51 protein-coding genes (1 of these 51 running past the window's edge) are annotated in these 53,181 nt (G+C 64.3%); 20 read left to right on the forward strand and 31 right to left on the reverse strand.

From position 1 onward, the window contains the following. From KBY67_RS03015 to KBY67_RS03030, 4 genes are all read right to left on the reverse strand, one after another. Positions 1–12: the 5' portion of an ABC transporter ATP-binding protein gene (locus KBY67_RS03015; RefSeq protein WP_315855544.1), read on the reverse strand. Its footprint begins 1,794 nt before the window's first position; only the first 12 of its 1,806 coding nucleotides appear in the window; its start codon is at positions 10–12; the stop codon falls past the left edge of the window. A 96-nt stretch (positions 13–108) separates the two neighbouring features. Then, positions 109–1,140 (reverse strand): glycosyltransferase, encoded by a 1,032-nt coding sequence (locus tag KBY67_RS03020; RefSeq protein WP_255108582.1) that lies wholly within the window; start codon positions 1,138–1,140, stop codon positions 109–111. A 54-nt stretch (positions 1,141–1,194) separates the two neighbouring features. Continuing rightward, on the reverse strand, positions 1,195–1,908 hold the full coding sequence (locus KBY67_RS03025) for a heme oxygenase (biliverdin-producing) (RefSeq protein WP_255108584.1): 714 nt from the start codon (positions 1,906–1,908) through the stop codon (positions 1,195–1,197). A 79-nt stretch (positions 1,909–1,987) separates the two neighbouring features. After that, positions 1,988–2,440 (reverse strand): hypothetical protein, encoded by a 453-nt coding sequence (locus tag KBY67_RS03030; RefSeq protein ID WP_255108586.1) that lies wholly within the window; start codon positions 2,438–2,440, stop codon positions 1,988–1,990. 156 nt (positions 2,441–2,596) lie between these two features. Here KBY67_RS03030 and KBY67_RS03035 point away from each other — a divergent pair, with 156 nt between their 5' ends. Both KBY67_RS03035 and KBY67_RS03040 read left to right on the forward strand, forming a co-directional pair. Further along, entirely contained in the window at positions 2,597–4,042 is a 1,446-nt protein-coding gene (locus tag KBY67_RS03035; protein WP_255108588.1) for an NADP-dependent isocitrate dehydrogenase, read from the forward strand. 30 nt (positions 4,043–4,072) lie between these two features. Next, positions 4,073–5,449: a (Fe-S)-binding protein gene (locus KBY67_RS03040; RefSeq protein WP_255108590.1), complete on the forward strand. Its 1,377-nt coding sequence runs from the start codon at positions 4,073–4,075 to the stop codon at positions 5,447–5,449. A gap of 4 nt (positions 5,450–5,453) precedes the next feature. On the opposite strand, the gene KBY67_RS03045 is transcribed toward KBY67_RS03040, so the two are convergent. Beyond that, positions 5,454–6,860 carry a four-carbon acid sugar kinase family protein gene (locus KBY67_RS03045; protein ID WP_255108592.1) on the reverse strand — a complete coding sequence of 469 codons (1,407 nt, stop codon included), beginning with the start codon at positions 6,858–6,860 and terminating at the stop codon, positions 5,454–5,456. 14 nt (positions 6,861–6,874) lie between these two features. Between KBY67_RS03045 and KBY67_RS03050 the strand changes: the two genes are divergently transcribed. Then, a complete protein-coding gene (locus KBY67_RS03050) occupies positions 6,875–8,062 on the forward strand; it encodes an FAD-binding oxidoreductase (RefSeq protein WP_255108594.1) in 1,188 nt (395 codons plus the stop codon). Here the strand turns inward: KBY67_RS03050 and modB are convergent. The 12 genes from modB to KBY67_RS03115 all read right to left on the reverse strand — a co-directional run bounded on the left by modB (position 8,052) and on the right by KBY67_RS03115 (position 19,591). Beyond that, positions 8,052–9,890: a molybdate ABC transporter permease subunit gene (gene modB / locus KBY67_RS03055; protein ID WP_255108603.1), complete on the reverse strand. Its 1,839-nt coding sequence runs from the start codon at positions 9,888–9,890 to the stop codon at positions 8,052–8,054. The genes KBY67_RS03050 and modB overlap by 11 nt on opposite strands. Beyond that, the gene (modA, locus tag KBY67_RS03060) at positions 9,887–10,627 is read right to left on the reverse strand and encodes a molybdate ABC transporter substrate-binding protein (RefSeq protein WP_255108605.1); all 741 of its coding nucleotides are present in this window, start codon (positions 10,625–10,627) and stop codon (positions 9,887–9,889) included. The genes modB and modA overlap by 4 nt, the downstream gene beginning before the upstream one ends. 59 nt (positions 10,628–10,686) lie before the next feature. Beyond that, a complete protein-coding gene (locus KBY67_RS03065; RefSeq protein ID WP_255108607.1) occupies positions 10,687–11,010 on the reverse strand; it encodes a DUF1993 family protein in 324 nt (107 codons plus the stop codon). A 285-nt stretch (positions 11,011–11,295) separates the two neighbouring features. Next, complete coding sequence (locus KBY67_RS03070) at positions 11,296–11,493, reverse strand: type II toxin-antitoxin system PemK/MazF family toxin (protein ID WP_255108616.1); 198 nt, start codon at positions 11,491–11,493, stop codon at positions 11,296–11,298. Next, the gene (locus tag KBY67_RS03075; RefSeq protein ID WP_261350534.1) at positions 11,493–11,756 is read right to left on the reverse strand and encodes an AbrB/MazE/SpoVT family DNA-binding domain-containing protein; all 264 of its coding nucleotides are present in this window, start codon (positions 11,754–11,756) and stop codon (positions 11,493–11,495) included. Before KBY67_RS03075 ends, KBY67_RS03070 begins: the two co-directional genes overlap by 1 nt. 349 nt (positions 11,757–12,105) lie before the next feature. Continuing rightward, positions 12,106–12,618, reverse strand: a complete 513-nt coding sequence (locus KBY67_RS03080) for a rhodanese-like domain-containing protein (RefSeq protein WP_255108618.1) — start codon at positions 12,616–12,618, stop codon at positions 12,106–12,108. 182 nt (positions 12,619–12,800) lie between these two features. Beyond that, on the reverse strand, positions 12,801–13,973 hold the full coding sequence (locus KBY67_RS03085) for an ABC transporter substrate-binding protein (protein WP_255108620.1): 1,173 nt from the start codon (positions 13,971–13,973) through the stop codon (positions 12,801–12,803). A 500-nt stretch (positions 13,974–14,473) separates the two neighbouring features. Further along, on the reverse strand, positions 14,474–15,532 hold the full coding sequence (locus KBY67_RS03095) for an LPO_1073/Vpar_1526 family protein (RefSeq protein ID WP_255108621.1): 1,059 nt from the start codon (positions 15,530–15,532) through the stop codon (positions 14,474–14,476). Positions 15,533–15,892: 360 nt separating this feature from the next. After that, entirely contained in the window at positions 15,893–16,453 is a 561-nt protein-coding gene (locus KBY67_RS03100; protein ID WP_255108622.1) for a hypothetical protein, read from the reverse strand. 425 nt (positions 16,454–16,878) lie between these two features. Further along, positions 16,879–17,508 (reverse strand): class I SAM-dependent methyltransferase, encoded by a 630-nt coding sequence (locus tag KBY67_RS03105; protein ID WP_255108623.1) that lies wholly within the window; start codon positions 17,506–17,508, stop codon positions 16,879–16,881. Between the two features lie 743 nt (positions 17,509–18,251). Beyond that, positions 18,252–19,022, reverse strand: a complete 771-nt coding sequence (locus KBY67_RS03110) for a hypothetical protein (RefSeq protein WP_255108624.1) — start codon at positions 19,020–19,022, stop codon at positions 18,252–18,254. Between the two features lie 395 nt (positions 19,023–19,417). Then, on the reverse strand, positions 19,418–19,591 hold the full coding sequence (locus KBY67_RS03115; RefSeq protein WP_255108625.1) for a rhodanese-like domain-containing protein: 174 nt from the start codon (positions 19,589–19,591) through the stop codon (positions 19,418–19,420). Positions 19,592–19,707: 116 nt separating this feature from the next. On the opposite strand from KBY67_RS03115, the gene KBY67_RS03120 reads away from it, so the two are divergent. Then, the gene (locus tag KBY67_RS03120) at positions 19,708–20,232 is read left to right on the forward strand and encodes a J domain-containing protein (RefSeq protein WP_255108682.1); all 525 of its coding nucleotides are present in this window, start codon (positions 19,708–19,710) and stop codon (positions 20,230–20,232) included. Between the two features lie 4 nt (positions 20,233–20,236). After that, positions 20,237–21,280: a hypothetical protein gene (locus KBY67_RS03125; protein ID WP_255108626.1), complete on the forward strand. Its 1,044-nt coding sequence runs from the start codon at positions 20,237–20,239 to the stop codon at positions 21,278–21,280. A gap of 1,384 nt (positions 21,281–22,664) precedes the next feature. Here KBY67_RS03125 and KBY67_RS03130 read toward each other — a convergent pair. The 3 genes from KBY67_RS03130 to KBY67_RS03140 form a co-directional block, all read right to left on the reverse strand. Then, on the reverse strand, positions 22,665–22,970 hold the full coding sequence (locus tag KBY67_RS03130) for a hypothetical protein (protein ID WP_255108627.1): 306 nt from the start codon (positions 22,968–22,970) through the stop codon (positions 22,665–22,667). A gap of 480 nt (positions 22,971–23,450) precedes the next feature. Further along, entirely contained in the window at positions 23,451–24,422 is a 972-nt protein-coding gene (locus tag KBY67_RS03135; RefSeq protein WP_255108628.1) for an integron integrase, read from the reverse strand. 21 nt (positions 24,423–24,443) lie between these two features. Beyond that, positions 24,444–25,346: an MBL fold metallo-hydrolase gene (locus KBY67_RS03140; protein WP_255108630.1), complete on the reverse strand. Its 903-nt coding sequence runs from the start codon at positions 25,344–25,346 to the stop codon at positions 24,444–24,446. 81 nt (positions 25,347–25,427) lie between these two features. On the opposite strand from KBY67_RS03140, the gene KBY67_RS03145 reads away from it, so the two are divergent. The 3 genes from KBY67_RS03145 (at position 25,428) to KBY67_RS03155 (ending at position 27,417) form a co-directional block, all read left to right on the forward strand. Further along, positions 25,428–26,327, forward strand: a complete 900-nt coding sequence (locus KBY67_RS03145) for an SWIM zinc finger family protein (protein WP_255108632.1) — start codon at positions 25,428–25,430, stop codon at positions 26,325–26,327. Further along, a complete protein-coding gene (locus KBY67_RS03150; protein ID WP_255108634.1) occupies positions 26,314–26,883 on the forward strand; it encodes an MEKHLA domain-containing protein in 570 nt (189 codons plus the stop codon). Before KBY67_RS03145 ends, KBY67_RS03150 begins: the two co-directional genes overlap by 14 nt. A gap of 111 nt (positions 26,884–26,994) precedes the next feature. Further along, on the forward strand, positions 26,995–27,417 hold the full coding sequence (locus tag KBY67_RS03155) for an Hsp20/alpha crystallin family protein (RefSeq protein WP_255108636.1): 423 nt from the start codon (positions 26,995–26,997) through the stop codon (positions 27,415–27,417). A gap of 84 nt (positions 27,418–27,501) precedes the next feature. On the opposite strand, the gene KBY67_RS03160 is transcribed toward KBY67_RS03155, so the two are convergent. From KBY67_RS03160 to KBY67_RS03175, 4 genes are all read right to left on the reverse strand, one after another. Continuing rightward, positions 27,502–28,341 carry a nitrate ABC transporter ATP-binding protein gene (locus KBY67_RS03160; RefSeq protein ID WP_255108638.1) on the reverse strand — a complete coding sequence of 280 codons (840 nt, stop codon included), beginning with the start codon at positions 28,339–28,341 and terminating at the stop codon, positions 27,502–27,504. 62 nt (positions 28,342–28,403) lie between these two features. Continuing rightward, complete coding sequence (locus KBY67_RS03165) at positions 28,404–30,419, reverse strand: nitrate ABC transporter ATP-binding protein (RefSeq protein WP_255108639.1); 2,016 nt, start codon at positions 30,417–30,419, stop codon at positions 28,404–28,406. A 64-nt stretch (positions 30,420–30,483) separates the two neighbouring features. After that, entirely contained in the window at positions 30,484–31,317 is an 834-nt protein-coding gene (ntrB, locus tag KBY67_RS03170) for a nitrate ABC transporter permease (protein ID WP_255108641.1), read from the reverse strand. A gap of 156 nt (positions 31,318–31,473) precedes the next feature. Beyond that, positions 31,474–32,811 (reverse strand): CmpA/NrtA family ABC transporter substrate-binding protein, encoded by a 1,338-nt coding sequence (locus tag KBY67_RS03175; protein WP_255108643.1) that lies wholly within the window; start codon positions 32,809–32,811, stop codon positions 31,474–31,476. Between the two features lie 354 nt (positions 32,812–33,165). Between KBY67_RS03175 and KBY67_RS03180 the strand changes: the two genes are divergently transcribed. After that, a complete protein-coding gene (locus tag KBY67_RS03180; RefSeq protein ID WP_255108645.1) occupies positions 33,166–34,023 on the forward strand; it encodes a DUF6671 family protein in 858 nt (285 codons plus the stop codon). Positions 34,024–34,137: 114 nt separating this feature from the next. On the opposite strand, the gene KBY67_RS03185 is transcribed toward KBY67_RS03180, so the two are convergent. Both KBY67_RS03185 and KBY67_RS03190 read right to left on the reverse strand, forming a co-directional pair. Further along, complete coding sequence (locus KBY67_RS03185; protein ID WP_255108647.1) at positions 34,138–34,452, reverse strand: P-II family nitrogen regulator; 315 nt, start codon at positions 34,450–34,452, stop codon at positions 34,138–34,140. Positions 34,453–34,504: 52 nt separating this feature from the next. Next, complete coding sequence (locus KBY67_RS03190) at positions 34,505–35,503, reverse strand: sodium-dependent bicarbonate transport family permease (protein ID WP_255108649.1); 999 nt, start codon at positions 35,501–35,503, stop codon at positions 34,505–34,507. A 305-nt stretch (positions 35,504–35,808) separates the two neighbouring features. On the opposite strand from KBY67_RS03190, the gene KBY67_RS03195 reads away from it, so the two are divergent. The 7 genes from KBY67_RS03195 (at position 35,809) to KBY67_RS03230 (ending at position 42,752) form a co-directional block, all read left to right on the forward strand. After that, on the forward strand, positions 35,809–37,548 hold the full coding sequence (locus tag KBY67_RS03195; protein WP_255108651.1) for a diflavin flavoprotein: 1,740 nt from the start codon (positions 35,809–35,811) through the stop codon (positions 37,546–37,548). Next, positions 37,548–39,395, forward strand: a complete 1,848-nt coding sequence (locus KBY67_RS03200; RefSeq protein ID WP_255108653.1) for a diflavin flavoprotein — start codon at positions 37,548–37,550, stop codon at positions 39,393–39,395. Before KBY67_RS03195 ends, KBY67_RS03200 begins: the two co-directional genes overlap by 1 nt. Positions 39,396–39,468: 73 nt before the next feature. Further along, the gene (locus KBY67_RS14735) at positions 39,469–40,182 is read left to right on the forward strand and encodes a rubrerythrin family protein (protein ID WP_315855545.1); all 714 of its coding nucleotides are present in this window, start codon (positions 39,469–39,471) and stop codon (positions 40,180–40,182) included. A 71-nt stretch (positions 40,183–40,253) separates the two neighbouring features. Beyond that, entirely contained in the window at positions 40,254–41,315 is a 1,062-nt protein-coding gene (locus KBY67_RS03215; protein ID WP_255108654.1) for an alkene reductase, read from the forward strand. After that, on the forward strand, positions 41,312–42,037 hold the full coding sequence (locus tag KBY67_RS03220) for a pirin family protein (protein WP_255108655.1): 726 nt from the start codon (positions 41,312–41,314) through the stop codon (positions 42,035–42,037). Before KBY67_RS03215 ends, KBY67_RS03220 begins: the two co-directional genes overlap by 4 nt. Next, on the forward strand, positions 42,034–42,399 hold the full coding sequence (locus KBY67_RS03225; protein WP_255108657.1) for a DUF924 family protein: 366 nt from the start codon (positions 42,034–42,036) through the stop codon (positions 42,397–42,399). The genes KBY67_RS03220 and KBY67_RS03225 overlap by 4 nt, the downstream gene beginning before the upstream one ends. Before the next feature lie 119 nt (positions 42,400–42,518). After that, positions 42,519–42,752, forward strand: coding sequence for a hypothetical protein (locus KBY67_RS03230; RefSeq protein ID WP_255108659.1), 234 nt, complete (start codon positions 42,519–42,521; stop codon positions 42,750–42,752). Between the two features lie 24 nt (positions 42,753–42,776). On the opposite strand, the gene KBY67_RS03235 is transcribed toward KBY67_RS03230, so the two are convergent. The 4 genes from KBY67_RS03235 to KBY67_RS03250 form a co-directional block, all read right to left on the reverse strand. Then, the gene (locus KBY67_RS03235; protein ID WP_255108686.1) at positions 42,777–43,034 is read right to left on the reverse strand and encodes a hypothetical protein; all 258 of its coding nucleotides are present in this window, start codon (positions 43,032–43,034) and stop codon (positions 42,777–42,779) included. Positions 43,035–43,228: 194 nt separating this feature from the next. Next, positions 43,229–46,270, reverse strand: a complete 3,042-nt coding sequence (gene gcvP / locus KBY67_RS03240; RefSeq protein WP_255108661.1) for an aminomethyl-transferring glycine dehydrogenase — start codon at positions 46,268–46,270, stop codon at positions 43,229–43,231. 57 nt (positions 46,271–46,327) lie between these two features. Further along, positions 46,328–46,717: a glycine cleavage system protein GcvH gene (gcvH, locus tag KBY67_RS03245; RefSeq protein ID WP_255108663.1), complete on the reverse strand. Its 390-nt coding sequence runs from the start codon at positions 46,715–46,717 to the stop codon at positions 46,328–46,330. A gap of 53 nt (positions 46,718–46,770) precedes the next feature. Further along, complete coding sequence (locus KBY67_RS03250) at positions 46,771–48,045, reverse strand: aminotransferase class I/II-fold pyridoxal phosphate-dependent enzyme (protein ID WP_399213816.1); 1,275 nt, start codon at positions 48,043–48,045, stop codon at positions 46,771–46,773. A 259-nt stretch (positions 48,046–48,304) separates the two neighbouring features. On the opposite strand from KBY67_RS03250, the gene KBY67_RS03255 reads away from it, so the two are divergent. Then, positions 48,305–49,228: an acyl-CoA desaturase gene (locus KBY67_RS03255; RefSeq protein WP_399213821.1), complete on the forward strand. Its 924-nt coding sequence runs from the start codon at positions 48,305–48,307 to the stop codon at positions 49,226–49,228. Here the strand turns inward: KBY67_RS03255 and KBY67_RS03260 are convergent. Further along, a complete protein-coding gene (locus tag KBY67_RS03260; protein ID WP_255108668.1) occupies positions 49,198–49,971 on the reverse strand; it encodes a hypothetical protein in 774 nt (257 codons plus the stop codon). The two genes, KBY67_RS03255 and KBY67_RS03260, sit on opposite strands and share 31 nt — an antisense overlap. Before the next feature lie 55 nt (positions 49,972–50,026). Between KBY67_RS03260 and KBY67_RS03265 the strand changes: the two genes are divergently transcribed. The 3 genes from KBY67_RS03265 to dnaB all read left to right on the forward strand — a co-directional run bounded on the left by KBY67_RS03265 (position 50,027) and on the right by dnaB (position 53,096). Further along, positions 50,027–51,031, forward strand: a complete 1,005-nt coding sequence (locus KBY67_RS03265; protein WP_255108670.1) for a fatty acid desaturase — start codon at positions 50,027–50,029, stop codon at positions 51,029–51,031. Positions 51,032–51,109: 78 nt separating this feature from the next. After that, on the forward strand, positions 51,110–51,568 hold the full coding sequence (rplI, locus tag KBY67_RS03270) for a 50S ribosomal protein L9 (protein ID WP_094556144.1): 459 nt from the start codon (positions 51,110–51,112) through the stop codon (positions 51,566–51,568). Positions 51,569–51,629: 61 nt separating this feature from the next. Then, a complete protein-coding gene (gene dnaB / locus KBY67_RS03275; RefSeq protein ID WP_255108672.1) occupies positions 51,630–53,096 on the forward strand; it encodes a replicative DNA helicase in 1,467 nt (488 codons plus the stop codon). Positions 53,097–53,181: the final 85 nt, after the last annotated feature.

Consider the following 53,181-nt stretch of genomic DNA (forward strand, 5'->3'; position numbering starts at 1 on the left):
CAGCTGGGTCACCGTTCTGCTGCGCATGCGCGGCATCGATCGAGGCTTGGATCCCAGCGACGCAGTACCTATTCAGCTTTGACGGTATGTGACCAAATCCGACCGGGGTCAGCTCGGCAGCCAGCCCTGCAAGCGCCCCACCCGCTGCCGCCAGCGCAGACGCCAGGGCGGCAGGGAGCGCAGGGGCGGTTCACCGGTGCCTGGCGAGCCGCCCGGACCCTGGCCCAGCAGACGGTCCCAGTGCTGATCGATCAGCTCCAGCGCCTCGCCCCAGCGCCTTATCAGCTCGGGCTCGCCGCAGCTCTCCAGCAGGGCCGTGAGTCGCTGGGGTTCGGCCCGCCAGGACTGGGGATCCGCCGCCGCCGCACTGATCCGCTCCAGGTCGGCCTCCAGGGTGCCGAAACCGATCTGATGGCCCAGCCGTCCGGGGTCGAGAAAATCGGCCAGGGCATGGTTGAGGCTGCTGAACACCACGCAGCGACAGGCCATCGCCTCCAGCGGCGGCAGGCCGAAACCCTCGCTCACCCCGCGGCCGCGCCAGTAGTCGGCGGAGTCATAGAGGACGACACGGCTGCGGTTGAACAGCTCCACCAGATCATCGACCCAGCCCCGCTGCACCTCCACCCGCAGGCCCCGTCGCCGCAGCGACGGCACCAGGGTCTTGAGCACGTAGGTGCTGGTCTTGCGGGCCTGCACCAGCACGTCGATGTCTCGCTCCAGATCGCGATCGAGCCAGTGGGGCTCGAGGGCATTGGGCACCAGCATCAGCGGGTTGCGGGGGGCCCGATCCCCCCAGTAGCCGAGGGTGTTGCGGCTCACCGCCAGCACGGGCACGCCCGGCGGCAGATTGAAGCCGTAGCCACTGCTGTGGGCGTGATAGGCCACCGCCCGGCCCTTGAGCTGGCCCAGCAGTTTCGGCACATCAAAGCCCCAGCTCACGACCCAGAGGGCAGAGCCCGGCAGCGGCTCCTGGCGCAGCAGATCGCGAAGGAAGGGGTAGTCGGGCTCCCGCTGGCGGTAGGTGACCACCTCGGTGGGCCGCAGCTGCGCCGTCAGGCGGGCCGTCTGCAGTTCCACCTGCAGGCCGCCGCAGCGGAAGCGGCCGGTGGTGCCAGGCACCAGAAAGCGGAGGGGTCGCACGGGTGCCGGCTCGATCGCCAACGACTCTGGCTCAGGCCATGACCGCGGCGGAGCTCAGGCGGCGACGGCTTCGGTGCTTCCGGTGCGCTGGCGGCGGGTGAGGAAGCCGAAGAGCACCTTGCCGATGGCCGCCACCAGGTTTCCTTCCAGCTCCTGAAACATCACCATGTTGAGGTGGAAGGCATGGTTGGCCTCGGCCACGATGCGATCGGCCATGGCCTGATCGATCGGCAGCTGATCGAGGCTGATGCGGTAGTTCGCCTTGAATCCCTTCTCATCGGGGATGGAGTCGAATTCGTAGAAGCGCAGTCCATCGTGATCGCCCAGATTCATCGCCTTCTGGGCGATGTTCTTGAGGATCTGCCCGCCGGAGAGATCACCGATGTAGCGGGTGTAGTGGTGACCCACCAGCAGCTCGGGGGATTCGGCGGCCACCTGATGCAGGCGGGCCACATAGGCCTCAGCGCCCGGGGTAGGGCTCACCTGCTGACGCCAGTCGGAGCCGAAGTAGAAGGCCAGGTCGGCCTCAAGGGCAGCGCGGCGGTTGAGGGCGTCGCTGGCGATCGGGCCGACGACGGGATGACCCTTCAGCTTGCCGATCTCCTCCTCCATCGCGCTGTAGACGAAGTAGAGGTCGGCCACCAGCTTGCGGTAGCTGATCTTGTCGACCACCCCCTTGAGGAAGCAGGTCACGAAGCCGGTGTTCTCGGCCATCGTGTGTGCTTTCTTGGTGCCTTCGCGCAGTTGGGACGCCAGGTCGACAGCCATCTCAGCCGGGGTGCTGTTTGTACGGAACAATCAACGTAGGGCTGATGGGCGGCAAGGGCCGCAGGTTGGTTGCGAAGGTTTAAGCGGCCCGCTCCTGCTGGTCCGGGTCGCGGGCCAGCAGGGTGAACAATTCGCGGCACACCTGCTGCAACTTCTCCACCACCTCGGCCTGGGGCAGGTTGGGGCCGCTGGGGCACCAGTCGCCCACCGTGGCCAGCCGCCACTGCTCCCCCTGGAAGGTCATGCCGCTGAGCACCACCCCCAGCAGCCGCGGCGGGCCCTGTGCGGGTAAGGGGGCGGCGGCGAGGCGCAACTGCATCAGCAGGCTGCGGCACTGCAGCCGCGGGCTCCAGCCCGGGAAATGGAAAGCCAGATCCACCGACTCCTCCTCAGCGAAACGGCGGGTGACGGGGTCGTCGCGCCAGGGGGTGAGATTGGCCCTGGCATCGGGGAAATGACGCCGGAACAGGCCGGCCGCTGAGGCGATGGCCTGGGCCATCTCCGGACTGCGGGCCAGGTCTGCCGCATTCATGGCGTTTCCCCTGAGCAGAACAGCGGATCGGACTGAACCTAGGCTCGCCGCACCGATTCCATGCTGCAGCGTGCCGCAGGCCGCTGCGAGCCATGGTCGGCGGATGAGCATGGGCCCACCGCCTCATCCGCACTCACCTCGCATGATCTGCCGCCGATGGCGTCCACCCCAGCTCCCACCTACGACCAGCTGACCCCGCCCAGCACCGGCAGCCCCATCCGCTTCGAGAACGGCCTGCCGGTGGTGCCGAACGATCCGATCATTCCCTTCATCCGCGGCGACGGCACTGGGGTGGACATCTGGCCCGCCACCCAGCGGGTGCTGGATGCGGCGGTGGCCAGGGCCTACGGCGGCGAGCGCCGGATCGAATGGTTCAAGGTGTTCGCCGGCGACGAGGCCTGCGAGCTCTACGGCACCTACCAGTACCTGCCCCAGGACACCCTGACCGCCATTGAGCAGTACGGCGTGGCGATCAAGGGACCACTCACCACCCCGATCGGTGGCGGTATCCGCTCGCTGAACGTGGCCCTGCGCCAGATCTTCGATCTGTATTGCTGCGTGCGCCCCTGCCGCTACTACGCCGGCACCCCCAGCCCCCACAAGCGGCCCCAGGACCTGGACGTGGTGGTGTACAGGGAGAACACGGAAGACATCTACATGGGGATCGAGTGGGAAGCCACTGATCCGGTCTGCGTGGAGCTGATCGCCCACCTCAACGACGTGGTGATCCCGGCCAACGGCAAGCTCGGCAACCGCCGCATCCCCGAGGGCTCCGGCATCGGCATCAAGCCGGTGAGTAAGGCCGGCACCCAGCGCCATGTGCGCAAGGCGATCCAGCACGCCCTGGGCCTGGAGGGCAGCAAGCGCCACGTGACCCTGGTTCACAAGGGCAACATCATGAAGTTCACCGAAGGGGCCTTCCGCGACTGGGGCTATGAGCTGGCCACCAGTGAGTTCCGCGAGGTCTGCGTGACCGAGCGCGAGAGCTGGATCCTCGACAACCTCGCCCGCAACCATGGCCTCAGCGTCGAGGACAACGCTCGCCTGATCGAGCCCGGCTACGACAGCCTCACCCCCGAGAAAAAAGCGGCGGTGGACACCGAAGTGAAGGAGGTGCTGGCGGCCATTGGCGAGAGCCACGGCTACGGCAAGTGGAAATCGATGGTGCTGGTCGACGACCGCATCGCCGACAGCATCTTCCAGCAGGTCCAGACCAGGCCCCAGGAGTATTCGGTGCTCTGCACCCTCAACCTCAACGGCGACTACATCTCCGATGCCGCCGCCGCGGTGGTGGGCGGCCTGGGCATGGCGCCGGGGGCCAACATCGGTGATCACGCCGCCATCTTCGAGGCCACCCATGGCACCGCCCCCAAGCACGCCGGCCTCGACCGCATCAACCCCGGCTCGGTGATCCTCTCGGGCGTGATGATGCTCGAGTTCATGGGGTGGCAAGAAGCCGCCGATCTGATCACCAACGGCATCAGCGCCGCGATCGTCAACGGCCAAGTCACCTACGACCTCGCCAGACTGATGGACCCTCGGGTTGAACCTGTGAGCTGCTCCGGCTTCGCCGAGGCGGTTATCAGTCGCTTCGATGCCTGAGCACCGGCTCCAGCGCCCCGGCCCCCAGCGATGACCGCCACCCAGCCCGACCATCCTTTCCTGCCCACAGCCAGCGCACTCACCACAGACCCCTGCATCCACTGCGGCTTCTGCCTGCCCAGTTGCGCCAGCTACCGGGTGCTGGGCACGGAGATGGATTCGCCCCGGGGGCGGATCCACATGCTCAAGGCGATCGATCGAGGTGAACTTTCCCTCGATGCCACCGTGGCCGGTCATTTCGACAGTTGCCTGGGCTGCCTGGCCTGCGTGTCGGCCTGTCCCTCGGGGGTGCGCTACGACGAGCTGATCGCCGCCACCCGGCCGAAGCTGAACGCTCCGGAGCTGCGCAGTCCCTGGCAGCGCAGTTTCCGGGCGCTGCTGTTCCAGCTGCTGCCCTACCCCGCGCGCCTGCGGGCCCTGCTGCAACCCCTGCGCCTCTATGCGGGCACCCCCCTGCAGGCCTTTGCCCGCCGCAGCGGTTTCACCCGCCTGCTGGGCCCCCAGCTGGAGGCCATGGAGCGGCTGCTACCGGCGCTGCAACCCGAAGCCTTCGGGGACTCGGCACCGGCACTGATCCCGGCCCAGGGCCGCCGCCGCTACCGCGTAGGGCTGGTGACGGGCTGCGTGCAGCGGCTGTTTGATCCGGCGGTGAACAGGGCGGCGATCGAGCTGCTCTGCGCCAACGGCATCGAGGTGGTGGTCCCTCCCGAGCAGAACTGCTGCGGCGCCATGACCCACCACCAGGGGGAACTGGAGCAGACCCGCTCCCTGGCCAAAGATCTGCTCAGCAGCTTCGAGGCGGTGATCGGCGTGGGGCGGGCGGCGGGCCCCGAACCCCTTGATGCGGTGCTGGTGGCGGCCTCCGGCTGCGGTCACACCCTCAAGCAGCTCGATGAGATCCTGGCGGGGGAACCGGAGTGGGCCGCCCGGGGCAGCGCCTTCGCCACCCAGGTGGCCGACATCCAGGAGTTCCTGCAGCGGGTGGGCTTGAGCGAGGAGTTTGTGGGGCGGCTCCAGCCCCTGCGCCATGGTGATGGCAGCCCCGCCAGCGCCGATCGCCCGCTGCGCCTGGCCTACCACGATGCCTGCCACATGCTCCACGGCCAGGGGCTGAGCCTGCAGCCGCGGCAGCTGCTGCAGCAGATCCCACACGTGCGGATCGTGGAGGCGATCGAAGCGGGCGTGTGCTGCGGCAGCGCCGGCATCTACAACCTGGTGCAGCCCGATGAAGCCGCCGAACTGGGCCGAATCAAGGCCGCCGATCTCAGCGGCACCGGCGCCGATCTAGCCGTGAGCGCCAACATCGGCTGCAGCCTGCAGATCCGACAGCACATGGAGAGCACGGCTCGCCCGATCCCGGTGGCCCATCCGGTGGAGCTGCTGATGCGCAGCGCCACCGGCAGCTGAGGCTTCAGCCGGCAGCCTCCATCAGCTGCCAGGCCTGGCGGAGGGTGCCTGAGTCACCGAGGTTGCCCGGCATGGTCAGCAGGGGCAACTGGGGAAAGCGCGGGTGCTCGGCCGGCAGGCGCAGCAGCGAGAGGCCCGGCAGCAGTTGTCCTTCCAGCCGTACGGCGGCCAGGGCCAGACCATCGCGCAGCAGGGTCTGGCTGGTGGTGCCGCCCTTGCTGATCAGATAGCTCAGCTCCGGCGGCAGGCCGGCGGCCAGGCGGGCCATCAACCCCGCCAGGCTGAGTGATAGATGCTGGCGTTCGCCGGCATTGCGGCAGGGCCGCTCCCCCCGGCTGGTGAACAGCAGCGGTGTGCGGCCCGAGCGCCAGGCCTGCTCCAGCCGCTCCTGCAACTCCTGGCGCAGCAGCTCGAGCGCCTGATCCGCGCCCTCCCGCCGGATCGTGGCCAGCACTTGCTCCACCGGCAGCTCCACAGCGGCGCAGGCGGGTTCAGCCAGCAGCGGCTGCAGCTGCTGATCGCTCAGGGGCACATGGGAGCCCACCAGCACCGCTCCAGGGGCCGCACTGCGGCGCCAGCGGGCCAGCTCAGCGGGCGAGAGCGGCTGGGGCGGCAGGGCGGCAAGGGCCTGGAGCAGGCTCGCCGCCGACTGCACCAGCAACCGCCGCCGCGGCAGCACCGCCCGGATCGCCTCAGCCAGGGCCTGGAGCTGCTCGGGCCGCTGGGCATCCACCACCACCACAGGGTTGCCATCCAGGGCCAGGAGGCGCTCCACCAGGGCCTGGTGGCTGGCCGGCTCCAGCTCCACCAGGGTGATCCGCTGCACTGCCTCGGCCCGGCGCTGACCCCCACTCTTGTGCTCCACCCAGGCGGGCAGGTGGCTGGTGGGGTAGCCGAAGCGGGCATCGGCGGCGAAGGCCGAGTGATGCACTGGCTCGCCATGGAGCAGATGCACCCCCTCCACCGTGGTGCGCCCTCCCTCGAGGAAGGCCGGCACCAGCAGGGTGGCCCCAAATGGGCCGAGTGCCGCCGCGATCCGATCGATCTCCACGGGGAAATGGCCGCGCAGGGTGGAATCACCCCGGCTCACCAGCAGCCAGGGGCCTGGGCCGGATTCAGCAGGGTCGGCACCTTGGGTCGCAGCGCCATCCGCAGCGCCGGCCGTAGAGAAGGCCTCCCGCAGGGCCCCGCAGATGTCATCCACCCGTTCAGCGGCCTGCCGGGGCTCGAGCGAGCGGGTGTCACTGAGCAGAAACAGCAGGGGGGAGGGGTCGAGCAGGGCCCGCTGGAGCGTGGACTGATCCCAGCGCAGCAGCAGCAGGCAGCCATGCACCGACTGGGATCCGGTGGGGTCGTCATCCAGGACGATGATCTTCAATCCGGCGGCGGCGGGGGAGGGCCTGGGGGCCATGGCACCATCGTGCCGTGATCACCCCCGAGCCCCACGATCTGGCTGATCTCGTGCAGGCCTTGCACGCGGAGGGAACGCCCTGGCTGCCCGCCGGCAGCGGCAGCCGCCTGCACTGGGGGCCGCCGGTGCAGGACACCAGCACGGTGCTGAGCTGCCAGCGGCTCAACCGCATCCTGGAGCACGCTGTCGGTGATTTCACGGTGACGGTGGAGGCGGGCACCCCGCTGCGGGACCTGCAGGAGACCCTGCGCCGCCAGAACCAGTGGCTGACGATCGACTGGCCCTGGGGCAGCGATGCCGAAGGCCATGGGGCTGGCACGGTGGGGGGGCTGGTGGCCCGGGGAATGGCCGGGGGGCTCCGCCAGCGCTACCTGGGCGTGCGCGACCAGCTGATCGGCATCGGCCTGCTGCGGGCCGATGGGGTGGCCGCCCGCGCCGGCGGCAAGGTGGTCAAGAACGTGGCCGGCTACGACTTGATGCGGCTGTTCACGGGCAGCTGGGGCTCCCTCGGCCTGATCACGGAGGTGACCCTGCGCACCAGCCCCCAGCCGCCGGAGCGGCGGGGCCTGCTGCTGCAGGGGGAGCTGGGCCCCCTTGATGAGCTGCGCCGCTGGCTGCTGAGCTCTAGCCTCACCCCCGAACTGATCGACTGGTGGAGCCCGGCGGTGGCGACCCAGGCCGGTGCGGATCCGCAGCACGCCCTGCTGCTGGGGCTGGCCAGCGTCAGTGATGCCGCCCTGCGCGCCCAATGCCTGGAGATCCGCACCCGCGCAGAGCAGCTGGGGCTGCGGGGCCAGCCGCTGGATCCGGAACGGCTGGAAGCCCTGAGGGCCGTGGCCCTCGGCCACCCTGAGCCGGGCGGCTGGCTGCTGCGCTTCGGCACCCTTCCCTCCGAGACCAGTGCGCTGCTGGCGGAGCGGGTGCTGCGGGACCTGCCGGTGGTGCTGGGGGCCGGCAGCGGCCTCGGTGATGGCTGGGCCGGCTCCGAGCTGCCCGCCTACCGGGTGGAGGAACTGCGGCGGAGCTGCGTGGCCCGGGGCGGGGTGCTCACCGTGCTGCAGCAGCCGCCGGGGGGCCATGTGCCGGCCTGGGACGATGTGCCCTCCAAGCCGATGATCGAGGCGGTGAAGGCCCAGTTCGACCCGAAGCAGCAGCTGGCCCGCGGGCGTCTGCCCGGAGTGCGCGATCCGCTCAGGCCCTGAGGGGCATCAGGCAGGTTTCGGGGATCGAGAGGGTCAAGGGCGTGCCCGCCTCAGCCAGGCGCCGCCAGGCGCGGGCACTGATCTCCACCTGCAGCGGGCTGATGGGGGGGCCTGGGGCCGCCAGCGCCAGCACGTACACCGACACGCTCAGGGCACTCTCGTTCACCTCCAGCACGCGGCAGGGCCAGGCATTGAGCTCACCGGGCTCGGCCGGATCGGCGGCGGCGCGCAGCTCCAGATGATTGGCGCGCAGACCCACGTGGGTGGTGCCGCTCTCCCAGGGCCGCTGGCGCCGCAGCGCCACACCCCAGGCTGGCGCCCAGAGATCACCGCTGCTGCGCAGCTCCACCCGGGTGATGTTCTTGCAACCGGTGAGGCGCGCCGCCGCCGGTGATCCCGGCTGCTGGAACACCTGCTGGCGGGGCCCATGGGCGATCAGGCGACCCCCATCGAGCAGCAGCAGGTCATCGGCCATGCGGTAGGCCTCATCGATGTCGTGGGTGACCAGCAGGAAGGGCACGCCGCTGCGCTGCAGCTGCTCGATCATCTGCTGCTGCAACTGACGGCGCCGATAGGCGTCCTGGGAGGAGAGGGGCTCATCGAGCAGCAGCAGATCAGGCTCGATCACCAGGGCGCGGGCCAGGGCCACCCGCTGCTGCTGGCCGCCAGAGAGCTGGTGGGGGAAGCGAGCGGCGAGGGCCGTCAGGCCCATGGCCTCCAGCTGGGTTCGCAGCCGCGTCTGGCGTTGGTGGCGCTCCAGCCCAGCGAGCCCGAAGGCCACGTTCTGCTCCACGCTCAGGTGCGGGAAGAGGGCATGATGCTGCACCACCATGGCGATGCGTCGCCGCTGCAGGGGGGCATCGAGGCGGCTCTGGCTCTCGAACAGCAGCCGGCCATTGAGGCGAAGGCGCCCCCGATCCGGACGCTCCAGCCCGGCAAGAGCCCGCAGCAGCAGGCTCTTGCCCGCCCCTGAGGCCCCGAGGATCGCCAGGCGCGGGCAGCTGCTGCTGAAGCGCAACTGCAGCTGGAACCCGGGTCGCTGCTGCTCCAGGTCCACCTCCAGCCGAAACGGCGCCGGACGCCGGATCGGGCCGGCAGCCCCAGCACCTGCAGCCACCGGAGCAGCGGGCTCCGCCAGCTCCAGGGCGCGCGGCGGCCGCCTGAGCCGCCGGCCTTGGAAGCCCTGCACCAGCAGCAGGCAGAGGCCGTTGAGGATCAGCACCTGCACGGTCCAGAACCAGGCCAGGGCAAGGTCGCCGCCATCGACCGCCGCGTAGATCGCCAGGGGCAGGGTCTGGGTGCGGCCGGGGATGTTGCCCGCCAGCATCAGGGTGGTGCCGAATTCACCGAGGGCCCGGGCATAGGCGAGGCTGATCCCCGCCAGCAGGCCCGGCATCAGCAGCGGCAGCGTGATCACCCGCTGCACCCTCCAGGGGGACGCCCCGAGGCTGAGGGCCACCGCCTCCAGCGAGGGATCCATCTGATCGAAAGCCGCCAGCAGGGTGCGGTAGAGCAGCGGAAAGGCCACCACCGCCGAGCTGAGCACCGTGGCCGGCCAGCTGAAGACGATCTCCAGTCCCAGGAGAGCCAGCCCAGAACCCACCGGGCCATAGCGCCCCAGCAGCTGCAGCAGCAGAAAGCCCAGCACCGTGGGCGGCAGCACAAGGGGCGAGAGCAGCAGCAGGTCGGCGCCGGCGCGGCGGGAACCCTGCCAGCGGCTCACCTGGCGGGCCGCGAGAAACCCCAGGGGCACCACCAGCAGCACCGCCAGGGCGGCACTGCGCAGGGAGAGCCAGAGGGGGGAGAGATCGGGAAGGCCCGCGCTCACGGTTGGGGGGAGGGATCAGGGACCCCGAAACCATGGCGGCGGAAGCGTTCACGAGCGGGGGGTTCCGCCAGGGTGAGCAGGTAGGCCTGGGCGGCGGCGGGGTTGCCGCTGGAGGCGAGCACAGCGCCCACGTAGCGAATCGGAGCATGGCTGCCGGCGGGTGCCGCCGCGGTGATGCGCAGGCCGTCGTCCGCCTGGGCATCGCTGCGGTACACCAGGCCTGCCTGCACATGACCCTGGGCCACCGCATGGGCCACGGCCCGGGCGGAGCCAAGCGGCACCAGCCGAGGGGCCACCGCAGCGCTGAGACCCAGGGCGCTGAGCACCTGGCGGGCGTAATCACCTACCGGCACCGATGAATCACCGATGGCGATCGAGCGCAGCTCAGGCTCCTCCAGGCCCTCGAAGCTGAGGGTCCGCCGGCTGGAGCGAGCGGGCACCACCAGCACCAGCTCATTGCTGAACAGCTCGCGGCGACTGCCGGGCAGCAGCCGGCCGGCGCCCTGGAGCGCATCCATCTGACGCTGGCCTGCCGAAAGGAACACATCCACAGGCACCCCCTGCAAGATCTGCTGCTGCAGGGCGCCCGAGGAGGCGAAGTGAAACTGCAGCGGTGGGCCGGCGCGCAAGCTGCGTGCTTCAACCGCCGCGATTTCCTGGAGGGGACCCGCCAGGCTCACCGCAGCCGCCACCAGCAACGGCCTCGGGGCGGGCGCCTCGCTGCAGGCGGAAGCCAACCAACCCAGCCCAGCCAGCAGCGTCGCACTCAACCACCGCCAACGAGGCGCCATCTCGATCAGCCCAGCCGGGAATCGTCGCACTCGATCTCCGCCAGCAACGCACTGGTGCCCTCGATGCAGGAGCGAGCCCCAGCCATGGTTGTGACCTCGGGATCCAGGTTGGTTGAAGGCTGGCCAGCACACCACTGGGCAAATCCCCGGGGCTGATTGCAGGTGAAGGCGATCTGGGTACCGAGGGGAAGCATGTCGGGTGCCAACCGTTCCAGCAGGGCCGCGTCCCTATCGGGGAGGGCCCTTTCACCCAGGATTAGGATCCGCTCCAGCGTGATCAGCCGCGTCTGGAAGATGCGGAGAATGTCGTCGGTGTTATGGGATATCACGGGAGCCCCTTGTTGAGATCAATCAGCTCGACAACCATTAAAACAAGCTGAAGACGGTTGCACCAGGATCGAACCAGGCGCCTGTGCAACATGGGTCAAGACTATATCCAGGGGGCTTGATGCTAGAGAGTGGCATTAACTGTCGGATTCCAACAAGGGGAGAATTCTAGCCGTCACTTGCTGGACAATTGGTGCAGGTGCATGAGCAATCAGCCTCGCTATTCGTATTCGCCAGTCCAGGCTGTTGAGCTGATCGGGAAGAACTACACCACCAACCTCAAGACCCTAGGGCAGGCGAACTTCAAAGGGATAACCATTGACCCGGGATGCTACCGGGCAGACAAGGGCCAACCCAACCTTCTTGTTGTACGTCTTTGGTGACATGATCAGGGCTGGCCGTTTACCCGCTTGCTCGCCTCCAGCCTGAGGTGTGAACTGAAGCCATGCCAAGTCTCCTCTATCGGACACATAAGCGGCTGGCATCAGAAGATCTCCACGCCAACTGCTTCTCCAGTGTCCACTCCTGAATGAAGGTTTTCAGGAGTGATGTCTACGAGGAGATTTTCTAGCTTGAGCCGAGCAGGAAACGCCGGCTTCACGATCAACTCACCCTCAAGGACACTCAGACGGACTTCTGAACCGGAGCCGACTCCGACCTCTTCGGCAAGCGAGCGCGGGATCCGCATCCCAAGGCTGTTCCCCCACTTTTGGATCCGTTTTTGTACGGCCCAATTGCGGCTATACAGAGAGTATACGCCATCTTGCCGTGGAAGACTCTAAGCACTCCGCCGCCATCTGTCTAACGCTGCCCCTGAGTGGCAGGCAGGGAGCTTGGGGTGGCGGAGCCGGAGAGTTGATGGCGGCCTGTCCACTCGAGGGGCCTGTTCGAAGTGACGATTGCAAGAGCAAGATAGTCACACTCCCATGAAAACAGCTTTTGCAAAATTAATCTCACAATGTAACAAGACCAGATCTATCGAGGATCAAAGAAGGGCGCGTTCAGCGCCGGTTGTAAATATGGCTCGCTCCTCGCACGATTGATCGTTGTTCGGTGGTAAGCCGATTACCATGCCAGATGAATCATTATTGGGAGGCCTACTTAGTATCACCCTCTTCAAGGATGATTTTCTCTGGATCAATATCGTAGACCCATGGAGCCGAATTCTTCCAGCCGTTCTTCATTCTCTTCCCGATGAAGACACTTTCTGGATCCGTTACCTTATCGCCTTCCACGCCATCGATGATGTTGTAGACATTTTTAAAGCCAGCATCAGCGAGAAGGTTGATCGCCTTGGCAGCACGTTCACCCGAGCGGCAAGTCAAAAAAATAGTATCAGTCGGCTTGGCAATCCTTTCGACTTCGGCAACAAAGACTGGATTGAGCTTCGGGCCGTACGTTGTCCTTCCATTTTTCCTTTGGTACGTCACAAACGCATAGGGAACATTCAAGGCCATCTCAGGGTGGCCGACAAAGGCGTATTCCTCAGGAGTCCGCACGTCAATCACCTTGACCCGTTCTGGTGCTGCCTTCCACATGTCGTAGGCCTGTGCGGCGGTCACATAGAGGCCGAGGGTGGTCTGTTTCTTTTTGGGTGGCTGGGTGGTCAAGACCGAGGGATCAAATCCCTCAGCCTTGGATTCACCACCAAGTGAGGCAATACCACTAAACATGAGAAGCGTCGTGCAAAAGACAATCGAGATTGTTGTATTCGAACCTGTCAAGACAGGCCCAGTGAATCTCAAGTTTATTTACGTGCTCTATGTTGTGGGAAACCGGTGGGATAGACGAACTATCCGAGACGCGTGCATGAAACATCGAGCCCCCCTCCTCCAGGGAGCTTGCTCCAGCTTCTCTTCTCCCATTCCTCTGTGAGCACGTCCATCGCCGCCCTTTCCAGAAACTCCGGCCGCGCCCACTCGGCCACATCGAAGTCGTTCTGGATGTAGCCATGGCTGAGCATGAAGTCTTTGCCGATCCGGATACATTCCATGTTCTGCGCACACAGGCTTGGCACCATGTCCACGTGCTTGATACCCTCATAGGTATGCTCGGCATCCAGATAGAAGGTTTGCCGGTTGAGGATCACCGCCGCGGCGTGCTTATGCTCGTTGGCCCAGCGTCCGACCTTGATCATGGCTTTCATGTAGGCGATCACCAACTCAGGGTGCTCATTAGCCATCACATCCGTACAGGTGATAACAGCAGGGGTGTTGGCCACCTGGATCGTCCAGTCCGGAAGCTTGGACAGGTCAAAGATGGACTTGATCTGAGCCGTAGCCTCCGAGAGCTGTCCCATTTGCCCCATCTGGTTGTAGATGGCATCGACAGTACCTGCAATGAGTGCTTTTTCTAATGGTCGGAAGGCATAGTCGTGCTTGTGGTCACGTCGGAGCCAAGTTTCAGACGGGTTGTTAATCGGAGCAAGCATCTTTGGGTCGTCATACCAGTCGTCTGCATACGGGAATTCGACGATCTCCACATCGTCCATCGTCATGTCGTGCAGCATTAGCATATTCTCGATGCCCATGTGCTCCTGAATCCTCCACCAGTCGTTCTTGATGGTGTTAAGGCTCTTGGTGAGGCCAATCTTCTTGCCTTTCAGATCCTGAATCTTGAAGATCTTGTCGCGGGCGCGGACCTGCATCACCCCGCCTTCGCAAACCCACGTCGCCCCCAGAAGCACGGTGCGTCGGATGTCGGCGTTGACGGCGATCGGGGGATAAAGGCCGCCAAAGCGGATCAGGTTGTCGAGGTTGTGAACATAGTGCGGGTACCAGTTGTTCAAGGGTGAATGACGGAAGTAGTCGTACTCGACGCCGATCTTCTTGAACTCTTCACGACACCAGCCCAGCTCCTGGTCGACGTTGTTCGCCGACACCATGGGACAGTTGGTATACCAGACCTCTTCCCAGTTCAATGGGACTGTGGTGGCCTTCCGGTCCTTCGCTTCGCTCGTCGTCATGGTGATCGCTCTGCTTATTGGGGATGCCTCTCTCCTCTATAGGAACGGACGACCTGGCATGGCCTTTCGATCGCAACAAGGTTCACACAGCCAAGTGCCCATGCCACGGCCTGCACACCAGCGGCGAACAGAAATCCTGAACTGGTGGTCGCCCAGGGCCGCTGGTAACCAGGGCCATAGTTGATCCGCAGTTCTGAGGCTCCACCCCCGACGGGCCGGACATCCCCTGGACTGCTGCAGATGAGGCGCTCAACCCTGGCTTGAACCAAGGACTTGGCCCTGAGATCCCGAAGACCCCTGAGCCAGCGCACTAATTCCTCTGTACGGCGGACTGCAACCACTCTGTCAGTGAAGCCCCCTGGCTACGGGGAGGCAAGAGCTCGGCTCCGCAGCCTCAAAGCGGAGGCGCAATCCTTCGAACGCTCCAGATCAGAAGCGGGCAGAGACCTCGGCATCGAACCCAGCCTAGGCTCCCGTCTTCTGTATCTGGATGTTATGCCTCAATTGATCCATATCGCCAGGTCCGCGAACTCGCCAGCAATCTTCTTGATGTTGGCATGTCCAATTGCAATTCCAACACTCGTCAGTGTGAAGTTCTTCATGGGGGAATCAGACCATACTTCGAACAAGTGTGCCATATAGGGGCAATACTCAACACACTTGGCCCGAATTTCAGATTCGGACATCTTGGTTTCGTCAAATAGTCCTTTTATCTTTTGGCGGTCCTCTGCAAGGACTGCGACTTGATCGAAGAGTGTTTCAAGAGTCTCATGACTGTTCGTCCGAACCTGGATTTTCGAGGGGTCGTTCAGACAGCTCATGAATAGGCGCGGCTCTAAGCCGACCGTGATCCCTCGCCCGGAAACTTCGGATGGATCAAAACCCTTCAAAAAAAGTCCTTGATAAGTCGCGCCAAGAATGGATTCGAGACTTATTTCTCCGAGGCCGGCAGCTCCACACCCTGTAAACTCAAGATGTTGGTACCATGCATGGTTCTTTTGCACCTTTGCTGCAAAAGGCTGTAGGACGCGATCCAAGTGGGTCGCGAGCATTTGATGGTTGCCGATGCCTTGGTTCTGCGTGTACTTGAAAAGAAAGACAACAGAGAGTACCGCCAACTGGCCTTCGGTAAGCTTGGGGGCGGTGTTAAGCGACTCATCCAGAACGATCTGCATGATGTCGCGCTGTGGATGGCGAGTGCGATCCACTAAAAGATCGACGAGCAAGTCTCCTAGATTGTCATCTCCTGTACGTGCATGATCTCTTTGCACCGTAAAAAGAGCGTGTTGAAATCCAGGATCATTAGCTTGCGCAAATCCCTCTGGATGCTCTCGCAGCAAGCGTTCGAGGAGCTTCTCTGTAACCTCTTCTGCGCGCTGTTCAGCTGTTTGCCTCGCGAGACTGGATAGTCTGTAGAAGTTCGCTTCAAAGACACCTAGCGCCGCATCCTTGACGTCGCTGTACGACATACCGCCATAGACCACTACATCTCTACCAGCTTGAATTGCGGTCCCATTCTGCTGTGCGGTCTGGTTTTGATCAGTCGCTCTTTGGTCCACTCGGTTCTCCGATTGTGACGTCACGTCCAGCTTGGATGCCGATTCCGTTGCCGGAGACTGATTGCGTCTGCGAGGAATCAACTTTTTCCACATGTTTCTTTCCTGCGAGATGTAGACCGCTGAGTGCGAGTATCGCTGCCACTAAAGCTGTGCCGGAGTCGAAGCCAGGCTTGTATATCACCCATGCCACGGCCAACCCTAGGCCTAGCCAAGCAACCAGTTTCAAGTAGCGCATGATGTCCCTTCAAGAAGCATAACGCTGCCCTTGAGTGGCAGGCGAATACTCTTAAGCGGAATCTCTGACGAGTTGCATCCTGCCCACTCGAAGGGCCTGTTAGGCACTCAGGCCTGAAGATTGCGCTACTTGCCGGACTGTCCTTTGATGCTAGTAGCAGGCTTGTTGTCTCGTATCTCGAGATTAAATAGTCTTCCAACTTCGATAAAGACATCCTTTGGGCCTAGCCTGGCAAGCGCGGATAGCAACACAATGAGTCCGATAGACCCCGCAAATAGCCAGGAAGAGACAAGCCCTTGGATTACGGCTGGCCAAAAATTTCGCAGCTGACGCAAGTCTGAGCCAATCTGAGTTAATTGATAATCAGCAAGCAGCCGAGACTCAATTTCTTCAACCTTTTCTTCGAGTGCTATCTCCAAGAATTCTCTGGCAATCTCTTTGGCCTGAACCCCGTAGCCACTGAGCCTAGCTTGAGTATTAGAAGAAACGTGAAATGACTGAAGATCTTGGTCTTCAGGAGCTCTGCCATACTGCTTTGTAAAGTTTCTAATGTATTCTACTTTTTCTTTCTTGTATAGCGAGTAAGCTATCATTCCGACGATATCATCGGGAGCGGAGACAAGCTTTTCATAGATAAAATTGTATGGCTGTCTCTCGCCTGAGTGGTCATCGCTAGCCGGCCCCATGAGTCACCTTAACAAATGCGTCCTGCAAGTCTCTCTTTATATCACCATCGCTTTTCTTGATAACCATCAGCGCTTGGATGGCTGCTGTCCGTTTTCGCGCTTTCCTAAGAGAATCGCGCTTTTGAGAAAGGTTTTTACTAACGTTCTCGACAAAGCTCAAAGTAAAAGTGTGCTGCTGCTTGTCACGTGTGGACATGATGGTTTAAATTTTTGACATATTAGCATATATGCGGTCAGTTCGCAACGTGTGCTTAATGCAAGAGGTTGCGCCGGATCTGGCTACATGATTGCTCTGCATGTATTCCATTGATGGGAGGGCTCTCATGGGCTGCTGCTTTCGATGTGCCTAACTCTCAAGATCAGCGGCGGGGAGTAGCCCTGTGCGCTTACAAAGCACCTTTGGACCCATCCGCTGAATCTTGATGTTAGCCATCAGCGCGTTGAATCCGCAGCATTTCGCATGCGCCTCTCTGGAACTCGTAGTTCACCCGATGAATCGACACTTGATGTCCCGCTGCACGCAGCATCTCGACGCTCCCATCAAGATGAGGCGAAATCGCACCACCCAATGCAAAAAGTGGAAACACCCTGACTTCTTTGGCGACTCGGCATAGCTCCAACAGCGAAAAATGGTGAAACGCCTCGTCCAGCTGGCGGCTATACAAGAAAAGAAGATGTGAGCAGAGGGCCAAGTCGAAATCGCCGTCAGGGAATGGCAGAGATGGCAATTGCAAGTTCAAGTAACGACCCTCAATCATGCCGGCTGGATAGTCATCCAAGAACGCTTCCATAGCGGCCATGCGAATCTGACCGAGCTCCTCGACCGATGTGATGGCTTCCCAAACGAACTCATTCTGGTTCTGCCTAGCCTGTTCAATCACTTGCTCATAGGTCGCGGCAATACGAGCTTTGATATCGGAACTGCTGAATGTATAGATTGGATCGCATGAAACTACCTTGTTGCCTCTTCTGGTGGCTTCGGCATTGAAGCTTGCTGGTCCATCCCCACAACCCAGGATTCGGCCCACCATGTCAGCACCGGTGAGTGAGAACATGGAAGTGTATTCCTCATATGAGCGACCCCAAGGAACGACTTGATCTAGCGTGAACATAGGTTCTTTGATGAATGGCTAACGCCCAAGCTCAGCCGCGTCCTTGGCGCCCGAAGGGCGTCAAGGACGCGGCTGGAGCGCCTTGTTGGGCACTTGATCACCTGGTTTTTCGTGTTAGCTCTGAGTTAGCGTGCGAGGATTGGCATCCCACGGCAATGAGTACTCAAGGCGAACTGTGCGTACGCTACGCGCATCGTTCCCGAGGATATCTGGCTGTCGCCCTACCCCACCCCAAACGAACAACGAAAATCGCCCGAAATGGCCTGGACGGTCGGTGCTTTGCAGGTTAAGCCGTGCTCCAATGTCGTTACCTGCCCCGTCCAAGAAAGCAAAATTGACTACAATAGCGCCCGGATTCCCACTACGAACGAATCTCTGCCCTGTCCAAGTAGAGGGGTCAAATAGATTGAACGCCACCCGCTGACGAACCTCCCGGAAAATAGTAACTCCAGCGTAATCGCGTCGGAATGCTGCGAGATCTACATGCGAGAGTTCAACGCGAACCTCAAACCGTGTTTCTCCATTCGGGCTTATATGTTTTCGTTCGCTCACGGTTTCCTCCGTAGGTTTCAGATGAATAATAGTTCAATTGCTGCCCAACGCTCGCCATCACCAGGCCGCAGAATAATACAGCGATCATTGATGATCTTGCGGGGGGCGGCGCTGGTGGATGGCGTTGTTAGCTCTCACCGCGAAGCGCTTTTGATTTTGTCCGCCAAGGCGATGAGGCGCTCTGCAGCAGCTTTGGCCTTAAATGGAGTGTCGCACTCGCTTGCCAGAATTCGTTCAAAATGTGCGCCTTCGTGGAGCAATATTGTGGTTCGCTTATGGGCCTCGGCCGGGGTCTCTTGATGCACTGTGTCGCCATCTACCTCAACAATCATCAGCAACCCATTATGAACAATAACGAAATCTGGTTCTATCCGACTATAGTTCTGCCCTCCACGAACGAATACAGGCAGTGGGGCAAAAGATACGCCCAGAGACTTGAGAGCACGATAGAAATGAATTTCAGGCTGAGAACGAAACAACAGCCCATCGCAAGACAGGGGTGCCACGTTGTCAGATCTGACGCGTCCTTGATTTGAAACCTTGCTTCCGCTCAGCCAGGCTGCGGCCTTCTCTCTCCACTGTGGATCTTCGACCACAGCTGGAACAACTTTTACTTGCGTTAGGCGATCATTGGTGTATTGTTCCAGCAGAATCTGTGTTTTGTCTAAGATTGCTTGCTCGATGTTGCCAAGACCCTCTTGAAGCTGAGGATAAAGGCTGACTGGGACATGCAAGAATAAGGAGTGGTAAGTAGTTCCGCCATTCCAGCTGTCGTATTCAGTCTCTACGACCTCTGGAGCTGCATAGGTCAGGACCGCCACTTCCCTTGCGGCAGCATCAGCGGCAAAAAGTCTCGCGAGCGTGCCAAGGAACGGCTCGGGATCAGCTAAGAAGCGGGATTGCAAGTAAACCTCCTAGTAGAGCCATTAGACATTTGACGGTTCCGTGAACCAGGCCAACTTGGGCAGCCACTTCCGATAACCACACGACGACGATCTCGGAGATCTCGGGAGCACTGTGGCGCAGTGCTTCACGTGCATGATCGACCCAGTGCAGGAGTGGTTCGCGGGTTCGATAACCACCTGTTCCTAACGATACACAAGGCCTGGCAGCACAGGTAGTCAGCCCAGGGTGATTCGCCAGCCGAAGGGTTGAAGTCCTGGCTCGCCGACCCGTCGATCACTTTGGATTGATCGCGGTATCCGGCCGAGCTGGTGGCCGGGATCTGACCGGATCGAGCGCAACCGCAGCCGCTTCATCGCCGAAGCAGTCCGTCACGAGCTTCAGCGCCGCCGCAGGGTCATGGCCCCTTGGGAGTGGCTGCGGGGTGCTCCACCGGCAGGCCCTGAGCCTTCCAGGACCGGATGCCGCCGCGCAGGTTGGCCGCCCGCGTGAGCCTGTTCACCTGCAGCTGTTGCTTGGCCAGAGCTGAGCGGCTGCCGGAGTGGCAGAGCACCACTGTGGGCCGGGCCAACGAAAAAAGACAGTTTCCTAAGTCCCCAGGCAACGCCGGACGCGGCTAGCCAGCATGAAACTCCTTACCAGCACTGGCCTGTGGCCGCCCGAAGCAAGAAGCTGACGCTGGCTGAGGTGAGGGCGTTGATCCAGGCGCTCTTGGGCAAGCCGGAGTTGGGCGAAGCCGATCTGATGGACTTCGCGCAGACGGTCAACGGGAGCGCATTCAAAGATCCGCCACCACCGAAGCCCAAGCCCCCCACTGCCACCGAGCTCAAGAACAAGGTGCTGGCCCACTTCCACTGCAAGACCGTCGCCCAGCTGCGCAAGGACAAGAACTTTCAGCTCTCGATGACGGGGGAAGAGGTGGCCCTGAAAACCAAAGACGACTGGCTGGTGCTCTATCGGCGCTTCATCGGCATTCCGGCGAACGAGCGGAACCTGGAGGACGGACCCACCGTGATCAACGGCATCGACATGCTGCAGCACTTCCGGCCCTGGGTGGTGTTCGGCCTTGACCCGAAGACTGCCACCGCCGATGAGGTGCGCGAGGCGTTCCGGCGGCTGATCCAGCAGCACCACCCCGACCATGGCGGCGATCCTCGCGTGGCGGAACGCCTGACGACGATGAAGGACTCGATCCTTGCCCTGCTGCCCTGAGACGATGCGCGACCTTCTGACAGCCCAGGAAACGGCCAGGATTCTCGGCAAACGGATCGACAGCCTTTACAACATCGTCGACGCGTTCGATGCCAAATCCGACGACGAATGGGAGCTGGTGGAGGGCGAGCACTTCGAGTACACCGGCCCAGCGGTGGCCGGTGCCAATGGGCGACGACCCCGGCGCTTCAGTGAGGAGGGCGTGGAGGCCTTGGCCCGCTACATCGAAGCCACCGAGAAAACGGGCTTGCTTGGCAAGATCCGCGAGCGGCTGTTCAACGTTAAGCAGAAGCGCAAGCAGCTGCTGGTGTCAAGGCGGATCACCCAGGAGTTCATCGAGGCCGGCGGCACCCTGGAGATCCGGGGCGATCTGGCCTTCGTGAGCCGCAAAACCACGGTGGGCATCCTGCAGACCAACTACCTGGGTCTGAACAACTCCTGGAACCGGCTGCGCACCGCCGGCACCGAAGAAGGAGAAGAAGCCCTGGAGCTCAACAAGGACTTCCTGGAGAGCGAGGAGCGGCAGGTGTTGATCAGCCAGCGGGGCATCGCCAGGGTGGCCCGGGACATGCGGGTGAACAGCCGTATCACCAAGACACGCCAGGCCTGGATCGAAGCCGTGGGCGATGTGGTGGAAGCCTGCTTCAACTCCGAGATCCGCTACCTCACCGAAGGAGTAGACCGGGCGATCAAGCGCGCCAAGTCGGCCGCCGGCCATCGCTGCGAGATCACCGGCAAGAAGGCGGCGGTGCACAAGAAGATCGACCTGGACGGGCACCATCTGTTCGACCGCCGCAGCCGCCCGGACCTGGCGGACCTGCCGGAGAACATCCTGGTGATCGTGCCCGATCTGCACCGGGAGTTCCATGGCTGGAAGAGTGGACCCTGCACCCCCAAGGATGTGCTGGTTTTCGTAGAAACCGCACGCGGGGATTTGTTCGATCCTGTGAACTCACGCGATATGAAGAGGCTACGGGCGTTGACCCATCGGCTGCAGCGGTTCCAGAGTGAGCGGGAGGGGCAGAAGGTGAGGTATCACCGGAGCTAACGCTCAAGATCAGCGGCGGCCACTAGTTGAAGGCAAACAATAGACGTGCATGGCCCCGCCCGCTGGATCTTGATGTTAGACGCTCGGAAGAGTCATGCTAAACGGCTAGCGCGCTGCCACCCTTCAGAAAGCACATTGCAGCGAGTCTTGTAGTTAGACGGAGACCTGCTTATCACCCCATGATCGGAACTTGGATGTTGGGTGACGAAGACGATCCGCTCGCGCCCCAAGCAATTGATAGTGCTGACTTTATTGAGGGAGTCTAGAGTATATGATCTTGAGATTACTGATGAGTAAATACTCTTGTTGACACTTGCGAAGAGAACTATCATCCTAGGATTTTGAACTTGAATCTGGTAAGCCAGATATTTGCGGCAGATCTCTGCGTATAAAGGTATCGACACACATTCGTTCTGGCCAATGGTTGAACCTTTCTTGCGTAGGCCGAGCAATGCATTTGTAAAGAAGCATTCGCTTCCTGGCAGGCCCGAGGCCATGATTCGTTTAACTAGAAATTTCCAAGTCGCGACATTATCTTGCTCCCATGGGCGCGACTGTGGTGGATACTTGTCAACCGTTCCAAAATCTTGGCCTACAAACATAACTCCATTTTCTGGAAATGGGGTAGTAGCTGGGCCTGTTATTCCTGAGTGTGTGGGGTCCCGCCATAATCCATCACCACCAGGGAAAAATCCACGTCCAGTTAAGGGCCATGGAAAGACAGTAAGAGCATCAGGATATTCTTTGCCATCGAACAACCTTGAATGCTCGACTCTTGCAAGTTCTGTTCTTAACGACGAGAGCGGATCAAGCGTACTCATTTAAGGGTGACACAAGAGTAATTAGATTTGGGCCGAAGAGAATTTAGCCTGTTTCGGTTGAGAGAGATGATGCGTCTAACGCTCCAGATCAGAAGCGGGCATGGGCCCGCCGGGGTGGCAAGGAGTTATCGCACCCGTCTTCTGAATCTGGATGTTGGAAGGCTTGGCGCCAATCAAGAATTCACTCATCTGTTGAACCATACTCTCAAGTCTGCTATGGTTGAGCTGTCCTTCATTAAAGCTTGGGTCAAAGTTAAGCTTTACTGTCAAAATAGATCCGTTAGCGTGGGCGATCTTCATTCCCAAGACAGTCCAAAACTTCAAGGAGATGATTATGGCTAATTTCACGCATGCGATCATGATTGTGGTAACAATTACCGCATTAACTGCGGTTTTGCATCTCAATCAGAACAGGGCGGAGGACAGCGCACGTGGAGGTCCCCGTAGGGGGCGCCTACGCTCAGATCTATTTGCAGTTGAGTCTTTGGCCCAGGAGGTGCGCCTGGGGGGAGTCATATCCCCCACCTCCTTCAATTGTTCTATTGCCACCTGATCTTAATTCCTCACAGTTCAGACGCGTAACTTCGTAAAGCTTTCTTGTAGGAATCAATAGCGCCATCTAGGCTTATTAGCTCTGCTGACATTTTCCTTAGATGCTCCTTGCTGGAAGTTTGGCCAGACTTGTAGAGCCTCTTGAACTCCTCGTTAACAGAGCTGACTTTCTCTAGGATCTGCCGGATTTCGTCAAGCCTCGCGTGTCCGCTATCGAAATATAGCTCAGCCAAAGTAAAAAGCCTATCTACGTTGATAGCATTCTTTGTGTCAATTGCCAAATCAAGCGCTTCGTTGTAGGTGAGGTCGCCTTTCATGACAGACAGGAATGGGAAATAGAATGAAGTTGCTTGCTTTGACCACGCCATTACTAGAGAGTAAAGCTCTTCTAGGCGCTCTCTACGTGCTTCTAGTCGATCTTTGTCGCTTTCATGCCTAAGCTTTAGTGAAAGTTGCCTGGTTGAAGCGCGATTCGCAAGGTAAGCGCTGAGAACAGTGAAAAAGCCTGTGACAACTGCTACACCCAATGCCAGAAGAGAAGGCAAATACTTGTCTAGGGGCATGCTTGGTAGCCGCTAATAGTAATTACCATAACGATAATTCGCAGGGCTTGCGGTCCTTCCAACTAGTATTTCGGCGGGTCCGATATCCACCCCCTGCCCAGTCCCTGTGGCCGTATAAGAATCCGTAGACTCCCAAGCCGATGGCTGAAATCGGTTCCAGCATAGGGCCTTTTCTGGCATTGCCCCATCCCTCACGGGAACTTAGGCGGGTCCGAGAACCAAATGTTTGATTCGCTACAAAAGGTCTGCTGGGCTCATCACCCCACAGGGGCCTCGATTCAGCACATGCGTATAGATCATCGTTGTCTTCACGTCACTGTGTCCAAGCAACTCCTGAATGGTTCGAATGTCATGGCCACGCTCCAGCAGGTGGGTGGCAAACGAATGCCGAAATGTGTGACAACTGGCCTGCTTGCTGATTCCTGCGCTCAGCATGGCTCGTTTCACGGCCTTCTGGATCAGGGATGGGTCGATGTGGTGCCTGCCTTCGGTTCGATCCTTCTGGTCACGCCAGCGGTGAGCCTGCGGAAACACCCATTGCCAGGCCCACTCTGAAGCTGCGTTCGGATACTTGCGTCCCAGCGCCATGGGCAACATCACACGGCCCCACCCGGCCGCCAGATCCGCCCGGTGTATCTCCTGGACGTCCAGCAGATGGGCCTGGATGGGCTGCACCAGACAGGCTGGAAGCACGGTGACGCGGTCCTTGTCACCCTTTCCGCTGCGGACGGTCAGCTGCCGGGTTTGGCAGTCCACATCCTTGACGCGTAACCGCAGGGTTTCCATCAGCCGCAGGCCGCTGCCGTACAACAGCTGAGCCACGAGCTGCTCGACACCTTCGAGATGACTCAGCACCGCCTTCACCTCAGTCACCGTGAGCACCACCGGCAATCGCTTGCGCTGCCTGGCGCGAACCACCCCCTCCAGGTTCCCGACATCACCGCCCAGCACCTGCCTGTAGAGAAACAACAAGGCCGACAGCGCCTGGTTCTGCGTGGAAGCACTCACCTGACCCTCCGTAGCCAGATGAGACAGGAAGGCATTGATCTCCTCTTCGCCCATCTCCCTCGGATGCCGCATGCCGTGAAAGCGCAGGAAGCGTTTCACCCACTGGGCATAGCTGGTGATCGTGCGCCGGGCGTAATGCCTCACCTGCATCTCCTCCCGGAAACGATCCATCAGCCGTGGGCCTGAAGCCTGAGCCATGCGTTCAACGCACATCCACCTTCAGAGTTCCCCGCCCTGTCCCTCCCGCGCCAGCGTGGCCTCCAGCTCCCGGCGCCAGTCCCCTGCCGCGAACGCATGCCAGCGGCCATGGCCGGGGAGCAGCCAGCGCACGTCCAGATCCAGCAACTTCTCCACGGATCGAAGCTGCTCGTCCCAGTTCCACCAGCAGACCCTGCGGGAGGCCACCACCCCCGGCGGATCCAACCCCCACCAGAGGTGGTCGCCGCTGAACAGCACCTGATTGGCGAACAGCACCGCCACGCAGCCGGCTGTGTGTCCCGGCACCGAAATCACCAGCAGGTCGTCATCAAGCTGCTGGCGCTCCGTGCCCTCGAAGCGGTGCTCCGCCTGAGGGGCGGCCGCCGCATCGGCGCTGTGGATCCAGCGCTCGGCGCCGAACCGCTGGGCCCAGGCCTGGTGGTCGGCCACGTCGTCGCGGTGGCTGAGCAGGATCCGGCCCACCCCGCCGAGCGCCTCGATCCGGCGGGCCAGGGCAGCGCTCCAGCGCGGGGAATCGATCAGCACGTTGTCGGGGCTGCCATCGGCTCGCCGTCGCGTGATCAGCCAGCTGCTGGCCCCGAAGCTCTTGCGCGACGCCCAGCCGCAGTAGTGCACCTGCCCCTGGGGCACGCTGGTCACCAGGGCCGGGAAGCCATCGGCGGGCGTCTGGGCCAGCAGCTCCCGGGTGGTGCCGATGGCCGCCACCGGGCAGGCCTGCAGCGCCAGCAGGGCCGAGCGGGTCTCGCCTGCACCCTCGGGCTGGGCGCGCACATGGGAGCTGCTGCCGGTGGGGGCGAAGTGGGCCGGATCGAACTGCCAGCAGGTGCCGCAGTCGATGCAGCTGGAATCCACGTAGAAGGGGCCACCCACATTGGCGGTCAGACGCTCGGCGACACGAGCCATGCTCAGCTCTCAGATCCCTTCCAGCCTGGCGAGCACTGGCCAGCAGCGGCCGCTGCCCCAGCCGCTCGGCATACTTTCTCCATGACCCTCTCCGGCACCGGCACCGCCTTCGGCGGCAGTCCCATCACCACCCAGCTGGGCCAGCAGGGCCTGGGACAGCAGCCCTGGTGGGTGGAGCAGTGGATGGAGCTGATCAACTCCTACCGCTACAAGAAACGGCTGGAGCGCGCCTGGTCCTACGTGCGCGAGGGCAACGTGCTCTCGATCCGCTTCGAGGGGCGCCGCGTGCATGCCCGCGTCCAGGGCACCGAAGAGGAGCCCTACAAGGTGAAGCTCTGGCTGGATGTGCTCAGTGACGACGACTGGGGCTACGTGCTCGAAGCCCTCGGCCAGAAGGCCCGCTGGTCGGCCCAGCTGCTGGCCGGCGTCATGCCCCAGGACATCGAGCGCGCCTTCGCCGCCAGCGGCCGCCGCTTGTTTCCCTTCAAGCTGCAGGAGGTGCGCAGCGAGTGCAGCTGCCCCGACAAGGCCAATCCCTGCAAACACGTCAGCGCCGTCTACTACCTGATGGGCGACCGCTTCAGCGAAGACCCCTTCGTGCTCTTCCAGTTGCGCGGCCGCTCCAGGACCCAGTTGCTCTCCGACCTGGCCAAGCGCCGGCGCAAACAGCTGGCTGCAGCCGGAGGCGGCAAGCGCCGGGCCGCCGTCCATGTGCCTCACCCGGTGCACCCAGCCGTGATCGACCCGAGCCGCTGGTGGTCGTACGCCTCGGCCCTGGATCCGGATCTGGTGGTGATCACGCCGGCGATGGAGGGGGAAAGCGGGCTCGACGAGGCCGGTGAACTGCCCCTGGCCACCGAACCCCTCTTCCCTGAAGCCAACCGCCACTTCCTCGGCCTGCTGCAGGCCCAGGCCAGCCGGGTGAGCCAACTGGCCCTGGCCCAGGCCATGGGTGGCGGCGGCGGCGATGCCGAGGCCTGAGCCTGAGGCCGGCCCACTGCCCGCCGAGGCCCCCTGGCTGAGCGCGGCGGCGATCGAGCTGACCAGCTGGCTGCTGGACTCCCACCAGCGGGGCTTCGGCCGGCCCCTGATCGCTGCCGCTGCCGGCAGCGCGGCCCAGGAGCTTTTCGCCGCAGCCCTCGTGGTGCTCGCCCACGACGGCTGCGCGGACCGGCCTGATCACGACCCCCGCCTGATCTACGCCAACAGCTCCGCCCTGACGCTCTGGCGCCGCCCCTGGGCGGAGATGGTGGGCCTGCCCTCCCGGCTCACGGCCGAGCCCAGCGAGCGCTCCGGCCGCGAGCGCCTGCTGACCAGCGCCCGGGCCCGGGGGGCCCTCAGCGGCTACACCGGCATCCGCATCGACAGCCACGGTCGCCGTTTCGTGATCCATGGCGCCCGCCTCTGGACCCTGCGCGACAGCGACGGGCACGAGCGCGGTCAGGCCGCCGCCTTCTCCAGCTGGTGGTGGCTGCCGCGGCAGCCCCTGGCGGTTCTCCCCCCCTGCTCTGGTGTAGAGACCGCAGGGAGCGGGTAGACCGAACCGAATGGGACGGTTTCTGCACTCCTGGTTCTCATTGGGATCGGCCACATTGGCTACACGGGTGATCCGAACCACCCCGATCTCTCAACAGTGAAGGACACCACCATGCTGACTCTGCGCCATTCCCCCTTCGATCTGCTCGAGCGTCTGGAGCAACAGGTCAATCAAGCCGAACGCGTCCCAGCCGCCGAAGTGCATGAAACCGATCAGGCCTATGTCGTCGTGCTGGAACTCCCCGGCGTCGACAAGGAGTCGATTGAAGTGAAAGCCACCGACCGCTCCCTGCTGATCAGCGCCGAGCGCCGCTCCTTGGCCAGCAGCGCCCCCAGCGACGCCAAGAACGGGGACGCCAGAGTTGATGGCCCCATCCACAGCGAGTTCCGCTACGGAACCTGGAGCCGCAGCTTCCGTTTCGCCGGCGGCCTGCAGCGGGAGGGCATCGAAGCCCGCTACCGCGATGGCCTGCTCACCGTCACAGCGCCCAAGGCTCAGACCCACAGCACCGTTGTGGTGAAAGTGGAGGGTTGAACCAGGCCCAGGGCAGAGCCCTGAAGCCTTGAGATCCGTGGTCCCCAGCCCCGGCCCCAGGGCCGGGGCCTTTTTGTGGGTGGCTCACTCCGTGTCGTCGTGGGCGAAGCGGCTGTAGAGGAAATCCAGGGCCTGGTTGCGCATGTCGTAGTAGATCGGGTCTTCCATGATCTCCTCGCGGTTGCGTGGCCGCGGGAAGTTGATCTCCATGATTTCACCGATCTTGGCGGCGGGACCGTTGGTCATCATCACCAGACGATCCGCCAGGAACAGCGCCTCGTCGATGTCGTGGGTGATCATCAGCACCGTGCACTTCTGAGTGTTCCAGATCGTCAGCAGCTCCTCCTGTAATTCCTCCTTGGTGATGGCATCGAGGGCACCGAAGGGTTCATCGAGGATCAGCACCTCCGGCCGAATCGCCAGGGCCCGGGCGATCGCCACCCGCTGCTTCATGCCCCCCGAGAGCTGGTTGATCTTCTTGTCCGCCGCCTCGGTGAGCCCCACCATGGCCAGGTGCTCGCGGGTGATCTCCTTTTTCTCCACGGCCGGCAGATCAGGCTTGACCGAATCGATCGCCAGATACACGTTGTCGTAGGCGCTGAACCAGGGCAGCAGTGCATAGCCCTGGAACACCACCATTCGGTCGGGGCCGGGTTTAGTGATCGCATTGCCGTGGAGCACCACCTGGCCGCTGCTGGGGGTGGAGAAGCCCGACACCATGTTGAGCAGGGTGGACTTGCCGCAACCGGAGTGGCCGATCACGCACATGAACTCTCCCTGGTTCACGGCCATGTCGATGCCATCGAGCACCGTGTAGGGACCCGTGGGGGTGGGGTACACCTTGCTGACGTTCTCGAAGCGCAGGAAGGCCTCAGTGGACGGGCTTGGTAAACCCGCCAGGGTGGGCTGAAGCAGTGTGGACATGAAGGATCTCGCTGGAGGACGGTGAATCGGGACCGAAGGCTTGTGGGAGGCGCTCCTGCCGATCAGGCACGCCGAGGTGGCGCCAGGGGGATTTCGGCGATGCTGAAATCGCGTTTGATCGTCTGGGCGTTGAGATAACCAATTGGATCGTCGGCATTGAAGGGAAGGCCATCGAAGAGCTCGATGCCCTGCCGCTGATAACTGATTGCATCGAGGCCGAGCTCACGGGCGGCCGTGCTGAACACCCCCACCTGGCAGACCCGTTCGAGGATCTCCACCCAGTTGCGCGGCAGGGGGATCTCGGCCCAGCGGGCCATCTGGGTCATCATCCAGAGGTGCTCGGTGCGGCTGGGCCGGTTCAGCCCCTCCCCAAAGAACAGGTGGTGCGGCACCGCCCCCTCGCTCTCCGGTCCCCCCCGATCCACGTCGGCGCTGGCCTCGCTGAAGCGGATCATCTCCGGCTTGATGCCGAGATAGCGGCGGTCGCTGAGCAGCTCGCTCAGCTCAGCCCAGTGCGCCGGATCGGCGCAGTAGCGGCAGGCCTCCAGCAGCGCCTTGGTGAGGGCGATGTTGGTGTTGGGATAGGCGATGGCCCAGTCTTCGCGCAGCCCCAGCACCTTGCCGGGATGGCCGGGCCAGATCGCCAGATCGCCCGCCACAGCGATGCCGTGGCCGTCGCGAATGGCCCTATCGAGCCAGGGGGCCCCCACGCAGTAGCCGTCGATGCTGCCGTCCTTGAGGTCGGCGAGCATCTGGGCCGGAGGCAGGGCCTGCAGGTGCACATCCTTGTCGGGATCGATGCCGTTCGCCGCCAGCCAGTAGCGCAGCAGCAGGTTGTGCATCGAGGCCTCGTGCACGATCCCCATCGTGTGGGGCTCCCGCTCATGGCTCTTGAGGTAGGCCCGGTAGTCCTCCACCGTGCGCACCCCCTGCTCCGCCAGCCGGCGGCCCAGGGTGATGCCATTGCCGTTGCGACTCAAGGTGAGTGGCGTCACGATCGGCAGCGGCGGGCCGCCGTGACCACCCGCCGTCATCCAGGTGGGCATGCCCGCCGGCATCAGCGAGGCGTCAAGGGTGCCATCCACCAGCCCGTCGACGATGCCGCGCCAGCTGGTTTCGCGGATCAGGCTCACTTCATCGAGGCCGTGCTTGGTGAAGAGCCCGTGGGCTTCCGCCACTGCCAGGGGAGCACTGGCGGCCAGGGGCAGGAAGCCCAGATCCAGGTTCACCTTCTCGAGGCCGTGGCGTGCCACCACGGCATGGGGCCGGGCACGCCACTGCTTCACCCGCTTCTGACGGTTGAGGAAGTAGATGATCTCCGAGCGCAAGCTGTAATAGCTCGGGTGGTGCACCACCTCCAGCCGGGCCCGGGGCCGGGGGATGTCCACCTCGAGAATGCCGCCGATCTTGGAGCCGGGGCCGTTGGTGAGCATCACGATCCGGTCCGAGAGCAGCACCGCCTCGTCCACGTCGTGGGTGACCATCACCGCGGTGAGCTCATGCTCATTGCAGATCTGCATCAACTTCTCCTGCAGATTCCCCCGGGTGAGTGCATCAAGGGCACCGAAGGGTTCATCCAGCAGCAGCAGCTTGGGGCGAATCGCCAGGGCACGGGCGATGGCCACCCGCTGTCGCATGCCACCGGAGAGCTGCAGCGGCAGCTTGGCCGCCGCTGGACCGAGCCCCACCATATCGATGTGCTCCTGAACGACGGCATCGCGCTCGCGGCTGCCGATCTTCCCCATCACCTCATCCACCGCCAGGGCGATGTTCTCCCGCACCGAGAGCCAGGGCAGCAGCGAGTAGTTCTGGAACACCACCATCTTGTCTGGGCCGGGGCGCTTGATGGCTTCTCCATCCAGCAGCACCGTGCCTTCGGTGGGTAGATCAAGCCCGGCGATCATGTTCAGCAGCGTGCTCTTACCGCAACCGGAGTGACCGATCAGGGAGATGAACTCGCCTTTGCGAATCTCCAGATCAATGCCCTGCAGAGCGAGGTAGCTGCCGCCGCCCTTGAGGGCGAAGCTTTTGTCGATGGCACGCACATCCACCAGGGAAGGCGCTGGGGTGGTGGTCATGGCTGAATCCGTTGCAGGAGAACGTGGGCAGGCCGTGGGAACGAAGCGGAAGTTGGAATGACGATCATTGGCCCGGGGAGATGCGGGTCTGCAGCCAAGCCATCAGACGATCGAGCACCAAGCCGATGGCACCGATCCAGATCACGCCGAGCACGATCTCGCCCACGTAGTTCTGCTGGTAGGCATCCCAGATGAAGAAGCCGATGCCCAGGGTGCCGGGCATCACGATCTCAGCGGCGATGATCGCCAGCCAGGCCAGACCGATCGAAATGCGCAGACCCGTGAAGATGTAGGGGAGAGCCGAGGGGATCAGCACCTTGGTGAAGAAACGACGGCTCGACATCTGCAGCACCAGGGCCACATTGCGGTAGTCCTGAGGAATCTGACGCACGCCTTCGGCAGTGTTGATCAGGATCGGCCAAATCGCGGTGATGAAGATCACGAAGATGGCCGCCGGTTGGTTCTTCTGGAACAGCACCAGGGCGATCGGCACCCAGGCCAGTGGCGCCACCATGCGCAGGAACTGGAACAGGGGGTCGAAGGCGCGGTTGATCGTGGGCTTGAGGCCGATCGTGATGCCCACGGCGATGCCAACCAGCGCGGCAAGGGTATAGCCCTGGGCCACCCGCGACAGGCTGGCCATGGTCTGCCAGAAGAGACCTTTGTCGAGGCCGCCGCGATCGTAGAAGGGGTAGAGGATCAGGGTGCGGGTGCGTTCCTCAGTGAATAGGCTGGAGGGAGCGGGCAGGGCGATCACCCCGGCCGATGAGAGAATCTGCCAGAGCAACAGGAACCCGCCGGTACCCAGGAGTGGCGGCAGCCAGGTGCCGGAGCTCCGGGTGAGCCATCCCAGCGGATTGGAGGCAACCCCCGGGCGGCGCGGTGAAGTGGGAACCATGAATGGAATGCTCCGTAGATTGTTGAATGGGAAAGGGATCGGTCCGCAGTGGCCGAGACCGGGCAAATGACCTTAGACGGGTTAGGAACTGGCTGGCTAGGCGTCCAAAAAAGAACTCCGGGAGTTGGAAGCCCCCGGAGAAGGATCACTCCACGATCACTTCTTGATCTTCAGGCTGTCGAGGTAGGCCTGAGGATTCTCCGGGTCGTAGACCACGCCATCGAAGAAGGTTTCCTTGCCTCGGCTGGAGCCGGTGGGAATGTCGGCAGCGGGAAGGCCCAGTTCCTTGGCCGCCTCAAGCCAGAGATCTTCGCGCGTCACCTTGTCGTTGATCGCTTTGGCCTTGTCGACCGAGTCGATCACGCCGGGATAGAACTTCCAGCGCATCGATTCGAGCAGGAACCAGAGGGTGAGGCTCTTATAGGGATAGGAGATCACACCGCGATCACTGGCCCAATAAAGGGGGCCCATGGCCGGATTGGTCTCCGGCTTCATGTCGGCGCCCAGCTTGTACTGGCCCTTGAGCGCCTCCTCCAACACCGGCACTGGGATGTTGTACCACTTGCGGGAGCTGAGGATCTTGGCCACCTCGGCACGGTTCTCTGCCTTGTCCATCCACATCTGGGCCTCGATCAGCCCCTTGATCAAGGCCACCGTGGCCTTGGGATGCTTGTCCACCCAGTCGGCCCGCACAGCCAGATACTCCTCGGGGTGAGACTTCCAGATCTGGGCGGTGATCGCCGGCAGGTAGCCCACCCCGTCCTTGACGATCCGTGACGGCCAGGGGTCGCCGGTGGAGAAGGCCTGCATCGTGCCGTTCTTCATCCCCTGGAGGGTTTCCGTGGCCGGTACCGTCAGCAGCTCCACGTCCTTGTCGGGGTCCACGCCGCCAGCGGCGAGCCAGTAGCGGATCCAGATCTCCTGGTTCGCTTTCGGGAAGGTGTAGGAGGCCCTGAACTTACTGCCGTTCTTCTTGGCGAAGGCGTCGAAGAAGCCCGGCGAGCTGGTCTTGAGGTCAACGCTGAGGTTGCCGTCCTTGACGGCATTGGAGGCAGCGATGCCGTTGCCCTGGCTCATCAGCATCGCCAGCACGTACATCGGCACCTTCTTGCCATCGGTGATCGCGCCTTCGCTGATCATCTGGGGCATGGGCATCTGCCACTGGCCGCCGTCGATGCCGCCGCCGGCGGAACCGAGCACCACGTTGTCGCGGGCGGAAGGCCAACTGGCCTGCTTGGTGAGGTTCACCTCAAGGCCATGCTTGGCGAAATACCCTTTCTCGACGGCTACCACCAAGGGGGCGGCCTCAAGGATGGGAATGAAACCGAGGCTGATCGTCTTGGTCTCAAGGCCCTTGTCGGCGGTAGCCACCGGTGTGGAGGCGTCACCCCCTCCGCCGCCCGGCTCAGGCGGGTTTCCGAGACAACCCCCGAGCATCACGCTTCCGACGAGGGTTGCGCTCATCAGAGCCAGAAATTGACGACGCTTCGACATGGAATGAATGGCAAAGGAAAACGACATGTCGACATCCTGTCGACAAAAAAGAAAACTGAACTATGCGTAATACCTAGGGGAAACGGCTCATATGGTGAGGTCACCAAAGGCCGGAGCGGTGCCTCAGGGATGGAGCATGGGGTCACCGTTGCGGCGGTCAAAAGACCTTAATGGCCTGTCCTAACGCCTGGGTATTCGCGTTCGGAAGAATTTCGTATGCCTGTGATAAGCCTAGGCAATCAATCCAGGCAATCCTTCGCGTTCAACCTCCAGAGCCAGATCTGGATTGGCCTGCTTGTTCTTTGATTCGTGCAGCGCTATCTCATAGGTTGCTCCTGGAATCGCGCACCATTCATGGAGCGTTACCTCAACGGCAAGGTCGCCCTGGCCACCATGCATGGCAAGGAAAGGGCGATTGCCCGCCCCTACCGCGCCCTGCTTGGCCTGGAGCTGGAGCTCCCCGAGGGGCTCGATACCGACGAGCTCGGCAGCTTCGACGGCCGGGTGACACGGGAAGGCGGGCCCGAGCAGGCCTGCCGCCGCAAGGCCCAGCTGGGCATGGCCGCCCTCGGCCTGCCACTCGGCCTGGCCAGTGAGGGCAGCTTCGGCCCCCACCCCGGGCTACCCATCCTGGCCGCCGGGGTGGAAGTGATGGTGTTCCTGGATCGGGAGCGCGGCCTGGAAATCTGGGAGCGGCTGATCGCCCGGCGCACCAACTTCGATCACCGATGCGCCGCAAAGCTGGCGGAGCTGGAGGGCTGGCTCGCACAGGTGGGCTTCCCCGCCCATGGCCTGATCGTGCGCCCGGAGCACGCCTGCAGTGGCGCCGAAACGCTTTTGTTCAAAGACCTGCCCGATCACCCGCGCCTGGCCGGAGCAATCGCCGCCGCCTCCTCCTCCTCCAACAACGGCCGGGCCCAGGTGGAAACCGACATGCGCGCCCACCGCAACCCCACCCGCATGGCCTCCCTGCGCGCCCTGGCCACAAAGCTGGCACGCCGTATCGCCACGGCCTGCCCCGCCTGCACGGCCCCGGGCTGGGGGCGACTGGACGTGGTACCGGGTCTGCCCTGCGGCTGGTGCGGCATGCCCACGCCCCTGACACTCCGCGAGCGGTTCGGCTGCGTCAGCTGCTCCCACACTGAAGAGCACCCCCGCCCGGATGGACTGGCTGAGGCCGATCCGCAGCACTGCCCGCTGTGTAATCCCTGAGTGTCACCTCCGTGTGCGCGGAGCCCGACCGCACCGCCGTCAAGACGACCAGAAACGCAGAAATCCCGGCCATGTGCAGGCACACAGCCGAGATACAGATCAGCTCAGATCACATCAGAACTTATGATCGCGCAGGGCTTCCACCTGGTAGATATAAGTGATGATCGAGTAGTCCGCGTAAAACTTGGCTGCGATATCGTTGGTGATCTTGTCGGCCAGCTCGCGGGTGCCGGTGAGAACCTCGATTTTCACATTGGAAAGGGTGTGCGACACGCTGGGCTCTCCCGTGGAGCGCACATTGCGGCTGCCTTCCCCTCCAGCGGCATTCACGGTGTACCCGGTGGCACCTGCCGCCTTGATGAGCTTGATGAGTTTCTTGGAGAGGATTTCCTCCCCAACGATCACCAGCTTCCAGACCTGTTGACTCATGGACTTGGCCTCAAATGGTGGTATTCAGGAAATTGATATGTGGGTTGCGAAGTTATCTGCCGAGGAGCACCTCTGCAATCCCGATGAATAGTGGAATGCAGATAGCGATCGCCACTGGCGTGCCGATGGCTGTGGACGCACCAATGTAGGCCGAGGGATTCGCAGAAGGGATGCCGGCACGAAGCGTGGGCGGGCCGGAGATATCCGAGCTCGACGCGGCGATCACCGCCAGCACCACCGCGCCACCGATGCTGAAGCCGGTAAGTTTGTGAATGATGAGGCCGACACCGAAAGCGAGAAAACCATGCAAGATGGGCGCAATGAATGCATAGATGGCAAACCACTGGGCAACCTTGCGCAGCTCATTCATGCGCTGGGCGGCCTCCATCCCCATGATGATCATCAGAATCGCCAGGAAGCCGCGGAAGAGGGGGTTGAAGAAGCTCTCATAGACAGGCTCGGGCTTGGTGAGAATGCCAAGGGCCACGCCCAGAAGCAGCGACGTGACGGCCGAACTCTGCACGCTTTCCTTGATGATCGGCCAGATCTCGACTTTCTCGGAAGTGTTGCCGGTCTTCTTGCTGAGATAAACGCTGGCCACCACGATGGCCGTCACCAGCGCCGGGATGTCCATGAAGGGATAGAGGGCCGCCGTCCAGGCCTCATAGGGAATTTTGGCGGAATCCAGCTGCGGCAGGACCGCCGCCAGCGTGGAGCCACTCACCGCGCCGAACAGACCGCCGGTGGCCACGGCGTCAGGCACGGTGATGCCTGGCAGTTTCCCAATGGTGTAACGAGCGATGAATACGATCACAATGCCAAGCCCCACAGCCGCGAGCGCCGGGAGAAAGATCTCGGTGGGGTTGGAATTGCGAATCGCTATCCCGCCAGTCAAGCCGATCTTCATCAACAGGAAGAAGCTGATGAACTTGTAGATCGAGTCTGGAATGGCCAGCTGGCTGCCAAGCGCGGCGACGACAATGCCACCGATCAGGAAGCCAAGGGTTGGAGACTGAAGCTGCTCCAAGAAAAGCTTTAAGAAATCGGACAAATCAAATCCTCTTGTTGTGTTGGTACACCAGGTCGCGGAGAGTTTAGATTTCGGTGATCGAGGTTTTGGGCAGACCTAGGCCCAGCCGATGTGGTTCTTCACTCGTAGGCCCACGCACTGGGGGGTGAAGCGGCTGTCATTGCCCAGCCCGGCCTCCAGCGCTGGGCATGGAGCCTTGTGGCCAAGACAGCCGCGCCTATGGCTGTCATCAGATTCTCGAATCGTCGGAACTCTCCTTCGGCCCCACTGGAGCCAAGGAAATCCCAACGGCGTTTCTAGAGTCAATTTCCCTGCAGACGCCGTCGATGACTGTCGCCACCGCTGCGCCACCGCGCCTCTCGCTGCAGTGTGAGGCGATCGGGCCCGACACCACCACCATCCGTTCCCTCGACTGGGACCGCAGCCGCTTCGACATCGAGTTCGGCCTACGCAACGGCACCACCTACAACGCCTTCCTGGTGCGGGGTGAGCGCACCGCCCTGATCGACACCAGCCACCTCAAGTTCGCCGACACCTGGCTGCCCCTGCTGGAGGAGCAGATCGATCCGCTGGCCATCCATCACCTGATCGTGTCCCACACCGAGCCCGACCACTCCGGCCTGATCGGCCACCTGCTGGAGCGCAATCCCGAGATCGAGATCGTGGCCTCAAAGGTGGCGATCCAATTTCTCGCCGATCAGGTTCACAGGCCCTTCCGCAGCCGTGCGGTGAAGAGCGGTGAGGAACTCGATCTGGGCGTCAATCCCAGCAGCGGAGTGCAGCACCGCTTCGAGTTCCTGAGCGCCCCCAACCTGCACTGGCCCGACACGATCTTCTCCTTCGATCACGGCACGGGCATCCTCTACACCTGCGATGCCTTCGGTCTGCACTACTGCGGCGACGACATCTTCGATGTCGATCCCGGCGCCATCGCCCCCGACTTCCGCTTCTATTACGACTGCCTGATGGGGCCCAACGCCCGCAGCGTGCTGCAGGCCCTCAAGCGCATGGATACCCTGCCGCCGATCCGGATGATCGCCACCGGCCATGGCCCGCTGCTGCGCGACCACCTCGGTCTCTGGACCGGCGACTACCGCGACTGGAGCAGCCAGCGCAGCGCCGGCGAAACCTATGCCGCCGTCTGTTACTTGAGCCAGTACGGCTTCTGTGACCGGCTCAGCCAGGCGATCGCCCGTGGCATCGGCAAAGCAGAGGCCCAGGTCCAGTTGGTGGATCTGCGCGCCACCGATGCGCAGGAACTGGCGGCCCTGGTGGGGGAGGCCAGCGCCGTGGTGGTGCCCACCTGGCCGTCAAAGCCAGATCCCGAGCTGCAGCAGTCGATCGGCACCCTGCTGGCCGCCCTCAAACCCAAGCAATGGGTGGCGGCCTACGACGCCTACGGCGGCAACGACCAGCCGATCGACAGCGTCGCAGCCCAGCTGCGCAGCGTGGGGCAGAAGGAGGCGTTCGAGCCGCTGCGCATTCGCCAGGTGCCCGACGGCAACGACTACCAGCGCTGCGAAGAGGCCGGCACTGACCTGGGCCAGTTACTCACCCGTGCCCGCACGATCGCAGCGATGAAGTCGCTCGATGGCGACCTCGACAAGGCCCTCGGCCGCCTCAGCGGCGGGCTTTATATCGTCACCGCCCGCCAGGGGGAGCGCAGCAGCGCCATGGTGGCCAGCTGGGTGAGCCAGGCCAGCTTCGATCCGCCGGGCCTCTCGATCGCCGTGGCCAAGGACCGGGCCATCGAGGCCCTGATGCAGGTGGGCGACCGCTTCGTGCTCAACGTCCTGCGGGACGACAACCATCAAGAGCTGCTGCGCCACTTCCTCAAGCGCTTCCCGCCTGGAGCCGATCGCTTCTCCGGCGTCTCCACCCTCGATGGGGTGTCCGCGGGCGGTCCGGTGCTGGGAGATGCCCTGGCCTACCTGGGCTGCCGGGTGGCCCAGCGCATGGAGGGCCCCGACCACTGGATCATCTACGCCGAGGTGGAGGAGGGCACCGTGGCCGACAGTGAGGCCACCACCGCTGTGCACCATCGCAAGGTGGGCAATCACTACTGATGGGCTCCTCCTCTGCCGCCGCACCCACCGCCGCTGCCGCGGGCACCGACCGGCGTGTGATCGTGCTGCCTATCGACACCGGCCTGCTCTGCCTGAGGGGCCTCAGCCCCCAGCGCCTGCGCTTCGAGGTGGAGTACGGCCTCGAGCGGGGCACCACCGCCAACGCCTTTCTGTTCACCGCCGGCGTCACCAGCGCCGGCCAGCCGGTGCCACCGGTGCTGATCCATCCACCTGGGGCCTCTTTCGCGCAGCCCTTCCTGGATCAGCTCGCGGACCTGGTGCCGGCCGACGCGGCCCTGAAGCTGGTGGTGGGCCACCTCAACCCCAACCGGGTGGCGCTGCTGCACCAGCTGGCGTTGCGCTGGCCGGCCCTGATGCTGGTGGCCTCCAACGCCGGTGCCCGGCTTCTGGAGGAACTCTGGAGCCAGCGCCGGCCCACCGCCGCAGGGGCGGAGCCCGAGCCCCCGCTTCCGCCCCTGCCTCCGATCGATGTGATCAAGCAGGAAGTGAACCGGGAGCTGGCGAACGGGTTCCGGCTCACCCTGATTCCCACCCCCACACCCCGCTGGCCCAGTGCCCTTGTGGCCTTCGAGGAGCGCACCGGCCTGCTGATGAGCGGCAAGTTCTTCGCCGCCCACCGCTGCAGCGAGGGCTGGGCCGAGGCCAACCGCGACAGCACCGAGGAGGATCGCCGCTACTTCTACGACTGCCTGATGGCGCCGATGGCGCGCCAGGTGGAAACGGTGGTCGACCGCCTCGATGAGCTGGCGATCCGAACGATCGCCCCGGGGCATGGCCCGGCGATCAGCGAAAGCTGGCGCAGTCTGCTGGCCGACTACCGCCGCTGGGGTGAAAGCCAGGAGAAGGCCCAGCTCTCGGTGGCCCTGCTCTATGCCAGCGCCTATGGCAACACCGCCGCCATCGCTGACGCCCTGGCCCAGGGGGTGGCGCGCACAGGGGTCCGGGTCGAGAGCCTGAACTGTGAATTCGCGCCCCCCGAGCAGCTCCTGCAGACCATCCGCGGCTGCGACGCGCTGATGATCGGCTCCCCCACCCTCGGGGGCCATGCCCCCACGCCGATCGTTTCGGCCCTGGGCACCCTGCTGGCGGAGGGCGACCGCGAGAAGCCGGTGGGCGTGTTCGGCAGCTTCGGCTGGAGTGGCGAGGCCATCGATTTGCTCGAGAGCAAGCTGCGCGACGGCGGCTTCCGCTTCGCCTTCGAGCCGATTCGGGTGAAGTTCAGCCCCGATGCGGCCACCCTCAAGCGGCTGGAGGAAACCGGCACGGCCCTGGGGCGGGACCTGCAGCAGCGCCAGAAGCGCCAGAAGCGGGTGGCCGGCGGTGGCCTGAGCGAAAGCCGCAGCAACCCGGCGGTGCTGGCGCTCGGGCGCGTGGTGGGCTCCCTCTGTGTCCTCACCACCCGCAAGGGGGAGGGGGAGAACGCCCTGGCGGGGGCGATGGTGGCCAGCTGGGTCAGCCAGGCCAGCTTCAGCCCGCCGGGCGTCACGGTGGCGGTGGCCAGGGACCGCGCCGTCGAAGCGCTGCTGCACGTGGGCGATGCGTTCACCCTCAACGTGCTGGCCGCCGGGCGGGAAAGCGGGCCGATGAAGCAGTTCCTGCAACCCTTTCCCCCCGGTGCCGACCGTTTCGCGGGGCTGGAGCTGGAGAGCAGTCCGGGAGGCCAGCCGGTGCTGCCGGAGGCCCTGGCCTGGCTGGAGGCCCAGGTGAGCCAGCGGATGGAGTGCGGGGACCACTGGCTGATCTACGCCGTCGTGAGCCAAGGCGCCGTGCTGGATCCCACGGGCACGACGGCAGTGCACAAGCGGCGCAGCGGGGCCAACTACTGATCCAGCTAACTCATAGTCACTCCGACTTAGTGTTACGGTATGGGGAGACCGGCCAACCCGCTCCCCTGTGTCCATGGATCTCTCCAACCCCGTCACCAGCGCCAATCTCGAAGCCGCCTTCGGCGGCGAGAGCATGGCCAACCGCAAATACCTGTTCTTCGCCGATGTGGCCAAGAAGCTCGGCCATGGCGAGCTGGCCCGCCTCTTCCGCGACACCGCCGCCCAGGAAACCGAGCACGCCTTCGCCCATTTCCGCCTGCTCCATCCCGAGCTGGTGGTGGCGGATCCCGCCTCCCTCAGCGACGAGCAGAAGCAGGCGGTGCTCGCCCGTTGCCTGGAGCTGGCGATCGAAGGCGAAACCTACGAGTACACCACCATGTATCCGGAGTTCGCCGCCGCCGCCCGCACCGAACGGGACGCCACGGCCGAAGCAGAATTCAACGAGCAGATCGCCGAATCAACCGAGCACGCCGGAGTCTTCCGCAAGGCCGCCAGTAACTTTGGCTTCCTCACCCCCATCGAGCACCACCATGCCGACCGCTACGGCATCGCCCTGAAGGCCCTCTTCGGTGAGGGCACGGCCGGTGAGGCCAGTGAGCCGCTGCCCGGCCTCTGGATCTGCAAGGTCTGCTCGATGATCTACGACCCCGCCATCGGCGACCCCGACTCCGGCATCGCCGCCGGCACCCCCTTCGAGGCCATCCCCGACGACTGGGAATGCCCGATCTGCGGGGTCCGCAAAGCCAGCTTCGAGCCCTACCGCGAGCCGGAGCTGCTGGTGGCCTGATCGCCGGCCTGAATCGATCACCGGCCGCCTGAGTGCCGGACTCATCACCGACACCCGCTGCTTGTCACCCCATGACCGACCTGTTCACTCCCATGCAGCTCGGCTCCCTGGAGCTGCCCAACCGGGTGCTGATGGCTCCTCTCACCCGGTCGCGGGCGGAACAGGATCACGTGCCCGGGACGCTGATGGCCAAGTACTACGCCCAGCGTGCCTCAGCCGGGGTGATCATCGCCGAGGCCACCATGGCGATGGAGGGCCATTCGTCGTTCATCAATGAACCCGCCATCCACTCCGCCGCCCAGGTGGAGGGCTGGCGGCTGAGCACCGAAGCGGTCCACAACGCCGGTGGCCGGATCATTCTGCAGATCTGGCATGGAGGCCGCGCCTGCCATCCTCTCCTCAATGGAGGCCGTCAGCCGGTGGCCCCCAGCCCGATCGCCATCACCGGCGACGAGATCCACACCCCCGAAGGCAAGAAGCCCTATGTGGTGCCGCGCGAGCTGACCGATGAGGAGCTGCCGGCCATCGTGGAGGGCTTCCGCCTCGCTGCCCGCAATGCCATCGCGGCCGGTTTCGACGGTGTGGAAGTGCACGGGGCCAACGGCTACCTGCTCGATGAATTCCTGCGTGATGGCAGCAACCACCGCACAGGGCCCTACGGCGGGTCGCTTGAGAACCGATCCCGGCTGCTGCTCGAAGTGATCGAGGCGGTGCGGGCTGAGACCGATCTGGTGGGGCTGCGCATCTCGCCGCTCAACGGCTACAACTCCATGGCCGATTCCGATCCGCTTGGCCTCTCCAGCTGGCTGGCCGATCGGCTCAGCAGCGCCGGCCTGGATTTTCTGCATGTGATGCGGGGCGATTTTCTCGGCCAGCAGCAAGGGGATCTGCTCACCCCGATCCGCGAGCGCTTCAGCGGCACCCTGATCGCCAACATGGGCTACAGCGCCAGCGAGGCCAATGCAGCCATCGGAGCTGGTGACATCGATGCCGTGGCCTTCGGCACTGCCTTCCTGGCCAACCCCGACCTGCCCGAGCGCCTGCGCCGCGGCGCGGCGCTCAACAGCCCCGATCCGGCCACCTTCTACAGCCCTGGTTCTGCCGGCTACACCGACTACCCCGCCCTGCCATGACCACCACCACCCCTCCCAGCGACACCCTGCTGCGGCCTGCCGCCGAGCGCTTCCATGGCCGGCTCGACTGGCTCGAGAGCCGGCACACCTTCAGCTTCGGCCACCACTACGACCCCGCCTGGATGGGCTATGGCCCCCTGCGGGTGATCAACGAGGACACCATTGCCCCTGGGCGTGGTTTCGGGATGCATCCCCATAGCGACATGGAGATCATCACTGTGATGGTCGACGGGGAGCTCACCCACCGTGATTCGATGGACCACAGTGCCGTGCTGATGGTGGGGGAAGTGCAACGGATGAGCGCCGGCACCGGTGTGGTCCACAGCGAAACCAACGACACCAGCCACCCCTGCCGGCTGCTGCAGATCTGGATCGAGCCCAGCAGCCGCGGCATCGAACCGGCCTATGAGCAGAAGTCGTTCACCGTCGGCGAAGGCTGGACCCTGCTGCTCGATCCCGAGCAGGCGGAAGGCGCCATGGCGATCCACCGGCCGGTGCGGCTGTGGCGGGCCCAGCCCAGTGAAGGGGTCTGCCTTGAGCTGCCCGTCGCGGCGGGGCGCCAGGCCTGGCTGCAGCTGATCGATGGCAGCGTGGAGCTGAGCGGCCCTGATGGGCCCCAGCCCCTGAGTGCCGGTGATGGGCTCGGCTTCGTCGCCGGCGGATCAGGAGAGCTCACAGCCACGGCGGCCGGCACCGATTTGCTGCTGTTTGAGCTTGCATGAGCGACCCTGGCGCCCCCGATCTGCTGCGCTTCTGGTTCGAGGTGTGTCAGCCGGCCCAGTGGTTCCGCAAGGATCCCGCCTTCGATCAACAGGTGCGCGAACGCTTCGGGGAGCTGAGTCAGCGGGCCCTGGCCGGGGAGCTGCAGCCGTGGGCCGATCAACCGGGCTCAGCCCTGGCTCTGGTGCTGCTGCTCGATCAGCTCCCCAGGCAACTCCGGCGCGATCAACCTGGGGCCTTCGCCGGCCGCCACCGGGATGTGATCGCACACTTCGGGCGCTTCCCCCACCGAAATGGGGCCCTGGGACGCAGCTCCAGCGCCGAGGAGCTGGCCTTTCTGGAACAGCCGGGCTCCCGATTCTGAGAGTGTCAACGGCGAGTCCTCACAAAATATGACTGTCTACTCAAAAGGCAGCAGCTGATGCTGCGGCTCTCCGGCCCTGCCACTGGAATGGATTTCAAGACTCCGTTGCGCACCTGGTCATGGCGACCCACGATCCCTATGCCCCTGGCCTGAGGGTGCTCCCCGACCTGGAGCTAGAGAACAAGCGCTGGATCGTGCGCTACCGCGGCTTCGTGCTGATGCCCCAGGCTGATCTCAGCTGGTTGGTGCGGCCCGAGCGCAGTCCGATGCCGGTGCTGCCCTTCCGCACCCCCGCCAGCTCCCTGGAGGATGTGAAGGCACTGGTGGACTGGCGCCTCACCCGAGCCGCCTGATCCCCCCTCTGAGCCCCTGAGACCTCAGGCCGCCTGGGGCGGCGTGGGGGTGGGGCCGCCGGCCTGGAATGGCAGCACCAGCGTGGCCCAGCGCTCGGGACGCTCACCGCGGTAACGCTTGGCCTGACGGACTCCAAAGGGAACCCGCAGCACGTTGGTGCCTTCTTCGTGGAAGGTTTCTCCACGATCGTGGGAACTGGACAGGGTGGTGGGCACCGCTGGCAGTGAGGGGCCTTGCCTGGGCGGCGATCCTGGTTGACGGGCCGCCTGGGAGTCAGCCATCACCAGTCGCCGAATGGCAGCAGGGCCTGAGGTGTCGTCGTTGTTGCCGTTCATGGATGGGTCGGCGCAGCGATAGGACGGATCGGAAGGAGTAGCGAAACCGGAACTTCTGGGCGCATTACTCACAGATCTGGGCAAAGAAACAACCCCTGGATTCGAAAGAAAACCTGAGGATTGATCAATTTGCGCGGATCTTAACGCCCCTGGCCAGCCAGAACTGGTGCTGTGGTTACCCCTTCCTGAACCGCCCCCAGGGGCAGCACCGCCGCCAGCTCCTCCACCGAGGGGCAGGTGCAGACCAGGTTCCTGTCGCCGTAGGCGTTATCGATGCGAGCCACCGCCGGCCAGAATTTGTTGGCCTGCTGGCCCTCGCCGGCGGGGAACGCGGCCTGCTGGCGGCTGTAGGGGCGGTCCCAGAGGTCGGCCGTGACGGCCGCCAGGGTGTGGGGCGCACGCTTGAGCGGGTTCTCCAGGGGGTCCACCTCGCAGGCCTCGATGGCCGCGGCTTCCGCTCGGATCGCGATCAGTGCGTCGCAGAAGCGATCAATCTCCGCCAGTGATTCGCTCTCAGTGGGCTCCACCATCACGGTGCCGGCCACCGGCCAGCTCACGGTGGGGGCGTGGAAGCCATAGTCCATCAGGCGCTTGGCCAGATCGTCCACCTCCAGACCGGCGCTGCGCTTGAGCGGCCGCAGGTCGAGGATGCACTCGTGGGCCACGCGCCCGCCCGGTCCGCGGAAGAGAACGGGGTAGTGGGGCTCCAGGCGCTCGGCGATCACATTCGCCGCCAGCAGGGCCACGGCACTGGCCTGGCGCAGGCCGGCGCCACCCATCATGCGGATGTACATCCAGCTGATCGGCAGGATGCCGGCGCTGCCCCAGCGGGCCGCCGCCACCGCACCGATGCCCTGGACCTGGCCGGGCAGGAATGGGACCAGGTGGCTGGCCACGCCGATTGGTCCCACCCCAGGGCCACCGCCGCCGTGGGGGATGCAGAAGGTCTTGTGCAGGTTGAGGTGGCAGACATCGGCGCCGTAGAGGCCCGGCTTGGCCAGGCCAACCTGGGCGTTGAGGTTGGCCCCGTCGAGGTACACCTGGCCGCCATGGCGGTGGATCACATCGCAGAGACGACGGATGCCGGGCTCGAACACACCGTGGGTTGAGGGGTAGGTGACCATCACCGCCGCCAGGGAAGCGGCGTGGGTCTGGGCCTTGGTCTCCAGATCCACCAGATCGATGTTGCCCTTGTCGTCACAGGCCACCGGCACCACCCGCAGACCCGCCATCACCGCGCTGGCAGGGTTGGTGCCATGGGCGCTGGTGGGGATCAGGCAGATGTCACGGTGGTGATCCCCCCGGCTGCGGTGCCAGGCGCGGATCACCAGCAGGCCCGCGTATTCCCCCTGGGAGCCGGCATTGGGCTGCAGCGACACACCGGCAAAACCGGTGATGGCCGCCAGCCAGCTCTCCAGATCAGCGATCAGCCGGGCATAGCCCCGGGCCTGGGAGGGGGGCACCAGTGGGTGCAGGTCGGCGAACTCGCTCCAGCTCACCGGCGAGAGCTCAGCGGCGGCGTTGAGCTTCATCGTGCAGCTCCCCAGCGGGATCATCCCGTGCACCAGGGAGAGGTCGCGGGAGGCCAGGCGCTGGATGTAGCGCAACAGCTCGGATTCACTGCGGTAGCGCTGGAAGGCCTCCTGCTGCAGCCAGGGGCCCTGGCGCAGGGGCAGCCCCGCCAGCAGCTCCTGATCACCAGGCAGCTCCGCCAGCAGGGCGGCGGCTGAGGGGATCGAGGCGGCAGCTCCTTCCCCGGGGCTGGAGCCGGCAGCGAACAGCGCCAGCAGCTGATCGAGCTCAGCGATATCGCTGCGCTCATCAAGGCTGAGGGCCACCCCCTCCAGCAGCCCGCCTGGAGCCATGAGCGGCCTGAGGTTGAAGCCGGCGGCCTCCGAGCGCTCCAGCAACGCGGCGGCCTCGGCCGTGAGCACGCTGAGGGTGCCGAAGGCGGGTCCGGCCTCGAGCTCGAAGCCGAGGCGGGTCAGCTCCAGGGCCAGAGCGGCACGCAGGCGCAGCACCCGCCGGGCGATGGCCGTGAGCCCCTCAGGCCCGTGGTGCACGGCATAAAAACCGGCCATCACCGCCAGCAGCACCTGGGCGGTGCAGATGTTGCTGGTGGCCTTGTCGCGGCGGATGTGCTGCTCGCGGGTCTGCAGGGCCAGGCGCAGGGCCGGCCGGCCCTCGGCATCGATCGAGCGACCCACCAGGCGGCCTGGAATCTGACGCTTGTGGGCCTCGGTGGTGGCGAAGAAGGCGGCATGGGGCCCGCCGAAGCCCAGGGGCACGCCGAAGCGCTGGCTGCTGCCGATGGCGATGTCGGCGCCGAGGGTGCCCACGGGGGCCAGCAGCACCTGGGCCAGTGGATCGATCGCCACCGTGACCATGGCGCCGGCCTGGTGAGCCGCCATAGTCACCGCGCTGGGATCAAACAGGCGGCCATGGCTGCCGGGCAGTTGCAGCAGAACCCCGAAGACATCGGGGCCGAAGACCTGATCGCCACCAGCGGCCGTGGCCACGCTGCCGGCTGCAGAAACCGTGACTGGATCAAAGGTTTCAATCAGGATCCCCAGGGGCTCGGCCCGGGTGCGCAGCACCTCCAGGGTCTGGGGGAACACCTGCTCATCCACCAGGAAGCGGCGGGCCTCCCTGCGGCGGCAGGCGCCGGCACTGAGCGACATCGCCTCGGCCGCCGCGGTGGCCTCATCGAGAAGCGAGGCGTTGGCGATCGGCAGGCCAGTGAGCTCGCTGATCAGGGTCTGGAAATTGAGAAGAGCCTCCAGCCGCCCCTGGGCAATTTCCGCCTGGTAGGGGGTGTAGGCGGTGTACCAGCAGGGGTTCTCCAGCACATGGCGCTGGATCAGGGCCGGGGTGGCGGTGCCGTAGTAACCCAGGCCGATCAGGCTGCGGCGCACCTGATTGAGGGAAGCGATCCGGCGCAGTTCCGTCAGGGCATCGGCTTCCCCCACACCGGCGGGCAACTCCTGCTCGGCGGCGCTGGGGGGAATCAGGATGTCGCCTGGAACCACCTCTGCCACGAAGCTCTCCAGATCGGCGCAACCCAGGCGCTCCAGCATCCGGGCCTGCTCAGAGGTGGATGGCCCCAGGTGGCGTTGCAGGAAAGGGGAGAACTCCGGGGGGGCGCCGGCCACGGCGCTGTCGCTACTGCTCTCGACGCTCACGCCACCAGGTCCGGCTTAGCGCTGGATCCTAGGTAATTCGCCCCGCCGGACCAGGGTTCAGGAGCCTTCAAGCTTGGCGCGGTAGCTGGCGGGATCGAGCAGGTCGTCGAGCTGGGCGGGATCGCTGGGGCGCAGCAGCAGCAACCACCCCTCGCCGTGGGGATCGTTCTGCAGCTCCTCGGGGCTGGCCAGCACCGCCTCGTTGCGCCGCTCCACGGTGCCGCTGATCGGGGCGTACATCTCCTCGACGGCCTTGACCGATTCGACCGTGCCGAAACTGCTGCCCCGCTCCAGCTGGGCGCCGTTTTCGGGCAGCTCAACAAAGACGATGTCGCCGAGCTGATCGACGGCAAAGGCACTCACACCCACCCGCACCAACTCCCCCTCCGGTCGCACGTATTCATGGCTGTCGGCGTAGCGGCAGTCGTCGGGGACCTGGATGGCCATCGCGGACCGGAGGGAGGTTTCGACCCAGTGTGGCTCCCGGGGGGGCGCCGCGCTCAGGAGCCCCCGCCGGGCCCCAGGGCCGCCAGGGCCCGCTCCAGCGCCAGGGCCACGTGGCTGCGGTGGGTGCCGCCCTGCGAAAAGAGCACGTAGGGCTCGCGCAGGGGGGCATCGGCGGAGAACTCGCTGGTGCTGCCATCGATGAAACTGCCGCCGGCCATCACCAGCTCGCTGGCGTAGCCGGGCATCGGCGCCGGTACCGGATCGAGGTAACTCCCCACCGGTGAGCACGACTGGAAGGCCCGGCACACCCGGATCAGGGGCTCGGGGGCGCCGAAGCGCACCGCCTGGATCAGGTCGCTGCGGTGCTCCCCCAGCTGGGGCTGCACGGCATAGCCCAGATCGCTGAACACCGCGGCGGTGAGGTCAGCACCGATCAGCGCCTCCGACACCATCTGGGGCGCCAGAAACAGACCCTGGAACAGCAGGCGATAGAGGTCGAAACCGGTGCCGCCCTCACTGCCGATGCCCGGCGCCGTGAGCCGGCAGCAGGCCTGCTCCACCAGCTCGGCGCGACCGGCCACATAGCCGCCGGTGGGGGCGATGGTGCCGCCGAGGTTCTTGATCAGCGAACCGGCGATCAGGTCGGCACCCACCGCCGGCGGCTCCAGGGGTTCCACCAATTCGCCGTAGCAGTTGTCAACGAAGCGAATGCAGCCAGGCTGCAGGGCCTCCACCCGCTCGCAGAGGCGGGCGATCACCTCCAGGCTGAGGGCGGGCCGCCAGCTGTAGCCGCAGCTGCGCTGGATCAACACCAGGCGTGTGGGCACCGCCAGGGCCGCAGCCAGGCCGTCCTCGTCCACCGCACCGGCGGCCGTGAGCTGCAGCTCGTCGTAGTGGATGCCGAACTCGGCCAGGGAGCCTTGGCCCGTGCCGCGCAGACCGATCACCTCCTCCAGGGTGTCGTAGGGGCGGCCGGTGAGGGCCAGCATTCGATCACCGGGGCGCAGCACCCCGAACAGGGCGGCGGCGATGGCGTGGGTGCCGCTCACGAACTGCAGGCGCACGGCGGCGGCTTCGGCCCCCAGCACCCGCGCGAAGACGCGATCCAGCACCTCCCGGCCCAGGTCGCCATGGCCGTAGCCACTGACGGAGGCGAAGTGGTGGGTGCCCAGCCGCTCAGCGGCGAAGGCGTCGAGCACCCGTGCCAGTGCCGGCTGCACGGCAGCGGTGCGGGCGGCGGCCAAAGGCGCGGTCCGCTCAGCGGCGGCGGCCAGCCGCTCCCGGGCCCAGCCGGCGTGGGTTTCAGTGTTGATTGCCATTGTGGTCATGGCCTGACACCAGCTCTTGGCGCCATGCTGCCTGGGGGCTTCCCCCACGCCGCTAGATTTCCATTCGATGCATCGGCGACATTTTTGCCAGCATCACAGGTCAGAGTCGCACCTCAGCCTGATGGGTTCCCTGCAACGGGATCGCCCGCCGCAGGGGAGATGACGGACTCAAGCCTGCGCCACCACCGCGAGAGTTCATTTGGTTGCCGCTTCAGATCCAGCATCCGCCTTGCCCCAGGTCCAGCCTGCGGGTCAGACCCTGCGGGGCCACGCCGCCGAGCATCAGGACGCCGCCATCCGCGCCTCGGTGAGCGGTCGCCGTCAGCCGCTGCCCCCCATCCAGCGCAAGTACAAATTCGGCACCACCAGCTTCATGCTGGCGATCCATGTGGGTGCCGTCTTTGCCCTGCTGCCGCGCTTCTGGAGCTGGCAGGGGGTGGTGGTGCTGGCGGCCCTGTACTGGACCACGGTGCTGGGAGTGACCCTAGGGCTGCACCGCCTGCTGGCCCACCGCAGCTTCGTGGCGCCGAAATGGCTGGAGCACACCCTCGTGCTGATGGGCAGCCTGGCCTGCCAGAGCGGACCGATCGAATGGGTGGGGCTGCACCGCCACCACCACAAGTATTCCGACCAGCCCAACGATCACCACGATGCCGGCAGGGGCCTGTGGTGGAGCCACAGCGACTGGATGCTGCACGACATTCCGGCGGTGCGCCAGATGAGCCGCTTTACCGGCGATCTCCAGCGTGATCCCCTCTACCGCTGGCTCGACCGCTGGTTCCTGCTGCTGCAGGTGCCCTTGGGTGCCGCCCTGTGGTGGTACGGCGAGCGGACCGGCGTGCCCGGCGGCGGTCTGGGGCTGGTGCTCTGGGGCATCCCCCTACGCCTGGCGATCGTTTATCACGTCACCTGGCTGGTGAACAGCGCCACCCACGCCTTCGGCTACCGCAACTTCGACAGTCCCGACCTCTCGCGCAACTGCTGGTGGGTGGCGATCCTTTCCTTCGGCGAGGGCTGGCACAACAACCACCACGCCCACCCCGCCAGCGCCCGCCATGGCCTGCGCTGGTTCGAGTTCGACATCACCTGGCAACATATCAAGCTCCTGCGCACCCTCGGGCTGGCCAAACGGATCCGGGTGGCCCATCTGGGTCAGCCGCTGCCCTCGGCCACCAGCTCCTGACCGATCGCTTCAGCGAGATCCAAGGCGCCCGTCTGCTGCTGCAGGCGGGCTTTTTGGCGCAGCACCTCCAGAAAGCGGTCGGCGCTGATCGCCTGCTCGGCGGCCACCCCCAGCCCTTCAAGGGTGCGGTGCAGGTCCATCAGCTCGGCGTCGAGCTCGGCGGCGCTGTAGTCGCGCTGACCGCTCATCACAGCCGCGAAGCGCTCCCGGCGCTGAGTCTTGGCCGCCGGATAGGCCGCCAGCACCTGGTCGCGGCAGAGCCGCCAGGGCCGCCCGGCGCAGAGCAACTCCGCCAGAGCAAAGCTGAGGCCTTGGGCCTCGTCGTCGGCGATGCGCAGATCAAAGGCCCGAGGTGGCGGCACCAGGCCCACGAAGATCTCCAGCAGGTCGCCTGGGCCCAGGGGCTCACCGCTGTTGCTGAGCAGGGGCCGGGAGCCCTGGGAGAGGGCCTCGATCAGGTCGGGGTGGCCCGCCAGAGCGCTGCTGACATCAGCGGTAGCAGCGGCGGCCCTGGCCACCAGCCACTGGTTGATGCGCCCGAGGGCCAGGAACACCTCGGGGCCGGGGGAGGCGAGCTTGCGGTTGCGCAGCATCGAGACCTGGGAATTGTGGATCCGGCCCAGGTCGAGCACCTCGGCCAGACCGGGAAGCACCCGGTGGGACCAGCCGTTGCGCTCATGCCAGGCCCTGATCAGATACGAAAACGCTTCACGTCCTGATTCGATTTCGGCCTGATATCCCACTTGATCTGGATTCATACTGCTACTATTCTAAAAGACCGATCAGGAACCAGTCCTTATGACCGCCACCGTTCGGCGACCCTCCAGCCCGTCGGCGCGCTCGGGGCCTGCAGCGACGCCTACAGCCCCCCGGCCCACCGGTGTCGCCAGCCTCGCTCCCGCCGATCTCTCCCTCTACCGGGCCGAGGCCCTGCACCGCCCCCGCCGCGGCGAACCCCAGGCTCAGGCGCCCAAGGGAGCCCACGGGGTCACCATCGGCTACATGGTGGTGATCCATGCCCTGGCGCTGGTGGCCCTGCTGCCCCAGTTTTGGAGTGTGCCTGCCTTGGCCAGCTTCCTGGTGCTCTATTGGGTCACCGCCTGCCTGGGAGTCACGATCGGTTACCACCGGCTGCTGAGCCATCGGGCCTTCCGGGTGCCCCGCTGGCTGGAGCGGTTCTTCGCCACCTGCGGTGCCCTCAGCGCCCAGCACGGTCCGATCGACTGGACAGGACTGCACCGCCATCACCACAAGTTCTCCGACACCGACGTCGACCACCACAACAGCCACAAAGGCTTCTGGTGGAGCCACATGGGCTGGATGTTCCATGAGATTCCGGCCATGGCGGCCGTGCCCCGGCTCACCGGTGACCTGCAGCGCGATCCCTATTACCGCTGGTTGAACAAGAACTTTCTCTTGCTGCAGCTGCCCCTGGCCGCGCTGCTGTTCGCCATCGGCACCCTGACGGGCGCCGGCGGCTGGGGCCTGGTGCTCTGGGGCATCCCCCTGCGCCTGGTGGCGGTCTACCAGTGCACCTGGCTGGTGAACAGCGCCACCCACCGCTGGGGCAAGGTCACCTACGAGAGCGGCGACGGGTCCCGCAATAACCCCTGGGTGGCGGCGCTCACCTTCGGCGAGGGCTGGCACAACAACCACCACGCCTTCCCCCATTCGGCCCGCCACGGCCTGGAGAAGAGCCAGATCGACCTCACCTGGCAGCACATCCGCCTGCTGTGGGCCCTGGGCCTGGCCACCCAGGTGCGTCTGCCCGCCGCCGGCAGGACAACGCAAGCTGTGATCTAAGATCATTGATCGCCTCAAGATGCGGGCCGTCGAGCCGACGGCCCCTGTCCGATCCCCTGTTCCCGCCGTTCTGTTTCCATGGCCAAGCGCGTCTCCGTCGTCCTCAGCGAGGACGTTTACAGCCTCGGCAAGCAGGGGGACTTGGTGGAGGTGGCGCCCGGTTACGCCCGTAACTTCCTGCTCCCCCAGAGCAAGGCCGTGGCCGTCACCCCAGCGGTGCTGCGCCAGGTGGAGCACCGCCGCGCCAAGGAGGCCGAGCGCCAGGCGGCCCTGAAGCAGGAGGCCGAAGCCTTCCGTACGGCCCTGACCACCATCGGCCGCTTCACCGTCAAGAAGCAGACCGGCGGCGACGACGTGCTCTTCGGCACCGTGACCAACGGAGATGTGGCCGAAGCGATCGAAGCGGCCACCAAGAAAGAACTGGACCGCCGTGACATCGCCGTGCCCGAGATCCACCGCACGGGCTCCTACAAGGTGCAGGTGAAGCTGCACCCCGAAGTCACAGCCGAGATCAACCTGGAAGTGGTCAGCCACTAGGCCAGCCCGGAGCAAGCCCGGAGGCACTTCCCCAGCCCCGGTCTGCCCCTAGCCTCAGACCATGGTGAGTCTCCCCCTGCCGGCCCCTGATGGCGGCCCCGAATGGGGCACCGCTGGTGAGCGCAGTAACCCGGCTCCAGCCGCTGCCGCGCTGACGCCAGCTTTTCGCCGTCGCGGCCAGGGCCAGGACGAGGCCCGCTTCGAGGCCCTGCCCGATCAGGTACCGCCCCAGAATCTGGAGGCGGAAGAAGCCGTGCTGGGCGGCATCCTGCTGGACCCCGACGCCCTCGGCCGCATCGCCGATGTGCTGCGGCCTGAGGCCTTCTACCTGAGCGCCCACCGGGAGATCTACCGCACGGCCCTGATGCTGCACAGCCAGGGCAAACCCACCGACCTCACGGCCATGGCCGCCTGGCTGGCGGACACTGGCCAGCTGGAGAAAGTGGGCGGCAGCAACCGGCTGGTGGAGCTGGTGGAGCGCACCCTCAGCACCGCCTCGATCGACCAGGTGGCCCGCCTGGTGATGGACAAATACCTGCGGCGGCAGCTGATCCGCTCGGGCAACGAGGTGATCAAGCTCGGCTTCGATCAGGCCAAGCCGATGGAGCAGGTGCTCGATGAGGCCGAGCAGCAAATCTTCGCCATCAGCCAGGAGAAGCCCTCGGTGGGGCTCACCCCCACCGCCGAGATCCTCACCAGCACCTTCAACGAGATCGAGAGCCGCTCACTGGGCACCTCGGTGGCCGGCATCCCGGTCAACTTCTACGACCTCGATGCCATCACCCAGGGCCTGCAGCGCAGCGATCTGATCATCGTGGCCGGCCGACCGGCGATGGGGAAAACCTCGATCGTGCTCAACATCGCCAAGAACGTGGCCCAGATCCACCAGCTGCCGGTGTGTGTGTTTTCGCTGGAGATGAGCAAGGAGCAGCTCACCTACCGGCTGCTGTCGATGGAGGTGGGCATCGAGAGTGGCCGGCTGCGCACCGGCCGGCTGCAGCAGGAGGAGTGGCCGCTGCTGGGCCAGGGCATCAACACCCTCGGCCAGCTGCCGCTGTTCATCGACGACAAGCCCAACGCCGGCGTGCTGGAGATGCGCTCCCTCTGCCGCCGGCTGATGGCGGAGCAGGGCAAGGAGCTGGGGCTGATCGTGATCGATTATCTGCAGCTGATGGAGGGCTCCACCCCCGACAACCGGGTGCAGGAGCTCTCGCGCATCACCCGGGGCCTCAAGGGCATGGCGCGGGAGCTGAACGTGCCGGTGGTCGCCCTTTCCCAGCTCAGCCGCGGCGTGGAGAGCCGCACCAACAAGCGACCGATGCTCAGTGATCTGCGCGAATCGGGCTCGATCGAGCAGGACGCCGACCTGGTGCTGATGATCTACCGCGATGAGTACTACAACCCGGAAACAGCCGATCGCGGCATCACCGAGGTGATCGTGACCAAGCACCGCAACGGCCCAGTGGGCACGGTGAAGCTGCTGTTCGAGCCCCAGTTCACCCGTTTCCGCAACCTGGCGGCCCCCTGATCCTCACAGACCCGCAGCGGCAGCAACATGGGGGCCAACGCCTGCAGACAACCGATGAGCGAGCCCCCCACCACCCCCTCCACCC

Origin of the sequence: Synechococcus sp. RedBA-s (assembly GCF_024345495.1) — a bacterium.
Taxonomy (GTDB): Bacteria; Cyanobacteriota; Cyanobacteriia; order PCC-6307; family Cyanobiaceae; genus Regnicoccus_A.

What these genes read in the sequence shown, in the direction of transcription:
- rplI (WP_094556144.1), top strand. Translation starts at nt 51,110, where the DNA reads ATGGCCAAGCGCGTCTCCGTCGTCCTCAGCGAGGACGTTTACAGCCTC.
- KBY67_RS14735 (WP_315855545.1), top strand. Translation starts at nt 39,469, where the DNA reads ATGGATCTCTCCAACCCCGTCACCAGCGCCAATCTCGAAGCCGCCTTC.
- KBY67_RS03140 (WP_255108630.1), bottom strand. Translation starts at nt 25,346, where the DNA reads ATGGCTCGTGTCGCCGAGCGTCTGACCGCCAATGTGGGTGGCCCCTTC.
- KBY67_RS03180 (WP_255108645.1), top strand. Translation starts at nt 33,166, where the DNA reads ATGGAGCGTTACCTCAACGGCAAGGTCGCCCTGGCCACCATGCATGGC.
- KBY67_RS03195 (WP_255108651.1), top strand. Translation starts at nt 35,809, where the DNA reads ATGACTGTCGCCACCGCTGCGCCACCGCGCCTCTCGCTGCAGTGTGAG.
- KBY67_RS03160 (WP_255108638.1), bottom strand. Translation starts at nt 28,341, where the DNA reads ATGTCCACACTGCTTCAGCCCACCCTGGCGGGTTTACCAAGCCCGTCC.
- KBY67_RS03045 (WP_255108592.1), bottom strand. Translation starts at nt 6,860, where the DNA reads ATGGCCCCCAGGCCCTCCCCCGCCGCCGCCGGATTGAAGATCATCGTC.
- KBY67_RS03230 (WP_255108659.1), top strand. Translation starts at nt 42,519, where the DNA reads ATGGCGACCCACGATCCCTATGCCCCTGGCCTGAGGGTGCTCCCCGAC.
- KBY67_RS03135 (WP_255108628.1), bottom strand. Translation starts at nt 24,422, where the DNA reads ATGGCTCAGGCTTCAGGCCCACGGCTGATGGATCGTTTCCGGGAGGAG.
- KBY67_RS03225 (WP_255108657.1), top strand. Translation starts at nt 42,034, where the DNA reads ATGAGCGACCCTGGCGCCCCCGATCTGCTGCGCTTCTGGTTCGAGGTG.
- gcvH (WP_255108663.1), bottom strand. Translation starts at nt 46,717, where the DNA reads ATGGCCATCCAGGTCCCCGACGACTGCCGCTACGCCGACAGCCATGAA.
- dnaB (WP_255108672.1), top strand. Translation starts at nt 51,630, where the DNA reads ATGGTGAGTCTCCCCCTGCCGGCCCCTGATGGCGGCCCCGAATGGGGC.
- KBY67_RS03145 (WP_255108632.1), top strand. Translation starts at nt 25,428, where the DNA reads ATGACCCTCTCCGGCACCGGCACCGCCTTCGGCGGCAGTCCCATCACC.
- KBY67_RS03250 (WP_399213816.1), bottom strand. Translation starts at nt 48,045, where the DNA reads ATGACCACAATGGCAATCAACACTGAAACCCACGCCGGCTGGGCCCGG.
- KBY67_RS03035 (WP_255108588.1), top strand. Translation starts at nt 2,597, where the DNA reads ATGGCGTCCACCCCAGCTCCCACCTACGACCAGCTGACCCCGCCCAGC.
- KBY67_RS03150 (WP_255108634.1), top strand. Translation starts at nt 26,314, where the DNA reads ATGCCGAGGCCTGAGCCTGAGGCCGGCCCACTGCCCGCCGAGGCCCCC.
- KBY67_RS03130 (WP_255108627.1), bottom strand. Translation starts at nt 22,970, where the DNA reads ATGAAAGGCGACCTCACCTACAACGAAGCGCTTGATTTGGCAATTGAC.
- KBY67_RS03165 (WP_255108639.1), bottom strand. Translation starts at nt 30,419, where the DNA reads ATGACCACCACCCCAGCGCCTTCCCTGGTGGATGTGCGTGCCATCGAC.
- KBY67_RS03200 (WP_255108653.1), top strand. Translation starts at nt 37,548, where the DNA reads ATGGGCTCCTCCTCTGCCGCCGCACCCACCGCCGCTGCCGCGGGCACC.
- KBY67_RS03100 (WP_255108622.1), bottom strand. Translation starts at nt 16,453, where the DNA reads ATGGGGCCGGCTAGCGATGACCACTCAGGCGAGAGACAGCCATACAAT.
- KBY67_RS03085 (WP_255108620.1), bottom strand. Translation starts at nt 13,973, where the DNA reads ATGACGACGAGCGAAGCGAAGGACCGGAAGGCCACCACAGTCCCATTG.
- KBY67_RS03070 (WP_255108616.1), bottom strand. Translation starts at nt 11,493, where the DNA reads ATGCCAGCCGCTTATGTGTCCGATAGAGGAGACTTGGCATGGCTTCAG.
- KBY67_RS03025 (WP_255108584.1), bottom strand. Translation starts at nt 1,908, where the DNA reads ATGGCTGTCGACCTGGCGTCCCAACTGCGCGAAGGCACCAAGAAAGCA.
- KBY67_RS03105 (WP_255108623.1), bottom strand. Translation starts at nt 17,508, where the DNA reads ATGTTCTCACTCACCGGTGCTGACATGGTGGGCCGAATCCTGGGTTGT.
- KBY67_RS03235 (WP_255108686.1), bottom strand. Translation starts at nt 43,034, where the DNA reads ATGGCTGACTCCCAGGCGGCCCGTCAACCAGGATCGCCGCCCAGGCAA.
- ntrB (WP_255108641.1), bottom strand. Translation starts at nt 31,317, where the DNA reads ATGGTTCCCACTTCACCGCGCCGCCCGGGGGTTGCCTCCAATCCGCTG.
- KBY67_RS03125 (WP_255108626.1), top strand. Translation starts at nt 20,237, where the DNA reads ATGCGCGACCTTCTGACAGCCCAGGAAACGGCCAGGATTCTCGGCAAA.
- KBY67_RS03175 (WP_255108643.1), bottom strand. Translation starts at nt 32,811, where the DNA reads ATGTCGAAGCGTCGTCAATTTCTGGCTCTGATGAGCGCAACCCTCGTC.
- KBY67_RS03185 (WP_255108647.1), bottom strand. Translation starts at nt 34,452, where the DNA reads ATGAGTCAACAGGTCTGGAAGCTGGTGATCGTTGGGGAGGAAATCCTC.
- KBY67_RS03220 (WP_255108655.1), top strand. Translation starts at nt 41,312, where the DNA reads ATGACCACCACCACCCCTCCCAGCGACACCCTGCTGCGGCCTGCCGCC.
- KBY67_RS03040 (WP_255108590.1), top strand. Translation starts at nt 4,073, where the DNA reads ATGACCGCCACCCAGCCCGACCATCCTTTCCTGCCCACAGCCAGCGCA.
- KBY67_RS03215 (WP_255108654.1), top strand. Translation starts at nt 40,254, where the DNA reads ATGACCGACCTGTTCACTCCCATGCAGCTCGGCTCCCTGGAGCTGCCC.
- KBY67_RS03030 (WP_255108586.1), bottom strand. Translation starts at nt 2,440, where the DNA reads ATGAATGCGGCAGACCTGGCCCGCAGTCCGGAGATGGCCCAGGCCATC.
- KBY67_RS03265 (WP_255108670.1), top strand. Translation starts at nt 50,027, where the DNA reads ATGACCGCCACCGTTCGGCGACCCTCCAGCCCGTCGGCGCGCTCGGGG.
- KBY67_RS03155 (WP_255108636.1), top strand. Translation starts at nt 26,995, where the DNA reads ATGCTGACTCTGCGCCATTCCCCCTTCGATCTGCTCGAGCGTCTGGAG.